51 protein-coding genes and 2 pseudogenes (1 of these 53 cut by a window edge) are annotated in these 57211 nt (G+C 71.7%); 28 read left to right on the top strand and 25 right to left on the bottom strand.

Annotated elements, in window-relative coordinates; translation table 11 throughout:
- From ACZ6TI_RS46225 to ACZ6TI_RS46215, 3 genes are all read right to left on the bottom strand, one after another.
- A protein-coding gene (locus ACZ6TI_RS46225) for a carboxylesterase/lipase family protein (protein ID WP_465351674.1) crosses the window boundary here: on the bottom strand, positions 1-903 show its 5' portion. Its footprint begins 582 nt before the window's first position; the window shows 903 of its 1485 coding nt (coding positions 1-903); the start codon lies at positions 901-903; the stop codon falls past the left edge of the window.
- 69 nt (positions 904-972) lie between these two features.
- Positions 973-1602, bottom strand: a complete 630-nt coding sequence (locus ACZ6TI_RS46220; protein WP_465351673.1) for a response regulator — start codon at positions 1600-1602, stop codon at positions 973-975.
- Positions 1599-2663, bottom strand: coding sequence for a sensor histidine kinase (locus ACZ6TI_RS46215; RefSeq protein WP_465351672.1), 1065 nt, complete (start codon positions 2661-2663; stop codon positions 1599-1601). Before ACZ6TI_RS46215 ends, ACZ6TI_RS46220 begins: the two co-directional genes overlap by 4 nt.
- Before the next feature lie 114 nt (positions 2664-2777).
- Between ACZ6TI_RS46215 and ACZ6TI_RS46210 the strand changes: the two genes are divergently transcribed.
- Positions 2778-3101: an STAS domain-containing protein gene (locus ACZ6TI_RS46210; RefSeq protein WP_465351671.1), complete on the top strand. Its 324-nt coding sequence runs from the start codon at positions 2778-2780 to the stop codon at positions 3099-3101.
- A 41-nt stretch (positions 3102-3142) separates the two neighbouring features.
- On the opposite strand, the gene ACZ6TI_RS46205 is transcribed toward ACZ6TI_RS46210, so the two are convergent.
- A complete protein-coding gene (locus ACZ6TI_RS46205) occupies positions 3143-4087 on the bottom strand; it encodes a sulfite exporter TauE/SafE family protein (RefSeq protein WP_465351670.1) in 945 nt (314 codons plus the stop codon).
- 160 nt (positions 4088-4247) lie between these two features.
- On the opposite strand from ACZ6TI_RS46205, the pseudogene ACZ6TI_RS46200 reads away from it, so the two are divergent.
- The 3 genes and pseudogenes from ACZ6TI_RS46200 to ACZ6TI_RS46190 all read left to right on the top strand — a co-directional run.
- Positions 4248-5468: pseudogene (locus ACZ6TI_RS46200) on the top strand (glycosyltransferase family 4 protein); the annotation flags it as partial.
- 24 nt (positions 5469-5492) lie between these two features.
- Positions 5493-5843 (top strand): annotated as a pseudogene (locus ACZ6TI_RS46195) (glycosyltransferase family 2 protein); the annotation flags it as partial.
- 156 nt (positions 5844-5999) lie between these two features.
- Complete coding sequence (locus ACZ6TI_RS46190; protein WP_465351718.1) at positions 6000-6992, top strand: hypothetical protein; 993 nt, start codon at positions 6000-6002, stop codon at positions 6990-6992.
- Here the strand turns inward: ACZ6TI_RS46190 and ACZ6TI_RS46185 are convergent.
- Both ACZ6TI_RS46185 and ACZ6TI_RS46180 read right to left on the bottom strand, forming a co-directional pair.
- Positions 6949-8070 carry a glycosyltransferase gene (locus tag ACZ6TI_RS46185; protein WP_465351669.1) on the bottom strand — a complete coding sequence of 374 codons (1122 nt, stop codon included), beginning with the start codon at positions 8068-8070 and terminating at the stop codon, positions 6949-6951. The two genes, ACZ6TI_RS46190 and ACZ6TI_RS46185, sit on opposite strands and share 44 nt — an antisense overlap.
- Entirely contained in the window at positions 8060-9046 is a 987-nt protein-coding gene (locus tag ACZ6TI_RS46180; RefSeq protein ID WP_465351668.1) for a glycosyltransferase family 2 protein, read from the bottom strand. The genes ACZ6TI_RS46185 and ACZ6TI_RS46180 overlap by 11 nt, the downstream gene beginning before the upstream one ends.
- 175 nt (positions 9047-9221) lie before the next feature.
- Between ACZ6TI_RS46180 and ACZ6TI_RS46175 the strand changes: the two genes are divergently transcribed.
- Positions 9222-10382 (top strand): LCP family protein, encoded by a 1161-nt coding sequence (locus ACZ6TI_RS46175; protein WP_465351667.1) that lies wholly within the window; start codon positions 9222-9224, stop codon positions 10380-10382.
- Between the two features lie 12 nt (positions 10383-10394).
- On the top strand, positions 10395-13376 hold the full coding sequence (locus ACZ6TI_RS46170; RefSeq protein WP_465351666.1) for an alpha-mannosidase: 2982 nt from the start codon (positions 10395-10397) through the stop codon (positions 13374-13376).
- Here the strand turns inward: ACZ6TI_RS46170 and ACZ6TI_RS46165 are convergent.
- The gene (locus tag ACZ6TI_RS46165) at positions 13329-14402 is read right to left on the bottom strand and encodes a LacI family DNA-binding transcriptional regulator (protein WP_465351665.1); all 1074 of its coding nucleotides are present in this window, start codon (positions 14400-14402) and stop codon (positions 13329-13331) included. The two genes, ACZ6TI_RS46170 and ACZ6TI_RS46165, sit on opposite strands and share 48 nt — an antisense overlap.
- Before the next feature lie 138 nt (positions 14403-14540).
- Between ACZ6TI_RS46165 and ACZ6TI_RS46160 the strand changes: the two genes are divergently transcribed.
- The 7 genes from ACZ6TI_RS46160 (at position 14541) to ACZ6TI_RS46130 (ending at position 24293) form a co-directional block, all read left to right on the top strand.
- Positions 14541-16724: an alpha-galactosidase gene (locus ACZ6TI_RS46160; protein WP_465351664.1), complete on the top strand. Its 2184-nt coding sequence runs from the start codon at positions 14541-14543 to the stop codon at positions 16722-16724.
- Positions 16725-16796: 72 nt separating this feature from the next.
- Positions 16797-17726: a carbohydrate ABC transporter permease gene (locus ACZ6TI_RS46155; protein WP_465351663.1), complete on the top strand. Its 930-nt coding sequence runs from the start codon at positions 16797-16799 to the stop codon at positions 17724-17726.
- Positions 17727-17735: 9 nt separating this feature from the next.
- Positions 17736-18689 (top strand): carbohydrate ABC transporter permease, encoded by a 954-nt coding sequence (locus ACZ6TI_RS46150; protein ID WP_465351662.1) that lies wholly within the window; start codon positions 17736-17738, stop codon positions 18687-18689.
- A 10-nt stretch (positions 18690-18699) separates the two neighbouring features.
- The gene (locus ACZ6TI_RS46145; protein WP_465351661.1) at positions 18700-20073 is read left to right on the top strand and encodes an ABC transporter substrate-binding protein; all 1374 of its coding nucleotides are present in this window, start codon (positions 18700-18702) and stop codon (positions 20071-20073) included.
- A gap of 179 nt (positions 20074-20252) precedes the next feature.
- Positions 20253-21485, top strand: coding sequence for a threonine--tRNA ligase (thrS, locus tag ACZ6TI_RS46140; protein ID WP_465351660.1), 1233 nt, complete (start codon positions 20253-20255; stop codon positions 21483-21485).
- Between the two features lie 33 nt (positions 21486-21518).
- A complete protein-coding gene (locus ACZ6TI_RS46135) occupies positions 21519-23174 on the top strand; it encodes an alkaline phosphatase family protein (protein WP_465351659.1) in 1656 nt (551 codons plus the stop codon).
- An 84-nt stretch (positions 23175-23258) separates the two neighbouring features.
- Positions 23259-24293: a hypothetical protein gene (locus ACZ6TI_RS46130; protein WP_465351658.1), complete on the top strand. Its 1035-nt coding sequence runs from the start codon at positions 23259-23261 to the stop codon at positions 24291-24293.
- Positions 24294-24342: 49 nt separating this feature from the next.
- Here ACZ6TI_RS46130 and ACZ6TI_RS46125 read toward each other — a convergent pair whose 3' ends face one another.
- Positions 24343-25176 (bottom strand): helix-turn-helix domain-containing protein, encoded by an 834-nt coding sequence (locus ACZ6TI_RS46125; RefSeq protein WP_465351717.1) that lies wholly within the window; start codon positions 25174-25176, stop codon positions 24343-24345.
- Between the two features lie 225 nt (positions 25177-25401).
- Between ACZ6TI_RS46125 and ACZ6TI_RS46120 the strand changes: the two genes are divergently transcribed.
- On the top strand, positions 25402-26340 hold the full coding sequence (locus ACZ6TI_RS46120) for a hypothetical protein (protein ID WP_465351657.1): 939 nt from the start codon (positions 25402-25404) through the stop codon (positions 26338-26340).
- Here ACZ6TI_RS46120 and ACZ6TI_RS46115 read toward each other — a convergent pair.
- Positions 26337-27311, bottom strand: a complete 975-nt coding sequence (locus ACZ6TI_RS46115; protein WP_465351656.1) for a trypsin-like peptidase domain-containing protein — start codon at positions 27309-27311, stop codon at positions 26337-26339. The genes ACZ6TI_RS46120 and ACZ6TI_RS46115 overlap by 4 nt on opposite strands.
- 48 nt (positions 27312-27359) lie before the next feature.
- Between ACZ6TI_RS46115 and ACZ6TI_RS46110 the strand changes: the two genes are divergently transcribed.
- The 5 genes from ACZ6TI_RS46110 to ACZ6TI_RS46090 are packed head-to-tail and all read left to right on the top strand — an operon-like array spanning position 27360 to position 33729.
- A complete protein-coding gene (locus ACZ6TI_RS46110; RefSeq protein WP_465351655.1) occupies positions 27360-28373 on the top strand; it encodes an effector-associated domain EAD1-containing protein in 1014 nt (337 codons plus the stop codon).
- Position 28374: 1 nt separating this feature from the next.
- Entirely contained in the window at positions 28375-29328 is a 954-nt protein-coding gene (locus ACZ6TI_RS46105; RefSeq protein WP_465351654.1) for an AAA family ATPase, read from the top strand.
- Complete coding sequence (locus ACZ6TI_RS46100; RefSeq protein WP_465351653.1) at positions 29325-30206, top strand: hypothetical protein; 882 nt, start codon at positions 29325-29327, stop codon at positions 30204-30206. Before ACZ6TI_RS46105 ends, ACZ6TI_RS46100 begins: the two co-directional genes overlap by 4 nt.
- A 23-nt stretch (positions 30207-30229) precedes the next feature.
- Positions 30230-30523: a hypothetical protein gene (locus ACZ6TI_RS46095; protein WP_465351652.1), complete on the top strand. Its 294-nt coding sequence runs from the start codon at positions 30230-30232 to the stop codon at positions 30521-30523.
- A complete protein-coding gene (locus ACZ6TI_RS46090; RefSeq protein WP_465351651.1) occupies positions 30520-33729 on the top strand; it encodes an FtsK/SpoIIIE domain-containing protein in 3210 nt (1069 codons plus the stop codon). The genes ACZ6TI_RS46095 and ACZ6TI_RS46090 overlap by 4 nt, the downstream gene beginning before the upstream one ends.
- Here ACZ6TI_RS46090 and ACZ6TI_RS46085 read toward each other — a convergent pair.
- Positions 33708-34208, bottom strand: a complete 501-nt coding sequence (locus ACZ6TI_RS46085) for a DUF402 domain-containing protein (RefSeq protein WP_465351716.1) — start codon at positions 34206-34208, stop codon at positions 33708-33710. The genes ACZ6TI_RS46090 and ACZ6TI_RS46085 overlap by 22 nt on opposite strands.
- Before the next feature lie 68 nt (positions 34209-34276).
- On the opposite strand from ACZ6TI_RS46085, the gene ACZ6TI_RS46080 reads away from it, so the two are divergent.
- Positions 34277-34651 (top strand): DUF427 domain-containing protein, encoded by a 375-nt coding sequence (locus ACZ6TI_RS46080; RefSeq protein WP_465351650.1) that lies wholly within the window; start codon positions 34277-34279, stop codon positions 34649-34651.
- Between the two features lie 51 nt (positions 34652-34702).
- Here ACZ6TI_RS46080 and ACZ6TI_RS46075 read toward each other — a convergent pair whose 3' ends face one another.
- The 7 genes from ACZ6TI_RS46075 to ACZ6TI_RS46045 form a co-directional block, all read right to left on the bottom strand.
- On the bottom strand, positions 34703-36763 hold the full coding sequence (locus tag ACZ6TI_RS46075) for a PQQ-dependent sugar dehydrogenase (protein WP_465351649.1): 2061 nt from the start codon (positions 36761-36763) through the stop codon (positions 34703-34705).
- Positions 36764-36765: 2 nt separating this feature from the next.
- Positions 36766-37683, bottom strand: a complete 918-nt coding sequence (locus ACZ6TI_RS46070; protein ID WP_465351648.1) for a LamG-like jellyroll fold domain-containing protein — start codon at positions 37681-37683, stop codon at positions 36766-36768.
- Between the two features lie 12 nt (positions 37684-37695).
- Entirely contained in the window at positions 37696-38451 is a 756-nt protein-coding gene (locus ACZ6TI_RS46065) for an ABC transporter ATP-binding protein (protein WP_465351647.1), read from the bottom strand.
- Positions 38444-39175: an ABC transporter ATP-binding protein gene (locus tag ACZ6TI_RS46060; protein WP_465351646.1), complete on the bottom strand. Its 732-nt coding sequence runs from the start codon at positions 39173-39175 to the stop codon at positions 38444-38446. Before ACZ6TI_RS46060 ends, ACZ6TI_RS46065 begins: the two co-directional genes overlap by 8 nt.
- A gap of 134 nt (positions 39176-39309) precedes the next feature.
- Complete coding sequence (locus ACZ6TI_RS46055) at positions 39310-40416, bottom strand: branched-chain amino acid ABC transporter permease (RefSeq protein ID WP_465351645.1); 1107 nt, start codon at positions 40414-40416, stop codon at positions 39310-39312.
- Complete coding sequence (locus ACZ6TI_RS46050) at positions 40400-41284, bottom strand: branched-chain amino acid ABC transporter permease (protein WP_465351644.1); 885 nt, start codon at positions 41282-41284, stop codon at positions 40400-40402. The genes ACZ6TI_RS46055 and ACZ6TI_RS46050 overlap by 17 nt, the downstream gene beginning before the upstream one ends.
- 3 nt (positions 41285-41287) lie before the next feature.
- Positions 41288-42514, bottom strand: a complete 1227-nt coding sequence (locus tag ACZ6TI_RS46045; protein ID WP_465351643.1) for an amino acid ABC transporter substrate-binding protein — start codon at positions 42512-42514, stop codon at positions 41288-41290.
- Between the two features lie 117 nt (positions 42515-42631).
- On the opposite strand from ACZ6TI_RS46045, the gene ACZ6TI_RS46040 reads away from it, so the two are divergent.
- The 4 genes from ACZ6TI_RS46040 to ACZ6TI_RS46025 all read left to right on the top strand — a co-directional run bounded on the left by ACZ6TI_RS46040 (position 42632) and on the right by ACZ6TI_RS46025 (position 46033).
- The gene (locus ACZ6TI_RS46040) at positions 42632-43660 is read left to right on the top strand and encodes a LacI family DNA-binding transcriptional regulator (RefSeq protein WP_465351642.1); all 1029 of its coding nucleotides are present in this window, start codon (positions 42632-42634) and stop codon (positions 43658-43660) included.
- A 119-nt stretch (positions 43661-43779) separates the two neighbouring features.
- A complete protein-coding gene (locus ACZ6TI_RS46035) occupies positions 43780-44298 on the top strand; it encodes a SigE family RNA polymerase sigma factor (RefSeq protein WP_465351641.1) in 519 nt (172 codons plus the stop codon).
- Positions 44295-44972, top strand: coding sequence for a hypothetical protein (locus ACZ6TI_RS46030; RefSeq protein WP_465351640.1), 678 nt, complete (start codon positions 44295-44297; stop codon positions 44970-44972). The genes ACZ6TI_RS46035 and ACZ6TI_RS46030 overlap by 4 nt, the downstream gene beginning before the upstream one ends.
- A complete protein-coding gene (locus ACZ6TI_RS46025; RefSeq protein ID WP_465351639.1) occupies positions 44969-46033 on the top strand; it encodes an amidoligase family protein in 1065 nt (354 codons plus the stop codon). Before ACZ6TI_RS46030 ends, ACZ6TI_RS46025 begins: the two co-directional genes overlap by 4 nt.
- A gap of 62 nt (positions 46034-46095) precedes the next feature.
- Here the strand turns inward: ACZ6TI_RS46025 and ACZ6TI_RS46020 are convergent, their stop codons facing one another.
- From ACZ6TI_RS46020 to ACZ6TI_RS46000, 5 genes are all read right to left on the bottom strand, one after another.
- Positions 46096-47094, bottom strand: coding sequence for a CU044_5270 family protein (locus ACZ6TI_RS46020; RefSeq protein WP_465351638.1), 999 nt, complete (start codon positions 47092-47094; stop codon positions 46096-46098).
- A gap of 1 nt (position 47095) precedes the next feature.
- On the bottom strand, positions 47096-47719 hold the full coding sequence (locus tag ACZ6TI_RS46015) for an RNA polymerase sigma factor (RefSeq protein ID WP_465351637.1): 624 nt from the start codon (positions 47717-47719) through the stop codon (positions 47096-47098).
- A 439-nt stretch (positions 47720-48158) separates the two neighbouring features.
- A complete protein-coding gene (locus ACZ6TI_RS46010; protein WP_465351636.1) occupies positions 48159-48962 on the bottom strand; it encodes a sugar phosphate isomerase/epimerase family protein in 804 nt (267 codons plus the stop codon).
- Positions 48959-50110 (bottom strand): dihydrodipicolinate synthase family protein, encoded by a 1152-nt coding sequence (locus ACZ6TI_RS46005; protein ID WP_465351635.1) that lies wholly within the window; start codon positions 50108-50110, stop codon positions 48959-48961. The genes ACZ6TI_RS46010 and ACZ6TI_RS46005 overlap by 4 nt, the downstream gene beginning before the upstream one ends.
- Complete coding sequence (locus ACZ6TI_RS46000) at positions 50107-51210, bottom strand: Gfo/Idh/MocA family protein (RefSeq protein WP_465351715.1); 1104 nt, start codon at positions 51208-51210, stop codon at positions 50107-50109. The genes ACZ6TI_RS46005 and ACZ6TI_RS46000 overlap by 4 nt, the downstream gene beginning before the upstream one ends.
- A 122-nt stretch (positions 51211-51332) precedes the next feature.
- Between ACZ6TI_RS46000 and ACZ6TI_RS45995 the strand changes: the two genes are divergently transcribed.
- Positions 51333-52352, top strand: a complete 1020-nt coding sequence (locus ACZ6TI_RS45995) for a LacI family DNA-binding transcriptional regulator (RefSeq protein ID WP_465351634.1) — start codon at positions 51333-51335, stop codon at positions 52350-52352.
- On the opposite strand, the gene ACZ6TI_RS45990 is transcribed toward ACZ6TI_RS45995, so the two are convergent.
- A complete protein-coding gene (locus ACZ6TI_RS45990; RefSeq protein WP_465351633.1) occupies positions 52349-53152 on the bottom strand; it encodes a hypothetical protein in 804 nt (267 codons plus the stop codon). The genes ACZ6TI_RS45995 and ACZ6TI_RS45990 overlap by 4 nt on opposite strands.
- Positions 53153-53154: 2 nt before the next feature.
- The gene (locus ACZ6TI_RS45985; protein WP_465351632.1) at positions 53155-53586 is read right to left on the bottom strand and encodes an S-adenosylmethionine decarboxylase; all 432 of its coding nucleotides are present in this window, start codon (positions 53584-53586) and stop codon (positions 53155-53157) included.
- A 127-nt stretch (positions 53587-53713) separates the two neighbouring features.
- Between ACZ6TI_RS45985 and ACZ6TI_RS45980 the strand changes: the two genes are divergently transcribed.
- Entirely contained in the window at positions 53714-54487 is a 774-nt protein-coding gene (locus ACZ6TI_RS45980; RefSeq protein ID WP_465351631.1) for a PGAP1-like alpha/beta domain-containing protein, read from the top strand.
- A gap of 8 nt (positions 54488-54495) precedes the next feature.
- Here the strand turns inward: ACZ6TI_RS45980 and ACZ6TI_RS45975 are convergent, their stop codons facing one another.
- Positions 54496-55260: an LLM class flavin-dependent oxidoreductase gene (locus tag ACZ6TI_RS45975; protein WP_465351630.1), complete on the bottom strand. Its 765-nt coding sequence runs from the start codon at positions 55258-55260 to the stop codon at positions 54496-54498.
- Between the two features lie 200 nt (positions 55261-55460).
- Here ACZ6TI_RS45975 and ACZ6TI_RS45970 point away from each other — a divergent pair, with 200 nt between their 5' ends.
- Together ACZ6TI_RS45970 and ACZ6TI_RS45965 are read left to right on the top strand one after the other, a co-directional pair.
- The gene (locus ACZ6TI_RS45970; RefSeq protein ID WP_465351629.1) at positions 55461-55910 is read left to right on the top strand and encodes a VOC family protein; all 450 of its coding nucleotides are present in this window, start codon (positions 55461-55463) and stop codon (positions 55908-55910) included.
- On the top strand, positions 55907-57046 hold the full coding sequence (locus ACZ6TI_RS45965; protein ID WP_465351628.1) for a hypothetical protein: 1140 nt from the start codon (positions 55907-55909) through the stop codon (positions 57044-57046). Before ACZ6TI_RS45970 ends, ACZ6TI_RS45965 begins: the two co-directional genes overlap by 4 nt.
- Positions 57047-57211: the final 165 nt, after the last annotated feature.

The raw sequence follows: 57211 nt of genomic DNA, 5'->3' as shown, positions 1-57211 counted from the left end.
CCCGGCCCGCAACGCCCGCGCGGGATCGGCCGGCAGCACCGGAGTGCCGAAGGCCGCCGCACCGAAGTCCAGGTGGCTCTTCGCCAGCGCACCGGCCGGCAGCGCCCGCAGGCAGGCCACGTCGGCGCAGCCCAGCCCCCGCGCGGTCCGGGACCCGGCCGCCTCGGTCTCGGCCAGTGGCCGCCACAGGCGGTAGGGCGCGGACTCCGGCGGCACGTTGTTCTTCAGGAAGTCCAGGCCGCAGCTGCCGCTCTGCATGATGGCCCGGTCGAACAGGCCGGCCGCGGCGGGCGAGGTGAGCTGGCCGCAGGTGCCGAAGCCGCCGCCGGACTCGCCGAAGAGCGTGACGTTGCGCGGATCTCCGCCGAAGCCCGCGATGTTCGCCCGCACCCAGCGCAGCGCGGCCTGCTGGTCCTGCAGGCCGAAGGTGCCGCTGCCGGGCAGCCCGGCGTGGCCGAAGAAGCCGAAGACGCCGAGCCGGAACTCGACAGTGACCACCACGACGTCGCCGCGCGCGGCGAGCCGGGCCGGGTCGTAGTCGAGGCCCGCGCCTTCGACGAACCCGCCGCCGTGCAGCCACACCAGCACCGGCTTGCGGCCGCTGCCGACCGGGGCGGTGACGTCGAGGTAGAGGCAGTCCTCGGAGCCGGTGGTGCCCTGCGCGCAGCGCGGGCCGGACGTCGTCGCCGCCCGGGTGCCCGGCCAGGCCGCGGCCGGCCGCGGCGGCTGCCAGCGGTGTTCGCCGGTCGGCGGCGCGGCATAGGGCAGGCCGCGCCAGCGGACCAGTTCGCCGTCGCGGGCGCCCCGCACGACGCCGGACGCGGTCGTGGCCGTCAGCGGATCGGGGCTGCCGGCAGCGCATCCGGCGATCAGGACGATCAATGCCATGAGGATCTGCTTCATGTCCGCCACGCTCGTCGCGAGCGCGCGCGCCCGGCAGCATGCTTCGGCGACCGGGATATAGCCGATCGGTTATTGCAACAACCCGCGGCGATAGCCCTCGGAGACCGCGGACGCCCGGTCGCGGGCGCCAAGCCGGCGGTAGATGCGCAGTAGGTAGGACTTGACCGTGGCCTCGCTGACGAACAGCGCGTCGGCCGCCTCCCGATTGGTGGCGCCGCCCGCGACCAGGCGCAACAGCTCGATCTCGCGCGGCTGCAGCACCTCCTCGGGCGGCTGCCCGCCGGCGCGCAGGCTGCCGATCACCCGGTCGGCGGCGGCCCGGGACAGCACCGGCTCGCCGCGGGCGGCGGCGCGCACGCCGGCCAGCAGGTCGGTGCGGGAGGCGTCCTTGAGCAGATATCCGGCGGCGCCCGCGGCCATCGCCGGCAGCACGTCGTCATCCGAGTCGTAGGTGCTCAGCACCAGCACGCGCGTGTCCGGGGCGACCACGCGCAGGGCTCCGATCGCGGTGATCCCGTCCATCCGGGGCAGGTGCAGGTCCAGCACGACGAGGTCGACCGGGTTGGCCCGCACAAAGGCCACCGCCTCCTGCCCGTCGCCCGCCTCCCCGGCCACCTCGATGCCGTCCGCGGCGTCCAGCAGCTGGCGCAGCCCGTCCCGGAACATCGGATGGTCGTCCACCACCAGCACCCGGATCATCGGACGGGAACCGCCGCCCGGATCGCGGTCCCGGCGCCGGGCGCGGTCTCCACGTCAAGCGTCCCGCCCAGCTCGCCGACCCGGCGGCGCATCCCGTCGAGCCCGAAACAGTCCGCCCGCGAAGAAGGACCGGCGAAGCCGACGCCGTCGTCCCGCACGTCCAGCACCACCGCTTCGTCCAGATAGGACAGCGTGACCCGGACGCGCGAGGCATCGGCGTGCTGGGCGACGTTCGCCAGAGCGGACTGGCCGATCCGCAGGAACGCGGTCTCCACCGCGCCGTCCAGCGCACGCGGCGGGTCGGCGGCGAAGGTCCCGTCGATGCCGGTGCGGGCCGCCCACGACCGGACCAGCTCGTCCAGCGCCGCGGGCAGGGTCGCGCCGGTCAGCGGGTGCGGGCTCAGCGCCAGCACCGACCGGCGTGCCTCGATCAGTCCGGCCCGGGTCAGGTCGCGGGCCTGGGCGACCCGTCGCTCGGTCACCCCGTCGGCGACCGCGCCCTCGAGCAGCGCCACCGACGCGCTCAGGTCCTGGGCGAGGGTGTCGTGGATGTCGCGGGCCAGGCGGGCTCGCTCGTCCCGGACGGCCGTGCTGCGGGCCTGCTCGACCAGCCGCTCCTGCAGGGCGGTCAGTTCGTCGCCGAGCCGCTTGCGGGCCTCGCTCTCGCGGCTCAGCCACACCCCGGCCACGATCAATGGGGTGAGCAGGCTGATCAGCAGCGGCAGCGGCGGCACGGCGTGGGCCTGCGCGGTGGTCAGGAGCAGCGCGCCGGCCACCGCCCAGGCGAACGCCCAGCGCGCGGTGAACAGCGTGAACGCCCGCACGGCCACGATGAAGCAGCCGAACATCGCCCACGGGTTCACCCAGATCAGGGCGGTGACCAGGGCGAGCAGGACGGCGTGGTGCACCGCGGTTACCCGTGGGGTGGTGGGCTGCGGAAGGAGCAGCCAGCTGGCGGCCAGGACGCTCAGCAAGACCACCGGCGGCGTCGGGCGCAGCGCCGCCGTGCCGAGGAGGACGACGGCCGCGATGAGTGTGGCGGGCTGACGCAGCGTCCGCATCCGGTGACCATGCCCGCACGCACGGCGCGCAAAACGGTGCGCGGCACTTTAAGGGTCGCCTATCGGGTGAATCTTCGCTCGATCCTCGTCCGTCGCTGCTGGTACAAACGATTGGTGCGGGAGCGCCATTACGACGTCGAGATCCTGGAGCCGAGGAACGGGCTCGGGGCTCTGCGGCTGCGCGGCGCGCTGGACATCGGCGCCCGCGAGGACGTCCGCGAGTCGATCACCGAGGCGGCCACCGCGGACGGTGTCACCTCGGTGCTGGTGGATCTCAGCGGGGTGACCTTCCTCGACTCGGAGGCCCTGGCGGGGCTGATCGAGGGCTTTCTCAAGGCGCGCGAGATCGGGGTCGAGATCCGGGCGATCAACGCCGTCGGCGTCGTGCGGCGGGTGCTCGAGGTGACCGGCACGATGGAGTTGTTCAGCGCAGAGTGATGCCGCAGTGCCTGAGGCGCCCGCGGCATCACTCGTGCGGATCAGGCCGGCTGACGCTCCGGCTCCGCCTCCTCGGCGGCCCGGCGGGCCTCCGCCTCGGCGATGGTGGCCTTGTCCTCGGCCTCGTTCTTGCGGTACTGCCCGATCGAGTAGACCAGCGCGGCCGCCCAGACCAGGTAGATGATCGCGTAGCACGTGTAGCGCGCGGCGTCCGGCGCGTCGATCCAGTCACTGCGCAGCAGCGTGCGGGTGTTGGTCAGGATGATCACACCGCCGACCGCGGCGCCGAGCACTCGCGGCGGGATGTGCCGCACCAGCCAGGCCGCGATCGGCGCGGCCACCACGCCGCCGATCAGCAGCGCCGCGACCCAGGCGAAGTTGATGTTCTCCGAGCCGAGCCCGATGAAGAAGCCGATGCTGGCCGCGATGGCCACCAGGAACTCGCTGGTGTCGATCGAGCCGATCGTCTTGCGCGGCTCGAGCCGGCCGCTGGCCAGGATCGCCGGGGTGCCGACCGGGCCCCAGCCACCGCCGCCGGTGGAGTCGACGAAGCCGGCGACCACGCCGAGCGGGGCGAGGAACCGCTTGCGCAACGGCTTGCCCAGGTTGCCCTTGGGCAGTCCCTGGGTGGTGAACCGGATGAGCACGTAGAGGCCCAGCACCAGCAGGATGATCGACATCAGCGGCGCGGCGGTCTCGGTGGAGAGGTTGGAAAGGAAGGTGGCGCCGGAGAAGGCGCCGACCGCGCCCGGCACGCCGATCTTCAGGACGACCTTCCAGTCGACGTTGCCGAAGCGCCAGTGCGAGACGCCGGACACCAGCGTGGTGCCGATCTCGGCGAGGTGGACGGTGGCCGAGGCCGCTGCGGGACTCGTGCCGATCGCGAGGAGGAGGGTGGTCGACGTGACGCCGTACGCCATGCCGAGGCTGCCGTCGACGAGCTGTGCGCCCAGGCCCACGAGGGCCAGCAGGATCAGCTTTCTCATTTATCGGTCCTATCAAGCCCGTAGGGATTACTATTTCCTACCTTGCTCGTCGGCTTTGTGCAATAGCGCGTCCCGGCTGCTGGACAGGCGGTGAAGAGTCGTTGACATCCGCGTAACGACCTCCGCTGATGCCGCGATCCACCCCTAGGCTCCCGGCATCATGCGAAACGGTCGTGTCGTGATGCTGGTCGACAACGGCGTGCGGGGCGACTCCCGGGTGCAGAAGGCGGCCCGGTCCGCCGCTGCCGCCGGGTGGGACGTGACGCTGCTGGGCTGCTCCTCCACCGGTTCCGAGGAGCGCTGGCGGCTCGGCGCGGCGCGGGTGCGGCTGCTGCCGCTGGGCAATGGCGCTCCGGGCGGGGTGCGCGGCCGGCTGCTCGCCCGCGGCGGGCTGCCACTGCGGCTGGCCCGCCTCGCGCGGCGGCCGGTCGAGCACGCGCAGGTGCGCTGGTGGGCCACCCGGGAGGGGGACCGCGCCTGGCGGCGGCTCGAGCCCGGCCTGTGGGCCTACGAGAAGGCGTTCGCCGCCGCGATCGACGAGCTCGGACCCGACGTCATCCACGCGCACGACACCCGGATGCTCGGGGTCGGCGCCCGTGCCAAGGAGCGCTCCGGCGGCCGGATCCGGCTGATCTGGGACGCGCACGAGTTTCTGCCCGGCGCCCGGCCCCGCCGCGACAACGCCCGCTGGCTGCCGGCCCACCGCGCCTACGAGCGGGAGTACGCGCCGGCCGCCGACGCCGTGGTCACCGTGTCCGAGACCCTGGCCGGGCTGCTGCAGGAGGAACACCACCTGACCACCCGGCCCACGGTGGTGCTCAACGCCCCGGAGACCGGCGACCCGGGCGACGTGCCCGACCTGCGGGCGCTGTGCGGCGTCGGCCCGGACACGCCGCTGCTGGTCTACAGCGGCTCGGCGGCGCCGCAGCGCGGGCTGGCCACCATCGCCGAGGCGCTGCCGCTGCTGCCCGGCGTGCACGTGGCGCTGGTCATCGAGGACCCGGCCAAGGCGCCGGCCCACGAGCGCATCCACGTCGTGCCGTACGTGCCCTTCGACCAGGTGAGCCGCTTCCTGTCCGCGGCCGACGCCGGGCTGATCCCGATCCACCACTGGCCCAACCACGAGATCGCCCTGATCACCAAGTTCTTCGAGTACGCGCACGCCCGCCTGCCGATCGTGGTCAGCGACGTGCGCACGATGGCGGACACCGTGCGGTCCACCGGCATCGGCGAGGTGTTCCCGGCCCGCGACGCGGAAGGCTTGGCCGCCGCGGTCCGCAAGGTGCTCGACGACCCGGAGCGCTATCGGGCGCCCTTCGAAGGCCTGCTGCCGGACTGGACCTGGGAGGCGCAGGCGGCCAAGCTCGACGCCCTCTACCAGGAGCCGGCAGCGCCGGATGTCACGGTCATCCTGGCCGTGCACGACACGATGCCCTATCTGACCGAGTGCCTCGACTCTCTGGCCGCGCAGACCATCGGCGCCGACCGGCTCGAGATCATCGCCGTCGACGACGGGTCGGCCGACGGCAGCGGCGCCGAGCTGGACCGGTTCGCGGCCCGCCGGCCCGGGCGCGTCACGGTCATCCACCAGGCCAACTCGGGCGGTCCGGCACGCCCGTTCAACCGCGGCCTGGACGCCGCCACCGGCCGCTACGTGTTCTTCGCCGGCGCCGACGACCGGCTCGGCCCGGAAGCGCTCGAACGCCTGGTCAAGGCCGCCGACGAGCTCGGCTCGGACGTGGTGCTCGGCCGGGTCGCCGGGGTCAACAGCCGGCACATCTTCCAGGACGTGTTCGCCCGCGACGAGCCCGATCTGGACCTGTTCGACTCACCGTTGCCGCGGTCGCTGGCCAACACCAAGCTGTTCCGTCGCGAGCTGCTGGAACGGCACGCGATCCGCTACCGCGAGGACATGCCGATCGGCAGCGACCTGCCGTTCACCCTGGCCGCGTGCTTCCACGCCGGGCGCGTCTCGGTGCTCACCGGCTACGACTTCTACTTCGCGGTGCGGCGGTTCGGCGCCGGGAACATCACCTATCGCAGCCGGCCGGCGCTGCGGGTGGAGACCGCGGCGAAGATCGTGGCGTACGTGGCCGAGCTGGTCGAAGCGGGCAAGCGCCGGGACGCCCTGCTGGTGCACCGCTTCGACCACGAGCTCGCCCGGCTGCTCGACGACGACCTGCTCGCCCTGGACCGGCCGGATCAGCAGCGGGTGCACGACGTGCTCGGCCGGATCGCCGCCGAGCACCTGAACGACGACATCGCCGCGCGGCTCGGCCCGGAGACCCGGATCCGGCTGGCGGTGGCCCGCGACGGTGACCTGGACGACCTGCTCGCGGTGATCCGGCAGGACGCCCGGCACGGTGTGCCCCGGACGGTCGAGCGCGGCGGGCGGCGCTACGCGGCGTATCCGGGGTTCGGCCGGCTGCCGGACGAGGTGTTCGACGTGACCACCGCGCCGGACTGGGCGGCCAAGCTCGACGCCGTCGCGGTGCGCTGGATGCGGGGCCGGCTGGAGTTGACCGCGACGGGCGAGGGCGCGGCGAGCGTCAGTGCCGAGGAGATCCCGGCGCTCGTCACGGTGGGCGGTGGGCGTACCCGGATCGTCTTCGACCTGGGTGAGATCGTCGCGCGCAGCGCGGCCACCGGGCAGCGCCGGATCGTCTCGGCCCAGCCGGGACCGTTCGATCCGGGCCGGGCGCTGGGCGCGATGAACGCGACCGGCGCGGCGGGATCGGTGGCGGTGCGCGGGCCCGGCCTGGTCACCGGCCGGCCGCGGCTGATCCGGCGGGGTCGCCGGTTGGTCGTGGTCGCGGTGGGCGTGGAGCCCTCCGGCCGGCTGCTGATCTCGACGGTGCCGCTCAGCGCGCGACGTGTCGCAGCACGGGTCCGGCGGGCGCGCTGACCAGCCCGTCGTAGAGATCCTCGAGCCGTGCGGACTGGCGGTTCAGGTCGAACTCGGCGGCGACCAGCTCACGGCCGCGGGAGCCCAGCCGCGCCCGCAGGCCGTCGTTGCGCAGCAGCTCGGCGATGTTCCCGGCGAGCGCCCTCGGGTCGGCCTCGGGCGAGAGCAGGCCGGTCTCGCCGTCGCGCACCGCCTCGGGGATGCCGCTGTGCCGGGTCGCCACCACCGGCAGGCCCAGCGCGGCCGCCTCCAGGATCGTGGTCGGCAGCCCTTCGGAGTCGCCGTCGCGGGCCGTGCGGGACGGCGCGACCAGCATCTTCGACGCGGCCAGGTGGCGGGCCACCTCGGCCGGCGGCAGGCTGCCCAGGAAGGTCACGTCGAGCCGGCCGGCCAGGCGGCGCAGGTCGGCCTCCAGCGGCCCGGCCCCGATCACCACCGCCCGGGCGCGCACCCGGGTCAGCGCGGCGATCAGGTCGGCGACCCCCTTCTTCTCGACCAGGCGGCCGACGAACGCGACGTCCCAGCGCTTGGGGCCGCCCGGGAAGGTGGCCGGGATCGGAATGCCGGTGTAGTGCACCCGGACCCGGTCCGGATCGGCGCCGAGCTCGATCGCGCGGTCCCGGATCTGCCCGGAGACCGCCAGCAGCACGGCCGCCCGGGCGAACACGGCCCGCAGGTTGCGGCGGTAGCGGACGCCGAGCAGGCCGGGCGCCCGCGGCTGCCGGGTCACGTCGTGGCCGTGCAGGGTGACCACGAGCGGCGCCTCGGCCGCGGCGGCGGCCCGGCCGATCAGCCAGCCGTCGCCGCCGAAGTGCGCGTGCACCAGGTCCGGCGCGAGCCGGCGCAGGGCGGCGGTGAGCACCGGCGACGAGCCGGTCAGGCGCAGCCGCAGGAAGTCGCGGCCACGGTCCGGGAAGACGATGGTGTCGCCGGGCCGGGACAGCGCGGACGGGATCGCGATGGCGCCCAGATAGGACGGACGCCAGCGCGTCAGCGCGACGCCGTGATTGCGGACGAAGGTCTCCGAGGCGGGCAGCAGCGCGCTCCGCCAGATGACGACCGAGCGCTCAGCCGACATCGACCCGCTCGCGGGCCGGCTCGGACGCCCCGGTTGCGGCGGCGTCGCGCCGGCCCAGCACCCGGTCGCGCAGCCGGCGGCGCAGGCTCGGCGGGATCGCCCAGATCTGCAGATAGGTCACGTAGTCGATGGCGCCCGGGCGGCCGTAGCCCCGGGCCTCGGCGAGGACCTCGCGGAACACGCGGGGGCTGCGGGTGGTCGCGGCCATCGAACTGAGCACGCTCATCGTGAAGGCAGCGTAGGCGCGCGGGGTGAACAGCTCGCGACTGACCCGCAGCCAGTCGAGTTGCTGCCGCCACGGCATCTCGTGGCTGATCCGCTCGCGGTCCTCGTCCTGGTGCCACCGCACCATCGGCTCGGGCACGAAGACGAGCTCGACGTCCGGCTCGCGGACCGCCCGCAGGGTCCAGTCCAGCTCCTGCTGGCGGCGCAGCCCGGCGCTGAACGGCACCCGCCGGAACAGCTCGGTCGGCGCCATGATGGTGGAGGTCTGAATGAACCCATCGCCGTAGAAGAGGCCGCGGCGCACGGTCAGGTATTCGCTGATCGGCTCGCCGTCGCCGGGCAGCCGGCGGGGCAGCACCGACTCGGCGCGCGGGGTGACGTTCACCAGCCGGGTGGCCACGATCGGGGTGGCCGCGGTGGTGCCGGCGGCCAGCTTCAGCTGCTCGGCGAGCTTGCCCGGCAGCCACTCGTCGTCGTCGTCCAGCAGCGCGGTCCACCGGCCGCGGGCGGCCAGCACGCCCTGGTTGCGGGCGTTCGACGCGCCACCCTTGGCGGGCAGCACGACGACCCGGATCCGCGGGTCGGCGAGCTCGGCCAGCGCGGCGCCGGTCGCGTCGTCCGGGCCGTCCACCACCACGACCACCTCGAGGTCGCGGACGGACTGCGCGAGCACGCTGCGCACCGCACGCAGCACGAGATCCGGCCGATTGCGGGTGGGAATGACGACGCTGACATCCGGTGTCGCAGACATGGGCGAAACGTAAGCGGGACGAACGGCGCGCAGGTGACGGCGAACCGGCTTCCGGGCGGTGTTTCGATGCGGGCATGTGAACTTCTCGGTAACTGGCAACGATCCACGCGGGTGAACACGTCTTGGTCAGTAGAGTCCAGCCGCCCAAGATCACCGTCTGCCGAGGAGAGATCCGTTGCCACGAGCGCGTGCACCCCGCTGGGCCAAGGCATTCGTGTGGGTCGGCGCCCTGCTCATGGTCGGTGGCGGCGGCTCGGTGGTGGCGATGAAGGTGGCGTTCACCTCCGCGACACGTACGGTCACCAAGCAGAACCTGATCGGCGCGGCCCGCAGCGCGCCCGAGCGGCAGCACGCGTCCGTCAAGGGCGCGAAGAACATCCTGCTGGTCGGGCTGGACACCCGGAAGAACCAGAGCGCGGACGCGCTGATCCGGTCCGACTCGATCATCATCCTGCACATCCCGGCCGGGCACGACCAGGGCTACATGGTCTCGCTGCCCCGGGACACCTACGTGCGGATCCCGGCCTACGACAACGGGAAGGTCCCCTACGGCGGCGGGCAGGCGAAGATCAACTCGGCGTTCGCGTTCGGCAGCCGCGGCCTCCAGGGTCCGACCGCCCTGTCCAAGGGGTTCGAGCTGCTGGCGCTGACCGTCAAGAAGCTCACCGGGATCACTCCGGACGCGGGCGCGATCATCGACTTCGAGGGCTTCAAGGACGTCGTCGAGGTGCTCGGCAAGGTCTGCATGTACGTCGACGAGACCACCATCTCGGTGCACCGCGGCAAGGACGACCAGACCGGCAAGCAGGCCACGCCGTATCAGCTGAACACCGACGGCACGGTCCGCCGCAAGATTCCGGGCGTCACCCCGAACACGTACAAGAAGGGCAACCGCTGTTTCACGCCGAGCGAGGGGCTCGACTTCGTGCGGCAGCGTGACCTGCTGGAGAACCGCGACTACGACTACGGCCGGCAGCGCCACCAGCAGCAGTTCCTCAAGGCCGTGCTGAAGCAGGCGGTGGACGACGGGCTCAGCTCGCCCGCCAAGCTGCCCGGCCTGCTCGCGGCGGTCGGCCGCACGATGACCGTGGACGACGGCGGCATCCCGCTGGAGGACTGGGTGTTCGCGATGCGCGGGCTCGACCCGGACGACCTGATCACGTTGCGCACCAACGACGGCACCTTCAACAGCGACGACGTCCCGGGCGTGGGCAGCGTGGAGATTCTCACCGAGACCAGCCTGGCGATGTTGCGAGCGGTGAAGAAGGACGAGGTCGCCGCCTTCGTCCAGGCTCATCCGGAGGTGCTCGCGGTGGCGCCGGAGGGCCGATCGTGACCATCATCGGTGATGCACTCCGAGGACATCACCCTGCAGCGGCTATCCCGCGCGCTCCGCGACCGCATCCGTCCCGCCGTCAACCCGCCTCTGGCCGAGCTGGAGATCGCGGCCTGGGACGTGGGCGGCGAACCGGTCCCGTTCAAGGTGGCCCGGGAGGCCGAGTTCCGGCCGTTCGCGGTCGGTGACGCCTGGGGCCGGGCATGGGACACCACCTGGTTCCGGCTGCGCGGCACGGTGCCGCCGAGCGCCCGCGCCGAGCGCGTCGAGCTGGTCCTGGACCTGGGCTGGCAGGATGACTCGCTGCCGGGTTTCCAGGCCGAGGGCATGGCGTACGCCGCGGACGGCACGGTCATCAAGAGCGTGCAGCCGCGCAACAACTGGGTGCCGGTCCCGTCCGGCGGCGACGTCGAGCTCTATCTGGAGGCGGCGGCGAACCCGCAGTTCTTCGGCCGCGACATCGACCGCTTCCTGCCCACCCCGCTGGGCGAGTGGGCCACGGCGGGCGAGCACCCGCAGTACACGCTGGCCGCGGCCGCGCTGACGATCCGCCGCACGGACGTCGCCGACCTCGTGCACGACCTGGAGATGGTGGCCGGGCTGCTGGACGAGCCCGGCGTGGACCTGACCGTCCGCGCGCTCGCCACCCGCGCGGTGGACCGGATGCTCGACCTGCTCGACGCGCACGGCATGGACGAAGTCGGCCGGCTGCGCGAGCCGCTCGCCCCGGTGCTCGCGGCCCCGGCGCACGCCAGCGCGCAGGTGGTCTCCGCGGCCGGGCACGCGCACATCGACTCGGCCTGGCTGTGGCCGCTGCGCGAGACCCGCCGCAAGGTGGCCCGCACGGTCGCGAACGTGCTGCAGCTGATGGACACCGACGACGAGCTGGTCTATGTGATGTCCGCCGCCCAGCACTGGGCGTGGCTCAAGGAGGACCACCCGGCGCTGTTCGAGCGGGCCGCGCAGCGGGTGGCCGAGGGCCGGTTCGTGCCGGTCGGCGGCATGTGGGTGGAGTCGGACACCGTCCTGCCCGGCGGCGAGGCGATGGTCCGGCAGTTCACCGAGGGTCAGCGGTTCTTCCGCGAGCACTTCGGCCGGGAGTCTCGGGTGGCGTGGCTGCCCGACTCGTTCGGCTACTCCGGCGCGCTGCCGCAGATCGTCCGGCAGGCCGGCATCGACTACTTCCTCACCCAGAAGATCTCCTGGAACCGGGTCAACCGCTTCCCGCACCACACGCTCGAGTGGGTCGGCATCGACGGGACCTCGGTGTTCACCCACTTCCCGCCGGCCGACACCTACAACGGCGAGATCACCGTGCGCGAGCTCAGCTACGGCGCGGCCAACTTCAAGGAGAAGGGCGCCGCGAGCAGGTCGCTGCTGCCCTTCGGGCACGGCGACGGCGGTGGTGGTCCGACCCGCGAGATGCTCGCCCGGGCCCGGCGGGCCCGGGACATGGAGGGCCTTCCGAGGGTACGGGTGGAAGCCCCCGAAGCGTTCTTCGACGCGGCCCGGGCCGAACTCCCCCAGCCACCCCAGTGGTACGGCGAGCTGTACCTGGAACTGCACCGCGGCACGCTCACCTCGCAGGCGGCGATGAAGCGCGGCAACCGGCGCGGCGAGCACCTGCTGCGCGAGCTGGAGCTGTGGGGCGCCACCGCGGCCGTGGCCGGCGCAGCCAACTACCCGTACGAGCAGCTGCGCGAGGCGTGGCGGACCGTGCTGCTGCACCAGTTCCACGACATCCTGCCCGGCTCGTCGATCGGCTGGGTGCACCGCGAGGCCCGCGCGACCTACGCGAAGCTGGAGGCCGAGTTGAGGCCGCTGATCAGCGGCCTGCAGGACGCGCTGGCCGGCCCGGGCGCCAACCGGGTGGTGTTCAACGCCGGGCCGATCGCGGTGGACGGGGTCCCGGCCGGTGGCGCCGCTCCCCTGGCCGCGGCGTCCCCGGCCCATGCGACCGCCGAACCGCTGCGGATCGCCTCGGACCGCATCACGGTGTCGTTCCACGAGGACGGCACCGTTTCCTCCATCGTGGACACCGGCACCGGCGCCGAGGCGGTCGCGCCCGGCGGGCGGGCCGCGGTGCTGCAGCTGCACCCGGACTACCCGGCGCACTGGGACGCGTGGGACGTGGACCGGCACTACCGGGCCAGCGTCGAGGACGTGCTGGACGTGCGGTCGTTCCGCACCGGGGTGGCCGACGACGGCTCGGCCTTCGCCGTCGTCGAGCGGAGCTTCGGGCAGTCGACCGCGCGGCAGACGTTCACCGTCCGGCCCGGGCAGCCGGGGCTGGACCTGCTGGTCGAGGTCGACTGGCACGAGCGGCAGCGGCTGCTCAAGCTCGGCTTCGACGCCGACGTGCACGCCGACCGGGCCCGGTTCGAGACCCAGTTCGGGCACGTCACCCGCTCGACGCACGAGAACACGTCGTGGGACGCGGCCCGCTTCGAGGTGGCCGCGCATCGCTGGGTGCACGTCGGCGAGCCGGTCGGGGTGGCCCTGGCCAACGACGCCACCTACGGCCACGAGGTGCGCCGGGTCGCTCGCGAGGGCGGCGGGATGGCCACCCAGCTCCGGGCGACGCTGGTGCGCGGGCCGCAGTTCCCCGACCCGGAGACCGACCAGGGCCGGCACGAGTTCCGGTTCCGGCTGGTGCCGGCGGCGACCCCGGCGGACGCGGTGGCGGCGGGCTACGCGCTGAACCTGCCGCCGGTGACCCGGCCGGGCGGCCGGGGCGTGCCGCCGCTGATCTCGCTGGAGGGCGACCCGGGCGTGCTGATCGAGGCGGTCAAGCTGGCCGACGACGGCGCCGGCGACGTGGTGGTCCGCCTGTACGAGGCGCTCGGCGTGCCCGGCGCCACCACCGTGCGGACGTCCTTCGAAACGTCCCGGATCGAGCGCACCGACCTGCTCGAACGGCCGATCGAGACGCTGTCCGGCCGGTCGCTACGACTGCGCCCGTTCGAGATCGTGACGCTGCGGCTCGGGCAGTAGAGCGGGCGGGCCCACCGAGTCCCGGGCGCGCAGGCGCATGGCCAGCTTGTGCACCTTCGGCGCGCGGTCGTCGCCGAGCAGCAGCTCGACCGCGCGCCGCCCGATGTCGAAATAGGGCAGGTCCAAGCTGGACAGTCCGGGGTGGAGCCAGCGGGCGAGGTCGGAGTTGTCGAAGGACACCACCGACACGTCCGCCGGCACCCGCAGCCCGGCCGCGGTGAGCGCCTGATAGACGCCCATCGCGGCGCGGTCGTTCATGGTGATCACCGCGGTCGGACGCTCCCGCTCCCACCAGCCGGCGGCGAGTTCCGCGCCGATCGCCGCCCGGGTCTCGTCCGGCCACCAGCCGCACTTCACGTGCCCGGCCAGCCGCAACCCGTGCGCCCGCAGGCCGGCCTTGATGCCGGCCTGCCGTTTGCCGGCGGCGAAGGCGTCCACGGTGACCCGGCCGACCAGCCAGATGCCGCCACCGTGCCCGGCGGCCACCAGGGTCTCGGCGGCGGTCCGGCCGGCCCGATGGTCGTCCGGGATGACCGACGACACGTCCGCCGCCGGGTCCACGTTGTTCATCAGGATCAGCCGCTGCCCGCGCAGCGCCTCGGGCACCCGATAGACGATCGTGCCGAGCGTGGCCAGCACGAACCGGTCGACGCCGCGGGCCAGCAGCGCCTTGACCGCGGAGTCCTCCAGCTCGTCGACGCCCTCGCTGTCCGCCATCAGCACCACGTGCCCGCGCTCGGTGGCGGCCGAGATGCAGCCGCGGATCATCTCGCCGCCGAACGACTCGGTGGCGATCACGTCCGAGACCAGGCCGATGGCCGGGGCGCCGCTGGGCGGCGTGGAGGCGGGCGCGAGCCGGCGGCGGTAGTCGAGCATCCGGGCGGCCTGCAGCACGCGCTCCTCGGTGGCGGCGGAGATGCGCATCTCGTGGCGCCCGGACAACACGAACGACGCGGTGGTCACGGACACCCCGGCGTGGGCAGCGACATCACGCAGCGTGACTCGATGTCCCCTGTCCCGGGCCACACACACCTCTCAAATCCGCAGGTAGCCGCGCAGATATCGGCGATGTTACCGCCTTGACACCGCCATGTGACCAGGGACACACTCGTGCTAAATGTTTAGCCCGATCAACGCGTCTCGATCGATCGTGGAGGTTGCTCGATGCCGGACACCGACCAGACCCTCGTCGCGCTGACCGCCGACGGCGTGACCGCGCTGATCGACGTGAGTCACGGACGGCTGCCGGCGATCGTGCACTGGGGTCCGGCCCTGGCCGGACTGGACGCCGAGGTCGCCGGGGCTCTGGTCGCGGGCATGCACATGGTCGCCGGGTCGAACAACATCGAGCCGGTGCCGCGGATGCCGGTGCTGCCGGAGCACCACACCGGGTTCACCGGGCGACCGGGCCTGTCCGGGTCGTTCGACGGCATGGGCTGGTCGCCGCGGTTCCGGACGACCGAGGTGACGCTGGACGGACAGCCGGTCAGCGGCTTCGTCGCCGCCGGTCCCGGCCTGGTCGCGGTGACCGCCGCGGACGGCGACCTGCTCGGCCTGACCGTCGAGCTGGAGCTGCTGCCCACCGGTCTGCTGCGGGCCCGGGCCGCGGTCACCAACACCACCCCGGACGGCTACCGGGTGGACGACCTGGTGCTGGCCTTCCCGATCCCGGCCGAGGCGAACGAACTGCTCGACTTCGGCGGGCGGCACAACCTCGAGCGGGTCCCGCTGCGCGGCCGGCTCACCACCGGCACCCACCTGCGCGAGAACCGCAAGGGCCGGACCGGCGCGGACAGCGCCTATGTGCTGCACGCCGGCACGCCCGGGTTCGGCTTCGCGAGCGGCGACGTGTGGGCGGTGCACACCGCCTGGAGCGGCAACCACACGCACTACGCGGAGCGGGTGTTCACCGGCGAGCAGGTGCTCGGCGGCGGCGAGCTGCTGCTGCCCGGCGAGGTCGTGCTCGGCGCCGGCGAGACCTACCGCAGCCCGTGGCTCTACGGCTCGTACGGCGCCGGGCTGGACGAGGTGGCCCGCCGCTTCCACCGGCACCTGCGCGCCCGGGACCGGCAGGTCTCCAGCACCCGGCCGGTCACCCTGAACGTCTGGGAGGCGGTCTATTTCGAGCACGACGTGGAGCGGCTGATCGACCTGGCCGAGCGGGCCGCCGCGGCCGGCGTGGAGCGTTACGTGCTGGACGACGGCTGGTTCGGCGGGCGCCGCGACGAGCACGCCGGGCTGGGCGACTGGACGGTCTCCCCCGACGTCTGGCCGAACGGCCTGCACCCGCTGATCGACCGGGTCCGCAAGCTCGGCATGCAGTTCGGGCTCTGGTTCGAGCCGGAGATGGTCAACCCGGACTCCGACCTGGCCCGCGCGCACCCCGAGTGGATCATGGCGGCCCGCCCGGAGTGGCCGATCGAGTCCCGCAACCAGCAGGTGCTCAACCTCGGCATCCCGGAGGCCTTCGAGCACATCAGGACGGCCATCCTGGCGGTCCTCGACGAGTACGACATCGGCTACATCAAGTGGGACCACAACCGCGACCTGATCGAGGCCGGCGACCAGACCCGCGGCGGCCGGCCCGGCGTGCACGCGCAGACGCTGGCCTTCTATCGGCTCCTCGACGAGATCCGCGCCGCGCACCCGCGGCTGGAGATCGAGTCCTGCTCGTCCGGCGGCGCCCGGGTGGATCTGGGCGTGCTGGAGCGCACCGATCGGGTCTGGGTCTCGGACAACATCGATCCGCACGACCGGCAGTCGATGCTGCGCTGGACCACCCAGCTGATCCCGCCGGAGTTCATGGGCGCGCACATCGCCTCCGGCACCTCGCACACCACCGGACGCCGGCACACCCTCGGCTTCCGCGCGGCCACCGCCGTCTTCGGCCACCTGGGCATCGAGTGGGACCTGGCGAAGGCCACCGACGCCGAGTTCGAGGAGCTCGGCGTCTGGCTCGCGTTCTTCAAGGAGCAGCGCGACCTGCTGCTGGCCGGCGAACTGGTCCGGATGGACACCGCCGAAGAGAACATTTTCGTCCACGGCATCCTGGCGCCGGACCGATCCCGCGCGCTGATCTCGCTGGTCGCCCTGGACAGTGTCGCCCCCGACCCACCGGGCCGGTTGCGACTGCGTGGCCTGGACCCCACCCGCCACTACCGGATCCGGCCCGCCGGGCCCATCCCCGATGGTCTGCGACCCCCGCCCTGGTGGGGCCCCGACAACAGGGGCGTCGTGATCAGCGGCGCCGCCTTGGAGCACGCGGGACTCGCGTTCCCTCGCATCCAGCCCGATCAAGCGGTGCTCTGCCGAATCGACGCGACGGAGGGAGCAGAGCGCCACGAATGACTGCCGCCGGGCGCCCCCACCCACCGGGGACGGCCGACGACTGCACTGCGCAGTTACCGGCGAAGGAGAGAGATGGCCACGACGACGACGCAGGCCCCGGCGAAAACCGGGCCTGCGACCCCCCATCGGAGCAAGAAACGCGACGACACCCGGTTGGCTCTGCTGTTCATCCTGCCCGCTCTGATCGGCTTCCTGGTCTTCATGGTCTGGCCGACGCTGCGGGGCATCTACCTGAGCTTCACGAAGTTCAACCTGCTGACGCCGCCCGAGTTCAACGGCCTCGACAACTACATCCGGATGGTCCAGGACCCGGTCTTCTGGAACTCGATGCGGGTCACCATCTACTACGTCTTCGTGAACATCGTCATCCAGACCCTGGTGGCCCTGGTCATCGCGGTGATGATGCAGCGGCTCACCAAGCGCACCTGGCTGCGCGGCATCGTGCTGACGCCCTACCTGGTGTCCAACGTGGTGGCCGCGATGGTCTTCCTCTGGATCCTGGACTACCAGCTCGGCATCGGTAACAACATCATCGCGGCGATCGGGCTGGACCGGATCGCGTTCCTCTCCTCGGACACCTGGGTGATCCCGACGATCGCCCTGATCAACGTGTGGCGGCACGTCGGCTACACCGCGCTGCTGATCTTCGCCGGCCTGCAGACCATCCCGGAGACCATGTACGAGGCCGGCCGGATGGACGGCGCCAGCGAGCCCCGGATGTTCCGCAGCATCACCGTGCCCCTGCTGCGCCCGGTGCTGGCCCTGGTCCTGATCATCACCGTGGTCGGGTCGTTCCAGGTCTTCGACACGGTCGCGATCGCCACCCGCGGCGGACCGGTCGACTCCTCCCGGGTGCTGCAGTACTACATCTACGACGTCGCGTTCGGCCGCTTCCAGTTCGGCTACGCGTCGGCCATGTCGGTGGCGTTGCTGCTGGTGCTGGTCGTCATCACGTTCATCCAGTACCGGGTCACCCGGGCCGACACCAGCGATCTGAACTGAGGAGGGGACATGGCCACCACCACCACACCGCCGGTCGCCACGATCGGCGCGCCGGCACCGGAGCGCGTCGTCGAACCCCCGGAACCGAAGAAGTTCAGCATCGGCCGGGCCTTCGCCTGGGCCTTCATGATCCTGGTCATCCTGATCAGCGTCTTCCCCTTCTACTGGATGCTGCGCACCGCGCTGTCCAGCAACAACGCGCTCTACGCGGGCAGCGACAGCCTGCTGCCGGTGGACGCCTCCTCGGGCGGCTTCGCCCGGGTGTTCGGGCAGCAGACCGGCCAGGAGGCGATCGACGCCGGCGGCGCCGGGCAGCCGATCAACTTCTGGCGCTACCTCTTCAACTCGATCGTCGTGGCCACTCTGGTGACCGCCGGGCAGGTCTTCTTCTCGGCGATGGCGGCCTACGCGTTCGCCCGGCTCAAGTGGCGGCACCGGGAGCGGTGGTTCGCGTTCTTCCTGGGCGGGCTGATGATCCCGGCGATCTTCACGCTGCTGCCCAACTTCGTGCTGATCAAGCAGCTCGGGCTGGTCGACTCGCTGCTCGGCATCGCGCTGCCGACGATGCTGATGACACCGTTCGCGGTGTTCTTCCTCCGGCAGTTCTTCCTCGGCATCTCCGGCGAGGTGGAGGAGGCGGCGCTGATCGACGGCGCGTCCAAGGTGCGGGTGTTCTTCCGGCTGATCCTGCCGATGTCGGTCGCCCCGATCACCACGCTGGCGATCCTGACCTACATCACCGCCTGGAACGAGTACTTCTGGGCGCTGATGGTCAGCTACACCGACAGGTCGCGGGTGCTCACCGTGGCGCTCGGCGTGTTCAAGTCGCAGACCCCGCAGCAGGGGCCGGACTGGGCCGGCCTGATGGCGGCGACGCTGGTCGCGGCGCTGCCGATGCTGATCCTGTTCATGGTCTTCGCCAAACGCATCGTCAACTCCATCGGCTTCAGCGGGATCAAGTGAGGAGGCCCTGATGTTCCGCAACCTCAAGATCGGCGCGGTCGTGCTCGCGGCCGCCCTCGCGGTGACCGGCTGCGGCAGTGGCGGCACCGGCGGCAGGAACGGCGTCATCGAGTACTGGCTGTGGGACTCCGCCCAGCAGCCCGGCTACCAGAAGTGCGCGGACGCGTTCGCCGCGCAGAACCCCGGCCTGAGCGTGCACATCTCTCAGTACGGCTGGGACGACTACTGGTCGAAGATCACCGCCGGGTTCATCGCCGACACCGCGCCCGACGTCTTCACCGACCACCTCAACAAGTACGCGCAGTTCGTCGACCTCAAGGTGCTGCGGCCGCTGGACGACTACGCGGCCACCGCCGACATCCAGGACGCCGACTACCAGGAGGGTCTGGCCGCGCTCTGGAAGGGCCAGGACGGCAAGCGCTACGGCGCCCCGAAGGACTGGGACACCATCGCGACGTTCTTCAGCCGCAAAGCGCTGCAGGACGCCGGCATCAACGAGGCCGACCTGCAGACCCTGGCCTGGAACCCGACCGACGGCGGCACCTTCGAGAAGATGATCGCCCACCTGACCGTCGACGCGAACGGCAAGCGCGGCGACGAGCCGGGCTTCGACAAGGGCAACGTGAAGACCTACGGGCTGGGCTCCTCCGGCTCCGGGGGCAACGGCTGGGGGCAGACCCAGTGGTCGGCGTTCACCGGCAGCGCGGGCTGGCAGCCGCTGGACAAGAACCCGTGGGGCACCAAGTTCAACCTCGACGACCCCGCCCTCCAGGACACCCTGAAGTGGTACTTCGGCCTGGTGCAGAAGGGCTACATGCCGAGCTACGCGGAGATCGGGGGCGCCAACCCGATCAGTCCGGACAAGCAGATCCAGTCCGGCATCGCGGCGACCGCGCTGGGCGGCTCGTGGACGATCGGCACCTTCACCAACCTGACCGACGAGGCCGGCAACAAGCTGGACATCGGCATCGCGCCGACCCCGATCGGCCCGACCGGCAAGCGCGCGTCGATGTTCAACGGCCTGGCCGACTCCATCACCACGCTGTCGAAGCAGCCGGACAACGCGGCCAAGTGGGTCAAGTTCATGTCCGGCGCGGAGTGCCAGAACATCATCGGCGAGTCCGGGGTGGTCTTCCCGGCGCGGCCGGAGGGCACCGAGAAGGCGATCGCCTACAACAAGGCCGAGCGCAACCTCGACGTCACGCCGTTCACCGATCAGGTGAAGGAGAAGACGACGTTCCTGTTCCCGGTGACCACCAACGCGGCGGACATCACCGCGCTGATGCAGCCGCAGTTCGACAGCCTCTACATCGGCACCGCCGACCCGTCCTCGCTGAGCAAGTTCAACACCCAGCTCGACAAGCTCTTCGAGGTCGCTCAATAGGAGGAAAAACCGTTCGACGGTACGGCCGAGGGGGCCGTACCGTCGGCGGCATGCATCGCATGGTCAGCACGACGACGCCGGATCACCCCGGCGGCTGACGCGTTCACGTTTCACCCAGGCCCGGGGCGGTTGCCCCGGGCCTGTTCGTGTCTCCGGGGGCCGCCTGCGGGCGTACCCGAATGAAGGAGACCGTGATGATCGACCACCGCAAGCTCGGCCGCGAGCTCGAGCTCTTCTCGTCCGATCCGCTGGCCGGCGCCGGGCTGCCGATCTGGCTGCCGCACGGCGCGGCCGCCCGGCACGTCGTGGAGCAGCACATCCGCGAGGTCGAGCGGCGCCACGGCTACCAGCACGTGGTGTCGCCCCCGCTGGGCCGGCGCGAGCTGTTCCGCATCTCGCGGCATCTCGAGCACTTCGCCGACGACATGTTCCCCGCCATGGAACTGTCCGCCGACGACGAACTGATGCTGCGGCCCAGCCTGTGCCCGCACCACGCGCTCGTCTACCGAGCCCGCGGGCGTTCCTATCGTGAGCTGCCGCTGCGCATCGCCGAGCAGGGGCCGATGTTCCGGGCCGAGCGGTCCGGGGTGCTCGGCGGGCTGAGCCGGGTCCGGGTGATCTCGCTCAACGACGGCCACACCTTCTGCTCCGCCGATCAGGTGGTGGACGAGGTCGGCCGCGAGTTGCGCCTGATCGCGGCGGCGCACGCCGATCTCGGCGTGCGGGCGTCGAGCTTCCGGCTGTCCCTGCCCGACGAGTCGGGCAAGTTCATCGACGACCCCGGGATGTGGGCGCGGGCCGAGGCGGTGCTGCGGGCCGCACTCTCGCAGGCGGGCATCGACTATGCCGACGCGCCCGGCGAGGCCGCGTTCTACGGACCCAAGATCGACATCCAGGTACGCGACGACGCCGGCCGCGAGCAGACCCTCTCCACCGTGCAGATCGACTACGACAAACCGGCCCGCTTCGACCTGGAGTACGCGGCCTCGGACGGCTCCCGGCAGGTGCCCGTGATGATCCACCGCAGCCTGGTGGGCAGCATGGAACGCCTGTTCGCGCACCTGATCGAGGTGCACGCCGGCGCCTTCCCGGCCTGGTACGCCCCGGTCCAGCTCTCGATCGTCCCGATCTCCGGTGACCAGCTCGACGCGGCCTGGGAACTGCACCGGGCGGCCCTCGACGCGGGGCTGCGGCCCGAGGTCTCCGACGGCGCATCGCTGGGCGCCCGGATCCGGCAGAGCGCGGTCCGCAAGGTGCCCTATCTGGCGGTCATCGGCGAGCGCGAGGCGGCCGCCGGCGAGGTGTCGCTGCGGCTGCGCGACGGGCGTGAACTGCCACCCCGGCCGGTCGGCGCGGCCCTCGATCTGATCGGCAAGGTGGTGAGATCTCGATCTTCCGAGCTCCTCGAGTGAACCGTTGCGCCCCGATCGTCCGTAACAGGGGGCGTGACCAACCGCCTACGCCTGATCGCCGCCGGCACCCTGACCGTGGCCGCGGCCCTGCTCGTGTTCGTCGCGCTCGTCGTGCCGGACCAGCTCGGCCGCCTCAAGCCCGGCTACTGGGTGCCGGGGGCTTTCCTGCGGCTGCCGATCGAGGCCATCGTCGGCGCCGCCGTCCTGCTGATCGTGCCCGCCCGGCTGCGCAAGCCGGCCGCGCTGACCATCGGGGCCGGCATCGGATTCCTCACGCTGCTCAAGCTGATCAACATCGGCTTCCTCAGCGTGCTGGCCCGGCGGTTCGACCCGGTGCTGGACTGGCCGCTCTTCCGGGACGGCTACAACTACCTCACCGAGACATCCGGCACGCCGGTCGCGGTGGCGGCCGCGATCGGCGCGCCGGTGGCCGCGCTCGCCCTGATCGCGGTGATGGCTCTCGCGGTGCTGCGGCTCTCCTCGATCGCCGCCCGGCACCGCCGGGTCACCACCCGCGCGGTGCCCGCGGTGATCGCGGCCTGGGTGGCGCTGGCGCTGGTCGGCGTCACGCTGTTCCCGTTCAACCCGGTCGCCTCGGACACCACCGTGCGGCTGGCCGTGACCACCGTGCGCAACGTGCCGAAGGCGCTGCAGGACCAGCGGGCGTTCGCGGCCATGGCGGAGAACGACAAGTTCCGCGACCTGCCCGCCGAACAGCTGCTGCGCGGCCTGCTCGGCAAGGACGTGGTGATCGGCGTGGTGGAGAGCTACGGCCGGTCGGCGCTGGAGAACCCGAAGATGGCCGCCGTGGTCGAGCCGGCGCTGCAGACGATGGACTCCCAGCTGGCCGCCAAGGGCTTCGCCGCGCGCAGCGGCTGGCTGACCTCGTCCACCTACGGCGGCGGCAGCTGGCTGGCGCACTCCACCTTCCAGACCGGGCTGTGGATCGACAACCAGCAGCGCTACCGGCAGGCCACGGCGAGCAGCCGGACCAGCCTGACGAAGTCCTTCCAGCGCGCCGACTGGCACACCGTGGCGTTCGAGCCGGGCAACAAGCACACCTGGCCGGAGGCGGATTTCTACGGATACGACGAGGTGTGGGACTCCCGCAACCTCGGCTACCAGGGCCCGCAGTTCGGCTGGTCGTCGATGCCGGACCAGTACACGCTGTCGATGTTCCAGAAGTACGTCTACGGCAAGAAGGACCGCGAGCCGGTGATGGCCGAGGTCAGCCTGACCTCCAGCCACACCCCGTTCGCGCCGCTGCCGGAGATGGTGCCGTGGGACCAGGTCGGCGACGGCTCGATCTTCGGCCCGATGGCCGAGAACGGCACCAAGAAGTCCGAGATCTGGAAGTCGACCGGCAAGGTGCGCAGCGCGTACGCGCAGTCGGTGGCCTATTCGATGGACAGCTTGATGTCCTGGGCCACCACCTACGGCGACGACGACCTGGTCATGATCGTCTTCGGCGACCACCAGGCGGCGCCGACGGTGAGCGGCCAGGACGCCAGCCACGACGTGCCGATCTCGGTCATCGCCAAGGACCCGGCGGTGCTCGACCGGATCGCCGGCTGGAACTGGACCGAGGGCCTGCGCCCGGACGACGAAGCGCCGGTCTGGAAGATGGACTCCTTCCGCGACAAGTTCCTCACCACCTTCGCCGCGCCGAACGGCAACCGCACGCACTGACATTTGTTCAACCGCGCGACACCCGCATCGCATAGATTCGCATCGGTCAATCCGACCGGAACCCTTACCGATGCGGGAGTACGCATGCGAGGTCGCAGCAGGATCGCCCTGGGCGCCGCAGCCGTGTTGTGTGGCGTCGGCCTGGCCGCGCCGGCCCGGGCGGCGGTCAGCCCGGCACAACTGGCCCTGCGCTGGGCGCCGATCCATTACCAGGACGTGGACGCCACCGGCGGGCACGCGCTCGGCGGGAAGTCCGACTACATCGCCGGCATCGACTTCGACGGCGACCTGAACGCGCGCAACAACTGGGACCGCACCGGCGAGTCCGGGGTGTCGCTGGCGGCCAAGGTCTACTACTCGGTGGTCGAGACGAGCAGCCACTGGTATCTGACCTACTTCTTCTTCCACCCGCGGGACTGGGTGGATCACCCGTTCTTCGAGACCGAGCACGAGAACGACGGCGAGGGCGCGCTGTTCACCGTGGAGAAGGACGGGTCGGACTACGGGGTGCTGCGCTCGGCGGTGACCGTGGCACACAGCGACTTCTTCTCGTACGCGCCGGGCGGCAGCAGCTGGACCAACGGTCGCGAGACGATCGACGGGACGCTGCAGTTCCAGTCGTCGCCGCACGACTCCTTCCAGCACCCGGTGACCGCGCAGGAGGTGCAGGGACACGGGCTCAAGGCCTGGCCGCAGTACACCATCAACGGCGACGGCATCGTCTACTACCCGGCCACCACCGCCGAGACGCCGTCCGACGGCAACGACCGTGACGTGCGCTACCAGCTGGTGGACATCTTCGCGACCGGTGGGCTGTGGGCGCAGCGGGACAACCCGGGTCTGTTCGCCAACCTGGGCACCTTCGCCGGGGACACCTCGGGCGGCTGCGGTCAGGGCACCTTCTCCTGCGGCACCAACTCGGCGAACGCGCCGTGGGGCTGGGACGACGGCAACGACCTGCCGGCCCGGGGCGAGCTGGCCAGTGACCCGGCCAAGCTGGTCACCGAGTACTTCACCATCCCGGGCGGGGTCGCCCGCACGTACTCCTACAACCCCTACCGCAGCGAGGCCGCCGAGCTCGCCCGGCTGGACGAGGTCGCGCCGCGCAAGCGGGACTGACCTCGGCGTCGCCGCCGTGCGGGGCCCACCGGCTCCGCACGGCCGGCAGTCACTCGTCGCCGAGCTCGCCCAGGATGGTCCGCAGGATCTCCGGCGTCCGGTTGGGCGGCTCGGCCTCGATGAACAGCCGGCCCATGGCCGCCGCATATTGGTCCACGTCCTCGCGCTTGTCCAGATAGAGACCGCTGGTGAGGTGCTCGATGTAGACCACGTCGGGCACGTCGGAGTGCGCGAAACGCAGGATGCTGAAGGCCCCGCCGGCCGCCGCGTGGCCGCCGGACTTGAACGGCATCACCTGCAACCGCACGTTGCGCAGGCTGGTCATCGTGATCAGATGCTCGATCTGCTCGCGGAGGATCTCGATACCGCCGATCGGCCGGCGCAGCACCGCCTCGTCCAGCACGGCCCACAGCCGGGGCGGATTCTCCCTGGTCAGCAACTGCTGACGGGCCATCCGCAGCCCGGCCCGGCGGGCGATCTCCTCCTTCGCGGCGCGCCCGTGGCCGAGCATGATGACCGCGCGGGCATAGGCGTCGGTCTGCAGCAGCCCCGGCACGAACTGGATCTCGTAGGTCCTGATCAGCTCGGCGGCCGACTCGAGGTCGAGGTAGTTCTGGAACCAGGTGGTGAGCACGTCGCCATAGGCGTGCCACCAGCCCGGCGTGTTCGCCTCACGGGCCATCCCGAGCACCCGGGCGTGCTCGGCCTCGTCCTCGACGCCGTAGAGCCGCAGCAGGTCGGTGACGTCGCGCTCCTTGAACGCGACCCGGCCCAGCTCCATCCGGCTGATCTTCGACTCGGAGCCGCGGATCGCGTACCCCGCCGCGTCGCGGGTGATGCCCTTGGCCAGCCGCAGACTGCGCAGGCGCGCGCCGACCTGCATCCGCCGGACGGTGGGCCCGCCGTTCTCCTGTGCCGCGGCCACGTCAGCGCTGACGTCCGGCGGCGCCGTGCCGGTCGCTCGCATCACCGACGGCCCGGTCCAGGGTGGACTCGGACGGTGTCTCGGCTGCCACTGAAAGCTGTCCCTCGATCGGGTGAAGGATCTAGATCGGCGCAAGCATAAACCGACTCAGTAGGGTTTCCGCATCGGGCGGAAGGGAGATCCATGGCCGACCTGCGGCACGCCGTCGAGCGCGTTCCGGTCTCCGCTGGTCAACTGGCCGGGTGGCGGGGCATCAACACCGGCTCCGAGCTGCGGCTGTCGGGTTTCTGCCCGGCGTGCCGGCACCCGACCGACGCGCACGTCTCTTTGAGCCAGACCGGCCTGGAGGGCTTCGACGACGCGCCGGAGGCGACCCTGACCGTCTCGCTGGCGTGCGACTGCCACCGCCGGCACCCGGATCGGCCGCCCGGCCCGCCGGAGGGCTGCGGCCGCTCCTGGACGGCGGTCGCCGCGTCCGCGCCGGACGGCACCGTGCTGCTGCGGCCGTCCGACGATCCGCACCGGGCCGCCGCTGCCGACGCCTTGCGCCAGGCCCGCACCGGGCAGCTGGACCGCTTGCGGACCGCGGCGGAGAAGTGGATCGGCGGGATCTCTGCCCTGCTGGGGTTGCTCACGGTGGCCGGGCTCGGCCTGGGCGCCGAGCAGATCCGCAAGCTGGGCACGCCCGGGCGGATCGCGATCGCGGTCGCCGTGGCGGCGGCGGTGGCCCTGGCCGCGCTGGCCATCGTGCGGGCCTACCGCGCGGCGTACGGCTGGCCGGAGGAGCGCCCGGTCTCCGACGACGCCGAGCTCCTCTGCTGGTACGCCGCCCAGCAGGAGCTGCCCCGCCGCACCGCCGAACGGCTCCGCGGCGCGGCCCGGGCGGCCGGCGCGGCGCTGGCGGCGCTGATCGTGGCCGCCGGTCTGACCTGGTTCCTGCCGGTCGCCAAGCCGCCCGCTCCCCTGGTCAAGGTCACCGGCACGGACGACGCGGTGGTGTGCGGCACCCTGCTCGCGTCCACCGCGGACGGTCGGGTGCGGGTGCGCCGGGCCGACGACGGCGCGGTCGCCACGCTGCCGGCCGGCCAGGTGCGCCGGGCCGGGCCGGTCGACCGCTGCTAGCCGGGGATCCGCGCGGCGATCGGTCCGATCGGCACCGCCCGGTTGACCCGCGGGCGTTGCCACGACTCGTCGGTCACGTCGCCGGCCTGGTGCACGCCGATCAGCTCCCACGCCAGCGTGAAGCACGGCGAGCCGGACGAGCCCGCCTCGGTGTCGGCGGTGTGCTCGAACCGGTCGCCGGCCGGCCCGGCGACCTTGCCGAAGCGCATCTGCACCGGCCCGCCGCGCGGATGTTGCAGCACCACGATGTCCTCGCCGGCGCGGACCTCGGCGGCCGCCGGGAGGCCGATCCAGCCACGGGTGGCGGCGCCCGGCTCGCCGGCGCCGCCGAGCGGCTCCGCGCCGGGTTCGCCGTCCAGCCGCAGGAGGGCGAAGTCCAGGTCGTCCACCGGGGCGGACGCCACGTGCCAGTCGGGCGCGAGCTTCACCTCCGTGCCCGGGAAGATCTCCTCGCCGCCCGCGTCCTTCTTGTAGTCCAGGCGCAACCGCAGCGCGTCCGCCGCCGGCCCGCCACCGAACAGCCGGGCGACCACGTGCCGGCTGGTCAGGCACAGATCCGGGCCGACCAGGAAGCCGGTGCCCAGGGGGCGGCCGGCCGCCTCGATCCGGCCGACCTGTCCCTCCAGGACGCCGAGCCGGGCGCGCCACTGTGCCGGGTGGATCTCCGTGGGGTGGGCGCTGAGGATGCTCTCCAGCGCGGGGGCGCTCGCGGACAGTCCGCGGTCCTCGGCGACGGCGCGCAGGCCGGGATGGTCGGGGCGGGACTGCCGGGCCGCGACGACGAGGCGGTCCAGCCACCCCTCCGCGTGGGCGGCGCGGATCAGGTCGTACACGATGGTCTCGTAGTTGCCGGCCATCGTGATGCGCTCGCGGCGCTTCGAGAGGCGGTAGAAGAGCATCTCGTCGAGCCGCTGCGGCAGGAAGGCATCCATCAGGGCCTCGCTGAGCCGGCCGGCCAGGCGTCCGTCCACAGGGTCATCCTCGCATCGCCACGCACTGTCCTATAGTCGGGACCTCGGGTGGAGGAGGCGACCATCAGCGACCGTGCGGCAGCTCGCGCGCTCACCGGCGTTCAGCTGCGTGAGCTGCACGAGTCCGTGCTCGACGCCTTTCCCGACCGGCACGATCTCGAGCGCCTGTTCTTCTTCTCGCTCGACCGCCGGCTGGGCGACTATGTGGGCGACGACGGCATGCGCGTCGTGGTGCTGCGGATCCTCGAGGTGGCCAAGGCGGAGGCCTGGCTAGGGCTCCTCATCGACGCGGTGCTGGCCGACCGCCCGGCGAGCGCGCGGCTCGGGCGGTGGGCGCGGGCGTGCGGCTGGCAGCCGGCGGACACCGAGCCGCTGCCCGCACCGGACCAGCAGCTGCTCGACAGCACCTTCTTCGACCTGCGGCAGCTGCGCCGGCGCATCCGGGCCGCGCGCGACGCGGCCGACGGCAGCCGGGTGCTGGGCCTCGGCCTGCACGACACCGACCACCTGGTGATCCGCAAGGTGTGCACGTGGCTGCCGCACTGCCTGGGCGAGTCCGAGCTCAAGGACCCGCTGTCGCTGCGCCCCGATCTCGGCTCGGTCGACGCCCGGATCAAGCAGATCCTGGCCTATCTGCCCGACCTCGACTCGGTCAACGTGGTGTGCCCGATCCACGCCGACGGGGTGCGCGCCGCCGAGATCGCCCGGTTCTGGCAGGGCATGCGCCGGCACATCGGCGGGCAGCACGAGTTCTGGTTCGTCGCGGTCTTCAGCGGCTCGGTCGACGGCGGCACGGCGAGCCAGCACTACCCGGCGGAGATCGCGCCGCTCGACGCGCCGGTGATCGAGCGGCACGACCTGGACGACTGGGCCGAGGAGGTGGTGTCCCGGCTGCGCTGGCCGCCGCCGCTGGCCGGCGCGTGGACCCGGCTGATCATGCGGCAATGCTGGGACGGCACCCGCATCGACGTGCGCACGATGTTCGAGGTGATGGACCGGTCGATCCGCGACGTGCGGCATCGGCAGCCGGCGTTCCGGCGGCAACTCGAGGAGCTGATCTAGCGTGCAGACCCGCCATCGCGTCGACACCTCCACCTGGTTCGACCACACCGCCGAGCAGCCGGCCACCCGGTCGGTGGAGGACGTGAGCGGCGAGCAGATCGCCGCCTCCCACCCGCGCCTGCGCACCGTCGAGCGCGAGCCCTACCGGGTGGGCGCGGGGCTCGCGTCCGCGGTCAACCTGGCGATCAGCCTGGGCCGCCCGCTGCTGCTGCAGGGCGATCCGGGCGTCGGCAAGACCCGGCTGGCGCACGCGGTGGCCTTCGCGCTCGGCCTGCCGCTGGAGCAGGCCACGATCAAGTCCACCAGCCGGGGTCGCGATCTGCTCTACACCTATGACGCGGTCCGCCGCCTGCACGACGTGCAACTGCGCGGCCGGTGGCGCGGCGGCGACGTGCAGCGTTACATCCGGCTCGGGCCGCTCGGCCGGGTCATCGCGCGGGCCGCGCACGGCCGCCGGTCGGTGCTGCTGATCGACGAGATCGACAAGGCCGACCTGGACTTCCCCAACGACCTGCTGCACGAGCTCGACGCGCTGGAGTTCGAGATCGAGGAGGAGCCCGGCCGGCGTTACCGGGTGCCGCCCGGCAGCCCCGAGCTGCGGCCGATCATCGTGGTCACGAACAACGAGGAGAAGGCCCTGCCCGGCGCCTTCCTGCGACGCTGCATCTTCCACTACGTCGAGTTCCCGGCCACCCACGAGGACCTGGACGCGATCCTCGCCATGCACGGCGTCAGCCGCCCCGACCTGCGGGCCTCGGTGATCGAGGTGATCCAGCGGCTGCGCGAGATCGACTTCGCCAAGCGGCCCGGGCTCAGCGAGCTGCTCGACTGGGCGGGCTTCCTGCAGGCGATCGACACCCCGGCCGACGAGGTCAAGTCCCTGCCCTACAAGGAGGCCTTGCTCAAGCAGCGATCCGACCAGACGAGGGCGCTGGACCGCCTGGCCCGGCCATGACCAGCCCTCCCCCTGCCAGTCCGGCGTTCATCCACGACCTGGTGGTGCGTTTGCGGCGGCGCGGGCTGCCGATCGGCGTCGACGACTACGCCACCCTCCGCTCGGCGCTGAGCGCGGGCTTCGGCGTCGCCTCCACCGAAGACCTGAGAGACCTGTGCGTGGCCCTCTGGGCCACTTCGCGGGCCGAGCGCGAGACGATCACCGCGGCCTTCGCGAGCGGCAACACCCCTTCCTGGTACGCCGGGCCGACGCGCGAGCCTTCCGCCGGGACGCTCCCATTGCCGCACGACCCGCCCGCTCCCGACCCGGCCACCCCGCCCGCCACCACGCCGGCCTCGGCGGCGCCGCCACCCGGGGAAGCGGTGCGCCCGCTGCCGCCACCGGCCATCCACCGCTACCCCGGCGTGTCGATGCAGCCGCCCGGCACCGGCGAGTTCGACCCCTCGCTCGCCATCGCGCCACAGCACCCGCTGACCACCCGGGAGATCGCCCAGACCTGGCGCCGGTTGCGCCGCCCGGTGCGCACCGGCCCACCGTCCGAGCTCGACCTGGACGCCACCGTGGACGCCTACGCGCGCACCGGCCTGGCCCGCGGCCCGGTGCTGGTGCCGCCGCGGCGCAACACCGCGCGGCTGTTGCTGCTGGTCGACCGGCAGGGCTCGATGACACCGCACCACGGGTTCACCGACCACCTGTTGCGCGAGATCCGCAACGCCGGGCGGCTGGACGCGATCCGGGTGGCCTATTTCCGCAACCTGCCCGGCCGGACCGAGGACCAGGCCCTGCTGGAGGACCTGCCGGACCCGTTCACCCCGGAGATCGACCCGGTGCTGACCCGGGTCCGCCCGCGGGCCGCGTCTATGCCGACCCCGACCTGACCGAGCCGGCGCCGCTGCCCGCGGTGCTCTCGGACACCGCGCCGGGCACCGCGGCGGCGATCGTCAGCGACGCCGGCGCGGCCCGCGGCACGTTCCACACCGGCCGCCTGCTCAGCACGGTCGCCCTGGTCAAGGCCCTGCACGCGGTCGGCTGCACGGTGGCCTGGCTCAACCCGGCCGCACCGGCCCGCTGGCCTGGGAGCACGGCGGCGCAGATCGCCCGGCACGTGCCGATGTTCCCGCTCACCGCCGACGGCATGTACCGGGCGGTGGACGTGCTGCGCGGCCGCCCCCGCCCGACGGAACGCCCGGTATGAGCAACTGGACCGCCATGTCCCGGCAGACCTGGCTGCTCTACCAGGCCCGCGCCGAACTGACCCGCGGCGCGCTGGAGCTGGCCTGCCACGCCGCGGTCCCGGTGGCGCTGGACAGCGGCTTCCTGCACCTGCTGCGGATCAACTTCTTCCTGGACCCGCCGGACGCGCTGCCCTATGAGGTCGAGGCGGAGCTGCTCAACTCGTCGCTCTTCCACGAACTGGGCGACGGCCTCTACGAGGTGGAGAGTGAACTGCGCGACTGGCTGCTCTCCGGCCTGACGGCGGCCTATGGCCCGGACCGCCTGACGAAGATCGCGGTCCTCCTGGAGCAATACACGAACAGGGCGGAACCCTGGCCGCTGCGCGAACTGGACTACGCCCAGCGCCTGACCGCCCTGAGCATCGTCCGCCCCCGCGAGGCGGCCGAGTGGCTCGAAAGCGCGGCATCGGCGACGGACACGGCCGCGGACCCCCTGGCCAAGGAGTGGTTCATCACCATGCGGACCCACCTGGACAACCGCCCCGCCGACCTCGCTGATCAGGTCCGGTCGCTGCTGGCCGGCGGTGACGCGGCCGCGCTCGGGCAGATGGCGTTGCTGCCCGGTGCGGACGTCTACGCCATCGCCCGGCGTCTGCAGGATCTCGCGGCCGGGGGTGACGAGACCGCTGCCCAGGTGCTGAGCGCAGTGCGGGCCTCGGTGCCGGCGCCGACCCGCCCGGTGGATTCCCGGCGCCGGGCCACGGACGTGGTCGCCCTGTTGCCGTTGCTCGGCGTCGGTGGACTGACCCGCAGAGACCTGTCCTGGCTGCGCCGCCGCACACCGTCGAGCCGGCTCCGCGTGCCGATCGGCGTCGCCGTGCCGGGCGGGGAAACCGTCCACCTCGACCTGAAACCGGCCCCGGAGGGCGGTTCCGGGCCGCACGGGATGGTCATCGGCGCCACCGGCTCCGGCAAGTCGGAGCTGCTGCGCACCCTGGTCCTGGCGTTGGCGATCACCCACACGCCGGCCGAGGTGACCTTCGCCTTCATCGACTTCATGGGCGGATCCACCTTCGCCGGGCTGAGCCGGCTGCCGCACACGGTCGCCTCGATGACCGATGCGCCGGACCGGCAGGCCGGCGCCGACGACATGCTGAGCGCGATCAGCGACGAGCTGGTGCGCCGGCAGGATTTCCTGCGATCCCGGGGCAGCTTCGCCGACCTGCAGAGCTACGACCACGCCCGCACGCACCGGCCCGACCTCACCGCGCTGCCGGCTCTGCTGCTGGTCGTCGACGACGTCAACGAACTGCTCACCGCCCGGCCGGAGGCGTTCGACACCCTGCTGACGATCGGGCGGATCGGACACTCGCTCGGGGTCCACCTGCTGCTGGCCGGCCAGCGGTTGGAGACGGGCCGCTTGCGGCGGCTGCTGCCGCAGATCCATTACCGGATCGGCTTGCGGAACGACGCGATGGAGTCACAGGCTCTGGTCGGCGTGCCGGGCGCGGAGGATCTGCCCCGCGTGCCGGGCTTCGCCCTGCTCCAAAATGCGGAGGAGCCCTCCCGCATGTTGCGCGCCGCCTACGTCTCCGCCGTGCACCGCCGGGCCGGCCCGTCCTGGGACGATTTGCTGGACAGCTTCCCGCACCCGTCCGACGAGCGGGTCCTCGACTGGGCCGTCAACCGCCTCGTCGAGGCCGACCCGCCGGTCGAGAGGCTCTTCCCCTCATCCGCGCCGAAGCTCGGCGACCTGCTCGGGCCGGTCGCGACGATCGCCGGGCGCGGCCTCCAGGCGATCAACCCCTCGATGGCGGTGCCCGTCGCGGTGGGGGGTTCCACGGCGGCAACGGGCATCACGGTGTGGTCGGAGCACAACCTCCTCGTCACCGTTGCCGATTCCGCCGAGGCGTCGATCGTGTTGCAGACGTTCGTGACCGGTCTGGCGCTGACCCGGACGCCGACCGAGAACCGGATCTACTGCCTCGACCTCGTCGGCGGCGCGTTGCGCGAGGTCCGCGGCTTTCCGCAGGTCGGCGCGGTCGGAAGCCGAGAGGACGTGGCGATGATCTACCGCATCGTCGGACACGTCCGGGCCATCGTGCAGAGCCGGGCCTGGGACCACGCCCCCGGGCAGCAGGGGAACGTCGTGCTGGTGATCGACGGCTGGTCGTGGCTCCGCGCACACTTTCCCGACCTTCACCTCATCATCGCCGACCTGATCCGGCGCAGTTCCACTCTCGGTGTCCGCATCGCCATCGCCGACCCCGATCCGCCGCGCGACCTGACCGGCTTCTTCGGCACGATCGTCGGCTTCTCCTCCACGGTCCGGCGGCCCGACCGGATCATCCGGCCCGAGCTCAGCGCCCTGGACCTGCCGGAGATCGTCCGGCAGTCGGCCGCGGCCTGGGATCTGCCGCCGGTGCCGCCGCCGGTGGCGCCCGCCATGCCGCTGCCCTACGAAAGGCTCGTCACGGAGTCCAGCACGTCGCTGCGCCTGCGGATCGGTGTCGACCTGCTCGCCCTCAACCTGGACAGCGTCGACATCGACTTCACCAAGAACCCCCATCTGCTGGTGACCGGGGACCGGGGCTGCGGCAAGACCGCCGTGCTGCGGTCCCTGGCGACGACGATCGCTCAGAGGTTCACCTCGGAGGCGGTCCGGAGCATCATCATCGGGCCACACGGCGACCTGCTCGACCTGGTTCGGGTGCCGGTCTCCGTGCTGATCATCGGGGCCGGTCGCGAACAGATGCGCGGCGGCGGCATGCAGCGGAACGCGGCCGAGCAGATCAGCCGGCTGGCGCGGATCCTGACCGATCGGCTCCCGGGTCCGGGCGTCACCACCACGGAGCGGCTGAGCCGGACATGGTGGCAGGGTCCCGAGGTGTTCGTGCTGGTGGACGACTACGACAAGCTCGCCGGCAGCGACTCCCCGCTGGCGCCGCTCCTCGAGCTCCTGCCGCAGGCCTACGACATCGGCCTGCATCTGATCGTGGCGTGCAAGGGCGGGAGCAATCCGCGCTCCGACCCGTTCCTCGCCCGCATGCAGGACCTCCACGCAACGCGTCTGGTGATGTCCGCACCGCCGGAGGCCGGCGACAGCGGCGATGTGCCTTGGCGCAGCCGGCTGCCGGCCGGCCTGGGCCGGCTGATCGATCAGGACGAAGGCGTCCGGATGATCCAGGTCGGCTATCTGCCGGGCTACGACTCGCTGCGCGCGTAGCCGGCCAGCCACCGCCGGCCGACCTCGTTGAACGGTTCCTCCTTCGCTGCCACCGCGGTTATCAGGCGGTCGGCGGAGGCTCGGGCGCCCGCGATGATCTCCGGCGGGTAGCCGTAGCGGATCTGGTGTTCCTCGAACTCGTCCTCGTCGTCCAGCAGCACCCGGCCGTCCGACCGGACCCGCAGCACATCAAGATCCAGATCCACCGCCGTCACCACGTCGCCGGTGATGAGCGGCTGGTCGGTGATGTCGACATACAGGTCCAGGGTTGACGGGCCGTCGGCGTTGAAGGCGGCCACATACCAGCCATCAGACGGGATCAACTGGACGAAATCGTGCGTCTGCAGGACCGGCTCCTCGTCGCCGCGCTGCAGCCAGATGCCCTGGCGGGCGCCGAACCACGTGCCGAAACCATCTTCGCCGAGGCGCTCCATCCGATAGGTCCAGTGCTTCTTGCCACCCCACTTGGTGAATCGCATCTCCGCCACCAGGGAAGATTACGTGGCCGTGGCGACTTGGCATTCGATGGAGACTCGTAGGAGGAGAAATGGCCGACCGACCGGTTCTGAAGCCCAGCCCGGAGCACCCGATCACCGTCACCCCGAACGGCTCGCGCATCGTCGTCACGGTGGCCGGCAAGGTCGTCGCGGAGACCCGCCGGGCGCTGACCCTGCGGGAGGCGACCTACCCGCCGGTGCAGTACATCCCGATCGAGGACGTGGACCGCAGCCTGCTGGAACGCACCGAGACGCACACCTACTGCCCGTTCAAGGGCGAGGCGAGCTACTACTCGATCCCGCTGGGCGGTGCACGCTCGACCGACGCGATCTGGGTCTACGAGCAGCCGCACGACGCGGTCGCCGAGATCAAGGATCACGTCGCCTTCTACCCCGACCGGGTGGACGCGATCGACGTCGAATAGACGTGCGACGAGGGGGCGCCCGGAGGACGCCCCCTCGTCAAAAGGGGAAAGCTATGCGGCGGGCGTGCCCACGACCTTGACGTCGCGGGCCCGGCCGATGTTGTCGAACGAGCCGAAACCGACCCGGCCGGCACCGAAGGTGGTGTCCCGGGCGGTCATCAGCGGGTCCTTGTTCCCGTCCACGTAGACCGCGATCTCACCGGTGGCCGCGAGGTGCTTGACCTTGACGTCGTGCCACTTGGCGTCGACGATCGCCGGGTTCGCGCCGCGGGAGCGGCCGTTCCACTGGAACTCGATGCGCTCACGGTCGGCGTTGTTGACCTTGAAGATGCCGTTGTGCGGATAGATGGTGTTGTCGGTCGACAGGTGCGCGTAATAGAACTGCGTGTCCGACTGCCAGCCGAAGACGATGATCACGTCCCGGTTGGTGATCTCCACCGGGGTGTCGAGGCGCACGTTCGCGCTGATCTCCACCGATGACATCACCGGGCCGGCGGTGAGGATCGCGTACTCGAAGGGGCGCCGCGGGCCGGGCCGCTGGGCGCCGGCCTCGGCCAGGATGATCTGGTCGCCGGTGAACTTCCACTTCGACGGGGTCACCGGGCGCCAGTTGGTGGGTCGCATGGTGTCGGCCACGCGGGTGGTGCCGGGCGAGCCGGCCGCGAAGTTCCTGGTCCCGGTCACCTTCCAGATCTTGCCATTGGCCTTCGCCAGGATGTAGAGCTCGCCCTGGGCGTCGGTGCCGAACCGCAGGTCGACCCGGGCCGCGGGACCGACCGAGCCGGGCGCGGAGAGGTCCTGCATGCGGACCGCGGTGCCGGCCTCGTTGAAGAGGTGCAGCCGGTGCAGGGTGGCGGGCTCGGCGCCGCGCTTCATCTCGGACACCTCGGTGTAGAAGACCCAGCCGTTCACCAGGTCGCCGAAGATGTACTTGCCGCGCAGCTGCGGGATGTCCCGGCCGCGATAGACGAAGCCGCCGGCCACCGCCACGCCGACGTCGGAGGTGCAGTTCCAGTCGGCCGCCGGGTTGTGGTCGTACTCGGCCACCGGGTACGTGTAACCGGCGTCGTCGGCCGGCAGCGGGAAGAGCCGGTCGCAGGGCGTCGCCGGGGTCTTGTCGAAGACGTACCGGCCCTCGCGCTCGCTCCAGCCCATGTTGTCGCCGGCCCGGACCTCGTAGATCGCCTCGTTCGAGTGCTCGCCGATGTGGCCCAGATAGAGCCGCCCGGTGGCCCGGTCCCAGCTGAACCGGTGCGGGTCGCGGAACCCGTACGCGAAGATCTCGCCCAGCTTGCCGGCCTGCCCGACGAACGGGTTGTCCACCGGGATGCCGTACTTGCCGTTCGGGCTGTTGGTGCCGCGCGGGTCGATCCGGAGCAGCTTGCCGTGCGGCATCGCCAGGTTCTGCGGATCAGTGTTGTTCACGCCGAGGCCGCCGTCGCCGACCGCCAGATAGAGATTGCCGTAGTCCCGGTCACCACGTTTCGCGGTCGGGTTGAAGTTGATCTCCTGGATGCCGTGGATGCGGCCGCCGAAGCCGATCCGCAGCACCTCGCGGCGGGTGCCGCTGAAGGTGTCCGCGGCCGGATCGGTCGCGGTCCACTCGTTGATGATGCCGTGGAACTGGGTGTTCGGCTGCGCGTAGTCCGGCACCGCGGTGGTCTGCGAGGCCTGCTCGGTGTGGATGGTGTAGAACCGGCCGGTGCGCTTGAACTCCGGGTCGAACGTGACGTACCCGAAGCCCTGACCCAGGCCCATGCCGGAGAAGAACTGCGGCGCGAAGGTGGCCGCCACGTCGAGATAGACGTGCGGCACGCCGTTCTCCACCAGGTAGAGCTTGCCGTTCAGGTCGGGAACCGCCCGGCGCCCCGAGTCGTCGGGCAGTTCCATGATCGTGTTGATCCGGGCGATCCGGTCGAGCCGCGGATCGGTCGGTGTCGGGTTGCCGAAGGTCTGCGGGAACTGCGCGTACTCGGAGAGCACGAGGCCGAGCTTGGAGGTCTCCGGTTCGGTGGGCACCGGGTCGTACACGGCGCCGTCCGCCGCATATGCGGGCACGCCGACCAATGTGGACAGAAGTATGGCACCGGCGAAGAGAGCGAATCTACGCATGATTACCCCCGGGTCATGAAGCGGTACTGGTTCGCGACCTCACGCGAGGACAGCGAGCGGTCGAGGAACATGAGCGCGTCCATCCGGCAGTCACACGGATTGCGGTCCGCCGAGCCCTGCCAGGGGAAGCTGCCGCCGATCTTGATGCCACGCGGATCGGTGGCCGTGGTGACGTGTTCGCCCGGGCCGCTGACCAGCCACGGGTCGTCGTTGCGGGTGTAGAAGCCGTCGACCGGCCGGCCGTTCACATAGAGCGCCATAGTGCCGGCGCCGAAGTCGAACGTGGCGGTCAGGTGCACCCACTCGTCCTTGGGCAGCAGCGTGCGCCAGTCCTCGTTCGCCGCGAAGGTCTGCGAGTTGCCGCCGTCGAGCCGCCGGCCGAGCGCGACCAGGCGCAGCGTGCCGTTGACGTCGATCAGCTCGAGCAGCGCGCGCACCGCGTGGCCGTCGGAGTCGCCGGTGAGCACGCCGGCCAGCCCGATCGCGTTGAAGCCGGCCGCCGGGCCGTCCATCGACCGCTTGAACCAGCCCATCGTGGTCGCGCCCGCGGTGGCGTTGTACGCCCGCAGCGTGCGCACCCCGCTGGCCGACCAGATGCCGGCCTTCCAGTCGTCGGTGCCACCCGGCACGCCGGGACTGATCTGCCCGGTCTGCAGCACCCGCCGGCCACCCGGGTAGGCGCGGTCCGCGACGCGTTGCGCCGCACCGCCGTTGATCAGCTCGATCTCCGTGCCGGACCGGCCCTGATCGGCCTCGAGCGCCGGGTCGCCGGGCATCGGGTGGTCGAAGTCGTAGAACGCGATGAGATCACCGCGCAGCGACGGATGCACGTCATGCGGGCCGGTGTCGCCCGCGCTGACCGGTGTCGCCACGAGGACCGCTGCGGTGGTGGCCGCGAGTATCCATCGGGCTCGCTTCATGGAAAACACCTCTCAGGTGTCAGTGGCGGAGGGAGCGGCGGGACGACCGCCGAGGTAGAGCTCTCCGAGCTGAGGGTCGGCGAGGAGTTGGGCGGCCGGCCCGGAGATGTGCACGCGCCCGAGGTCGAGCACGCACCCGATGTCGGCGGTCTCCAGCGCGCGCCGGGCGTTCTGCTCCACGAGCAGCACCGCCGTGCCGGCGTCGCGCATCCGCACGACCTGGTCGAAGACCGTGCTGGTGGCCTTCGGGTCCAGTCCCATGGAGGGCTCGTCGAGGAGCACCACCTTGGGGTCGACCATCAGCGACCGCGCGAACTCGACCTGTTTCTGCTGGCCGCCGGAGAGCAGGCCGGCCAGCGCGCCCCAGCGGTCGGCGACCACCGGGAAGACCTCCTTGACGAACGCCACCCGCTCGGCGATCTTCGCCTTGTCCTTGATCGTGTACGCGCCGAGGCGCACGTTCTCCTCGACGGTCATCTCGCGGAAGACGCTGTGCCCCTGGAGCACCAGGGCGACGCCCTCGGCGAGCATGTGCTGCGGGCCCAGGCCGGTGACGTCGCGGCCGCCCACCAGGATCTTGCCGGACCGCGGCTTGAGCAGCCCGCTGGCCACCTTGAGCACGGTGGACTTGCCGGCGCCGTTCGGACCGACCAGGCAGACGATCGATCCGGCCGGCACGCTGACGCTGAAGCCGCGGAGCACGGGAGCGGCCCGGCCGTAACCGGCTTGCACGTCCTCGAGGGTGAAGAGGTCAGCCGCCTTAGACACCAAGATAAGCCCCCAGCACGCGCTCGTCGGTGCGGATCATCGAGGGCGGCCCCTCGGCGATCGGGCGGCCGCGGTCGAACACCACGATGTGGTCGCTGATGCTCATCACCAGGTCCATGTTGTGCTCGACGATGACGAAGGTGCGTCCCTCGGCGTTCAGATCGCGGACCAGGGCGCCGATCCGGTCGAGCAGCGCCGGGTTCACGCCGCCGGCCGGCTCGTCCAGCAGGATGGTGTCCGGCTCGGCCATCAGCACGCCGGCCAGTTCGAGCAGCTTCTGCTGGCCCCAGGACATGTTGCGGGCCTCCACCTCGGACAGATGCTCGATGCCGAGCCGGGTGAGCCAGCCGCGAGCACGGTCCACCTCGGCGCGGTGCCGCGCGCCCCGCAGCGCCTTCGGAAAACCTCCTGGGCGTACGGCGGCCAGCACGTTGTCGAGCGCCGACATCCGCGGGAAGACGCGGCACAGCTGGAAGGTGCGGCCGATCCCGGCGCGGGCGATGGCGTGCGGCGCCTTGCCGGTGATCTCCTGCCCGCGATAGCTGGTCACCCCGCTGTCCGGCCGGATCAGCCCGGTGACGCAGTTGAAGTAGGTCGTCTTGCCGGAGCCGTTCGGGCCGATCAGCGCATTGACCTGCCCGTGCCGGAAGGTCACCGTGGCCCCGTCGAGAGCCGTCACCCCGCCGAACGCCTTCCGCAACTCCCGAGTCTCCAGACTCCGCACCGCCGAACCCTGCGCGGCCGGCCTCCCGGTCGCAGAACCCGGCGTCGCAGAACCCGGCGTCGCGGAACCCGGCGTCGCGGGACCCGGGGTCGCGGAACCCGGGGTCGCGGGGCCCGGGGTCTTCGGGCTGTCGGTCATCGCCGCTCCCCTGCCGCCTCTAGGCGTTGCTCGGCCAGTTGCTCGGCGGTGAACTCGCGGATCGACGTCTCGTCGCTCGGCCGGAACCGCCGCCACAAGGCGCCCGCCGCGGGCAGCACGCCGTCCGGCATGAACATCACGACCAGCCCCAGCAGCAGCCCGGTGGCGACCAGGTGCAGCTGGGTGTCACCGAATTCGATCTTGAAATATTCCAGCGCCACGCCCACCACGACCGCGCCGACCACCGGCCCGAACAGGTTGCGCACCCCGCCGAGCAGCGCCATCAGCACCATGTAGGACCCGGTCAGGATGGAGAACTGGAACACCGGGTCGAGGTCGCCGAACCACAGCGCATAGAGCCCGCCGCAGAGGGCGGTGAAGACCGCCGAGACCACGAAGACGATCAACTTGTACGCGAAGGTCGGCGTGCCCAGAACCTCCGCCTTGTCCTCGTCCTCCCGGATCGCCTTGAGGCCCAGCCCGAAGCGGGACCGGTCGATCAGCCACCAGGCGAGCAGCGCCAGCGCCAGCAGCCCGGAGTAGAGGAACCAGAAGACGCGATGGTGCTCGGGCCGGGACAGGTCGGGGAACGGCCGCGGGATGACCAGGCCCCGCGATCCGCCGGTGAACGAGGCCCAGCTCTGGAACACCAGGAGCAGGATCAGCACGAGCGCGATGGACACGATCACGAAGGACGCGCCGCGTACCCGGAGGGCGGCCATGCCGATCGGCACCGCGACCGCCCCGACCAGCGCGGCCGCGACGAAGAGCGCGAGAAAGCTCTCCAGTCCGGCCTTGGTGACCAGCAGGCCGGTGGCGTAGCCGCCGAGGCCGGCCAGCGCGCCGTGGCCGAGCGAGATGTAGCCGGTGAAGCCGCCGACGAAGTTCCAGCTCGTCGCCAGGACCGCGTAGTTGAGCACGACGATGCCGGCGCTCAGGATGTAGGGGTTCGGCGCCAGCGACGGGAAGGTGAGCAGCGCGGCCGCGAGCACGACGACGCCGCCCAGCCCGGCGATCCGGGAAGCGCTGAGCCGTCCGGCGCCGGGTGATCGGGAAACGCCGGGTGATTCGGAAACGCCGGGCGTTCTAGAAGCGCTGGGCAAGGCGGCCTCCGAAGAATCCCTGCGGCCGGAAGGCCAGCGTGGCGAAGAGCGCCAGGTAGAAGATGGTCTGCGCCCAGGTGGTGCCCATCGGGATCTGCAGCAGACTCTGGGCCAGGCCGAGGATCACCGCGGCCGCCGCGGCGCCGGGCACACTGCCCAGGCCGCCGACCACGATGATCGCCATCAGCGGCCCGATCCAGTGCCAGTGCAGCGACGGATAGATGGTGGTGTCCAGCGCCAGCGCGGTGCCGCCGACCGCCGCGGTGGCCAGGCCGAGGCCGAAGCCGTAGCCGGCCACCTTCTCGGTGTCGATGCCGACCAGCCGGGCCGCGTCCTGGTGCTGGATGGTGGCCCGCAGGGCCCAGCCGAACTGGGTGCGCTTCATCAGCAGATAGAGCGCGGCCAGGGCGACCACGGCCAGGCCGAACGCGATCAGCTTGACCACCGCGATCCGGGCGCCGAAGAGACCGAAGCTGGCGGTGCCGTAACCCAGCTGGATGCGCCGCTGGGTGCCGCTGAACAGGTAGCCCAGCACACCCTCGATGAGCACCGCGATGGCGAAGGTCAGCAGCACCGACATCATGGTCAGCGTCACCGGCCGCAGCCGGGCGAGCAGCCCGCGCTGCAGCAGCACCCCGGCGCCGAAGAACAGCGGCACCGTCACGATCATCGACAGCAGCGGGTCCACGCCCAGCCGGGTGTGCGACCACCAGGCCAGGTAGGCGGCCAGGATGAGGAACGCCGAGTGGGCGATCATCACCACCCGCATGATGCCGAAGTAGAGGGTCAGGCCCGCCGCCAGGAGGGCGTAGAGCCCACCCAGCAGCAGACCGAGCACGAGGCTCTGGAACAGCAACGCACCGTTCATCGGTTACCAGGCCGGCTTCGGATAGATGAACTCCGCTTCCTTGGTGTCCGCCGGCAGCACGATCTTGATCTGCCCGCCGACCCACTGCTGGATCATGTGGGCGCCCAGCGGCTTGCCGGTCGCGTCCCAGCTGAGCGGGCCGACCACCGTCTCGATCTTGTTGCCGCGGACGTAGTCGATCAGCTTCTGCTGGCAGCCGCCCTGCTCGGCGCATCCGGCCGCCTTCACCGCAGCCTCCACCACCTGCCCGGTGGTGTACGCGTTGGCCTGGTCCTCCCCCGGCGCCGCCCCGAACTGCGCGGTGTACTTCTCGACGAACTCCTTGTTGCTCGGGTAGGGCGCATCCGCCGTGTAACCGGTCGGCGAGAGCACGCCCTCGGTCTTGTCGCCGATCGCCTTGGCGAACTCCGGCTCCGTTGGCGCGGTGGAGAACGCGGCCAGCTTGGGCTGATATTTCAGCTGCTGCAGGGCCACGATCAGGTTGACGCCGTCCTGGTATTGCGAGCCGCCGATCAGGACGTCCGCCTTGGACGCCGCGATCTTCGCCGCGATGCTGCTGAAGTCGGTGGTGTTCGGCGGGTAGACCTCGTCCACCACGATGCTCAGCCCACCGGCCTTCAGCTTGTCCCGCAGCCCATAGGCGGTGCCCTGGGCGAACGGGTCGTCCATCGAGGCCACCGCGACCGTCTTGGGCCGCTGGTCGGCGGGCATCGCCAGGATGTGCTCGGCCAGGTAGTTGTAGTGATCGTTGGCGACCGCCGGAGCCGCGTAGAACAGGTTCTTGAAGCCCTGCTCGAAGACCTGCTTGGCGGCGCCGGCCGGCTCGACGAACAACATGTCGTACTCCTCCGCCACGCGGGCGGCGGGCACCACCAGGCGGGTGGAGAACGGGCCGACGACCAGGTCGACCTGGTCCTTGCCGATCAGTTGCTCATAGTCGGCAACCACCCGGTCGGCGTTGGACTGGTCGTCCAGGATCTTGAGCTCGACCTGGCGGCCGAGCAGCCCGCCCTTGTCGTTCACGATCTTCGCCCAGGCCTGGTATCCCTGCTGGACACCCTTGCCGGGTTCGGAGAAATCACCGGTCAGCGGCAGCGAGATGCCGACCACGATCGGGTCGGAGGTCGTCTCGCCGCCACCCTCGTCGTTGCCGGAACACGCGCCGAGCAGAATTATCGCGGTCGCGCCGAGGACGAGTGCTCCTCGTGAGCGCTGGAAAAGGTTCGGCATCCTCGGACACCCTTCTGCACCGAGTACGAAAGCGCTTACGAAAGCGCTTACGTACCCTATGCTGTGCCCTGCATCACTGGCAATAGCCGGTAGCCGATGTTTCCGGGGAGTAAAACGATGCCCAAGCCCGGCCCCAGGTTGCGGCTCGTCGACGTCGCCGAGCGTGCCGGCGTCTCACTGGCCACCGCGTCCCGCGCGCTGGCCGGGCGGGACGGCGTGAGCGAGGAGGTGGCGGACCGGGTCCGTCAGGTGTCCCGCGAGCTCGGCTATGTCGCCAACCCGTTCGCCCGCACCCTGGCCGGCGGCGCCAGCTCCACCGTGGGCCTGGTGGTGCATCAGGTGGACGACCCGTACTTCTCCGAGATCGCGGGCGGCGTGATCCAGCTCGCCGACGAGCAGAGCCTGCTGGTGCAGATCTGCCACTCCGGCCGCGACCCCGAGCACGAGCTGCGCCAGATCCGGCACCTCATCGCCCAGCGGGTGGGCATCATCATCGTGGCCGGATCCGGATACAGCGACCAGCAGGTGGAGGCCGAAGCCAAGGCGGAGCTGGGCGAGTTCCAGCGGTCCGGCGGCCGGGTCACCGTGATCGGCCGGCACTCGCTGGGCGTGGACGCGGTGCTGCCCGACAACGAGGCCGGCGGCCAGGCGCTCGGCGAGCACCTGCTGGGCCTCGGGCACCGGCGCATCGCGGTGGTGGCCGGCACCGGCGCGCTGACCACCGTCACCGACCGGCTGGCCGGGGTGGCGGCCGCGCTGCGCGGGCACGGGATGTCGCTGGACGACCTGCCGGTGGTGCACACCGACTTCATCCGGGCCGGCGGCCGGGCGGCGGCCGAGCGCATCCTGCGCGACCACCCGGAGACCACCGCGATCATCGCGCTCAACGACGCGATGGCGATGGGCGTGCTGTCCGTGCTGCGCGAGCAGCGGATCTCGGTGCCCGGCCGGATGTCCGTGGTCGGCTTCGACGACGTGTCGGTGGCCGCCGACCTGGCCCCGGCGCTGACCACGGTGCGGCTGCCGATGACCGACATGGGCCGGATGGCGCTCGAGCTGGCGCTCAAGCCGCGCGCGGCCCGGCCCCGGCGCCGGTCCACCGGCCACTACCTGGTCGTCCGTGACTCCACCGGCCGGCCTTCCTGACTCCGCTGACCTGCGGTTTTGACGCGACGCCCCGGCCGGGAGCCTCCGGCCGGGGCGTTCTTGTAAAAAAGTCCGGAGGACGAGTGCACAGCACGGGCCCGGGATGTGTCATAGGTGGCGTGACCTTCGAGCAGTTCGCGATGGCCCGTCTGCAAAGTCTGCTTCGGTACGCGATCGTCCTCACCGGCAATCGCGACCTGGCACAGGATGTCGTACAGGAGGTGCTGGCCCGAGCGCAGGTGAAGTGGCGAAAGATCGAGGAAGCCGACGCGCCGGAGGCGTACGTGCGCCGGATGGTGCTCAACGAGTACCTGTCGTGGCGGCGGAGCTGGTCGGCGCGCAACGTGCACGCTGTCGGTGAACGGCTGGTCGACCTCGACGACGCCCGGGGCGGGGTGCGTGACCACGCCCAGTCCGTCGTCGACGCCGACGAGCTGTGGAACCGGCTGGCCACCCTGGGCCGCAAGCAGCGGGCGGTGCTGGTGTTGCGCTACTACGAGCAGCTGGACGACGACCAGATCGCCGACCTGCTGCATTGTTCACCGGCGACGGTGCGCAGCAACGCCTCGAGGGCGTTGAAGACCCTCCGGCTCACGTCGGAGCGACCCGAGATGATGCACGCCGAGGAGAAGTCGTGAGTGAACGTGACCTGCTGCGCGAGGCATTCGCGCGGCATGAGCAAGAGACGCCGGATCCGGCCGAGGTCTACGCCCAGGTCCAGCACCTGGCCAAGGGCTACAAGCTGCGCCGGTGGGGTGCCCAGGCGGCGGGTGGGGCGGTGCTCGGCGCCGGCCTGATCGCCGGCGCCATCCAGATCCCGCAGATGCTGCCCGGACCCACGTCGAACGGCGTGGACTCGGTGATGCCGGGCGCCCCGGCGCCGTCGGCCAGCACTCCCGCGCTGCCGGACAAGAAGACGGCCGAGGAGCCGCCCGCCCTGACGCCGGCCGAGCAGGAGCTGCAGAAGCAGTGGGACGCGTACTTCGGTGCCGGTTACCACTACGACGACGCGGTCCGGCTGCAGAAGCTGTGGAAGTCGAAGGACGACATCGGCTTCGTGAAGGCCAAGGCCGGCAAGATGCTGCTGGACGGCAAGAAGCTGCCCTACAAGCCGCTGCCATATGAGGAGCCGGCCTACGAGGAGCCGGACCCGAAGGCGATGCAGCAGCTGGACGCGTACTTCGCGGCCGGTTACGACTGGAAGGACGCGGAGAAGCTGGCCGAGATCTGGAAGCTGGACGACCCGTCCGACGCCAAGATCCTGGGCGGCAAGAAGCTGCTGGCCGGTCAGAAACTGCCGTTCAAGCCGTGACCCCCACGCTGCACCGGCGCACCGGGTTCGAGGTCGAGCTGATGGCGCCCGCGGGCCTCAGCCGGCACGGACTCGCCCTGGACCTGGCCGCTCGCTGTGGCGGCACGGTCCGGTCGGTGTGGCATCAAGACAGCGAGCCGTCCCTGGTCCCGGGCCTGGGGCGGTTCCTGCATCTGACCCAGGGTTTCGAGGTGCGCCGGCCGGACGGCGCACTGCACTGCACCCTGGTCGACGACGTCACCCTCACCGACGGGCTGGATCCCCGGGTCCCGCCCCCACCGGGCTGGTTCCGGGTGCTGACCGACGACCGCCGCCTGCTGCGGCTGCTCGCCCGGCAGTGCGACCCGGCCGCCACCCTCCCCCACGTGCTCGACGACGCCGCCCGCCTGTGGGGGGTCGACGTGCGCCGGCACGGCCCGATCGTCGAGCTGATCGACGTCGTCGGCGCCACCATCGCGCTCGCCGCGCCGCAGGGCGGGGAGCGGGAGCGACCCTGCGAGATCGTCACGCCGCCACTGGCCGGCGATCATCGCGCCGCCCTCGAGGAACTGCTCGGCCCGGCCCGCGAACTGGGCTTCACCGTGCCGAACGAGGCGGCCGTGCACATGCACCTGGACGGCGGGCCGTTCCGGCAGCCACACGCGCTGGCGAACGTGGTCCGGCTCTTCGCGCACTGGCGCGAGCCGCTGCGCGCGGCGCTGCAGACCAACCCGGCCTGCCGCCGCCTCGCTCCGCTGCCCGAGCCGCTGGTCGACGTCACCGCGGGCACGCCGACGTTCGAGGAGCTGAGCGCCGCGGCCGAAGCGGGCGGGCTGACCAAGTTCTTCGACGTCAACCTGAGCCAGCTCTTCGCCGAGACGCCGATCCGGGACACCATCGAGATCCGCATCCTGCCGGGCGCGATCGCGACCGAGGACATCATGAACCGGGCCGCGCTGGTGGAGCTGCTGCTCGACCGCTGCCTGGAGCACGAGCCGATCCCGGCGCCGCCGTCCGATCCGGCCGACGCGGTGACCGCGCTGCTGCACGAGGCCGCCGGAACGCTGGCCCGCAGCAACTAGGGAGATTGAACCGGCGGCGGGCTTGTCCCCCAAGCCCGCCGCCATTGATCATCCGACCCTCGTCATCCGACCTGATCGACCACCGCGGTGCGCAGTAGCGCGCGGCTGAACGTCACCTGGCCGCGGTCGAGTACGACCTCGCCGAGGTTGCGGTGGCTCTCGCGGTCGAAGACGAGCACGACTCGGCCGAGCCGCGGGTCGTCCATGCCGACGCCGACTCCGTCCCGGCCCGCCGCGTCTTTGATGTGCGGATAGACCGTGACTCCCGGCAGCTTTGCGGCGGCCCGATACAACGCCGCTCGCTGAGCGCTGGGCATCTGCTCAGCGAGCGACCGGATCAGACTCCAGACCATCAGATCCTTCGTGACCTTCGGGCCCAGCAGGTCAGGGCTGGGGGACATCCGCGTCGCCGGGTCGGCGATCAGCACGTCGAGCAACGCCTGCGGGTTCGTTGGAAGTGCGGCCAGCACCGCGTACGGTGCGGATCCCAGGCCGTCTTCTGGTTCGTAGACCGGAATACTGTCATCCCTTTCGCACCGGTCGCGACCACTGTCGGGACCATAGGTCGCGATGCGGGGATTCGATCCCGCAGGCGGACTGGGCCTCACAACCGCGCCGGACGCCCTCGCCTGACAACCGGGCGACTCGTCCACGGACCGGAACCGGCCCGGCCGGCTGCCGTCCGCGGAGGTCCAGGACCAGATGTGGAAGTCGGGCCCGAGCTCCGTTGTTTTCTGGCGGATTTCCTGGAAGATGTACTGGTCCGCACGTGGGACCGGATCCGGATCGGCCTCCAGCGCGGCCGCGGCCTTCTCCAGCACCGCAGCTGCGGCCGGCTGTTGGCTGTCGGGCGGCCCGATCACGACCGCGCCGGTCACGCCGGCCGTGAGTGCCACGCCGCAGGCAAGGCCGACGACGACCACGCGTCGTCTCTGCCCCAGCCGGGGTGCGGATGCCGGCGACATGGCCGCGTCGAGTCGTGCCCGGCCATGGGCGCGTGCGTGCGCTGAAATCGGGGACACGTCGGATCGGACCTTGGTGAGTTCGGTGAGTTCGCTCATTTCACTTCTCCTCGATGCTCTCGCGAAGTTTCTGCCGGGCCCTGTTCAGGCGGGATCGCACGGTTCCGATCGGCACGTCAAGTGCCGCCGCGGCCTCCTCATATGTCAGGTCGCCGTACACGATGAGCAGCAAGACGTCGCGTTCGCGGGCGGTGAGCCGGGCCAGCGCGGCGCTGACCTTTCGCAGGGTGGCAGCCGCACTGACGGACGCCGTGACGGCATCAGCGTGGTTTTCGGTGACTTGCGGATCCACCCCGGTGCGGGCCCAGACGCGATACTGAGCCCGCTCTTTCCGGGCGTGCCGGCGCAGCAGGTTGGTAGCGATGCCGTACAGCCAAGGTTGCGCACGCTCGGCCGCCGGGTCGTAGCTCTGCCGCCGCCGGAACGCTACGAGGAAGGTCTCGGCGGTCAGGTCGTCCGCGACGGTCGTTCCGATCCGCCGGGCAAGGTACCGATGCATCTCGGCGGCGTGCCGGTCGTAGATCGCCCCGAACTGTTCGGGGTCGGCCTGCGACCGGGCGATCAGCGCCGCATCGGTCTCCCGGTCCGGCTCGGGCAGGGCCGGTCGCAGCTCGGCGTCCGCGTCGGCGCGGGGTGTTCCAGTGCGGGATATTCGGGACAGCACATCGATCCCTCCAACTCGGTTCTTCTGCCCTTCTCTTGCCACGCCGGCTTGTCGAGTTCGGTCATTCTCGCTCGTCAATTGATGGAGGCCGGCGTTGCTTCTGCCAAACGTGCACGGCAGGGCGCGGCACGGCCGGCGCTGCGGGAGTTCTGCGCGGAGTTGGGAAGGGTGCGCCGGTCGGCCGGTCTCGGGCGAGGTTTCCTGAGCGGGAGAGGCCAACCCAGCTCAGTCGCTCCAAGCTCCGCCAACGGGCGGAAATGACCGCCACGGCTCAGCACGATGGTCACCGGCAGCGCGAGCACGCCGATGATCGGGCCGGTCAGATGTGCACGCCCGGGCGGGCCGGCGGCGGGAACCACGGTCGAGGCGAGCCGGATCGCGCTCTGCGCCTGGAGCAGGTCTGTCGCGTAGTCGAAGTGCCGTGACCGTTACAGCCCAGCTAGAGGACGTGGTCGCGGACTCCGGCCATGGCGTCCGCCAGGATCTCGGCGCCGGGGCGGGCCCAGAGCTTCTCGTCGAACACCTCGACCTCGATCGGTCCGGTGAACCCGGTGGCGTCCACCGCCTCGCGGAACCGGCGCATCTCCACGCATCCGGTGCCGGGCAGGCCGCGGCCGAGCAGCACGCCGGCCGGCAGCGGGGTCACCCAGTCGGCCACCTGGAAGCAGGCGATGCGCTGCTCGCGGCCGGCCCGCTCGATCTGCGCCCAGACGGTGTCGTCCCACCACAGGTGATAGGTGTCCAGGGCCACGCCGACCACGTCCGCCGGGTGCGGTGCGCACAGGTCCAGCGCCTGGGCCAGCGTCGAGACCACGCAGCGGTCCGACGCGTACATCGGGTGGAGGGCCTCGATCGCGAGCCTGACCCCGGCGGCGCGGGCGTGCGGCACCAGCTCGCCGATCGCCTGGCCGACGTGCGCGCGAGCGCCGTCGATGTCCCGGCCGCCGGCCGGCAGCCCGCCGGAGACCAGCAGCAGCACCGGCGCACCGATGGTGGCCGCCTCGTCGATCGCCCGGCGGTTCTCGTCGAACCAGCCGTCCTCCTGGAAGAAGCCGCTGCGGCACAGCGACGTGACGGTCAGCCCGTGGTCGCGCATCAGGTCGCCGGACTTCGCCACCCCGAACGCCTGGATGTCCTCGCGCCAGAGCCCGACCTGGGTCACGCCGGCCGCGACGCAGCCCCCGGCCAGCTCCGGCAGCGGCCAGTATTTGGTGGTCGCCTGGTTGAGCGCGAAACGCCTCACTGGTCCACCCCCGCGGTCGCGAAGAACGCCCGGGCCCGGTGCGCGGCCAGGTCGGCGTCGGGCAGCAGCCCGGCGGCGTCGGCCAGCCGGATCAGCTCGGCCAGATGCGCGGGCGAGCGCCCGCTCTGCGCGCCGGCGACCATCGTGAAGTGGCTCTGCCGGCCGGTCAGCCAGGAGAGGAACACGATGCCGGTCTTGTAGAACCAGGTGGGCGCGCGGAACAGGTGGCGGGCGAAGGGCACGGTCGGATCGAAGATCTTCCGGTACGCGACCAGGTCGCCTTCGTCGAGCGCACGCAGAGCCGCGGCGGCGGGCGGGGCGATCGCGGCGAACACCCCCAGCAGCGCGTCGGAGTGGCCCTGCTCGTCGCCACGGATCAGCGCCGGGTAGTTGAAGTCGTCGCCGGTATACATCCGCACCCCGGCCGGGAGGCGGCGGCGCAGCTCGACCTCGAAGTCGAAGTCCAGCAGGGACAGCTTGATGCCGTCCACCTTGCCGGGATGCGCGGCGATCAGCTCGATCACGGTGTCGGCGGCGCGGGCGGGGTCGTCGGAACCCCAGTAGCCGGACAGCAGCGGGTCGAACGCCGGGCCGAGCCAGTGCAGGATCACCGGGGCGCCGGCGTCGTCGATCAGCCGGCCGTACACGTCGAGGTAGTCATCCGGGCCGTTCGCCGCGGCGGCGAGATGGCGGCTGCACATCAGCACCGGGTCGGCGCCGGCCTCGCGGACGTCGGCGAGCTGCTCGGCATAGGCCTTGCGGATGTCGTCGAGCGCGGCCGGTCCCGGCGGGAGCTGGTCGGTGGCGACCCCGGCCGCGATCGCGCCGCCGGCGGACCGGGCCTCGGCGGCCGAGCGGCGGATCAGCTCGCGGGCCGCCGGGTAGTCCAGGCCCATGCCGCGCTGGGCGGTGTCCATCGCCTCGGCCACGCCGAAGCCGTGCGCCCAGAGGTGGCGGCGGAAGGCGAGCGTCGCGTCCCAGTCGATCACCGCGGGGTGGCCCGGGACGTTCTCAGCTGTTGGATCCGCGACGACGTGCGCTGCCGCGTACCCCACTCGGGTTTGGAATTTCGGTCCTGGATCGGACCACTCGGCGCCCGCGCCGGACAGGGTGAACGGGCCGTCCGGGAGGCGGATCTCGGCGGTCACGCGCCCAGCTCCGGCACCTCGATGCGGCGGCCCTCGCGGGCCGACTGCAGGCCCAGCTCGGCGAGTTGCACGCCGCGCGCGCCGGCCCACAGATCCCAGGTGTACGGGGCGTCCTCCGCGACGTGCCGCAGGAACATCTCCCACTGCTCCTTGAACCCGTTGTCGAACTCCTCGTTGTCCGGCACCTGCTGCCACTGGTCGCGGAAGGACTCGGTGACCGGCAGATCGGGGTTCCACACCGGCTTGGGCGTGGTCGCGCGATGCTGCACGCGGCAGCCGCGCAGGCCCGCGACCGCGCTGCCCTCGGTGCCGTCCACCTGGAATTCGACCAGCTCGTCGCGGTGCACCCGGGTGGCCCAGGACGAGTTGATCTGCGCGACGACGCCGCCGTCCAGCTCGAAGATGCCGTAGGCCGCGTCGTCGGCGGTGGCCGCATATCCCTCGCCGTGCTCGTCCCAGCGCTCGGGGATGTGCGTGGTGACGTGTGCGGTGACCGCCCGCACCGGGGCGAAGATCTGCTCCAGCACGTAGTGCCAGTGCGGGAACATGTCGACCACGATGCCGCCGCCGTCCGCCGAGCGGTAGTTCCAGCTCGGGCGCTGCGCGGCCTGCCAGTCGCCCTCGAAGACCCAGTAGCCGAACTCGCCGCGGATCGACAGGATGCGGCCGAAGAAGCCGCCCTCGACCAGCCGGCGGAGCTTGCGCAGGCCGGGCAGGAACAGCTTGTCCTGCACCACGCCGTGCTTCACGCCGGCCGCGTCGGCGGCCCGGGCCAGCTCGATCGCGCCGCTCAGCGTGGTCGACGTCGGCTTCTCGGTGTAGATGTGCTTGCCCCGGCCGATGGCGAGCCCGATCGCCTTCTCCCGCTCGCTGGTGACCTGCGCGTCGAAATAGATCGACACGTCGTCGCGGGCCAGCGCCGCGCCGAGGTCGGTGGTGACGTCGGTCAGGCCGTGCCGGCCGGCGACGTCGCGGAGCTTCGCTTCGTTGCGGCCGACGAGCACCAGCTCGGGCCAGGCCACCGAGCCATCGCGCAGCGGCACGCCGCCCTGCTGGCGGATGGCCAGCAGGGACCGGACCAGATGCTGGCGGTAGCCCATCCGGCCGGTCACGCCGTTGACGACGATGCCGATCGGTCTCCGCACGGCGAACCTCCCGAGGTAAGCGCTTTCCTGGAGGCTACCGGCGCGCAGGCGGCTGCGGCAAGCGCTATCCTGCTCCGGTGGCGACTCTCGCGGACGTCGCGCGGCGGGCCGGCGTCTCGACCGCGACCGTGTCCCGCATCATCAACAACAGCCCCAAGCCGGTGGCCGAGGCGCTGCGCGAGCGTGTCCTGGCGGCGGTCGCCGAGCTCCAGTTCGTGCCCAATGCCAATGCTCAGCAGCTCGCCCGGGCCGACCGGACCGCGGTCGGCGTGATCGTGCACGACGTATCCGACCCCTATTTCGCGGAGATCACCCGCGGGCTGCAGCGGGTGGCCACCGAGCACGGCCGCCTGGTGATCATCTGCAACAGCTACCGCGATCCCGAGCGCGAGCTGGCCTATGTCGACCTGCTGCACGCCCACCAGACCGCGGCGATCGTGCTGGCCGGGTCGGGCTACCACGACGCGCCGATCACCGCGCGGCTGGACAAGAAGCTGCGGCTCTTCGAGGACACCGGCGGCCGGGTCGCGGTGATCGGGCGGCACGAGCACGCCGGCGACGCGATCGTGCCGGAGAACGAGCACGGCGGCTGGCTGGCCGGCGACGCGCTCTACCGGCTCGGGCACACCCAGCTCGCGGTGATCGCCGGGCCGAAACACCTCACCACGACCACCGACCGGCTGGCCGGGCTGCGGCGGGCGGCCCGCGATCACGGGCGGCGGCTGACCGCGCGGCACATCGAATACGCCGGCTTCGACCGCAACGGCGGATTCACGGCCGCGGCCGCGTTGCTGTCGCGAGACCCGGGCCTGACCGCGATCGCCGCCCTGAACGACTCGATGGCGGTGGGCGCGCTGGCGTTCTTCCGCGAGCGCGGCATCGACGTGCCCGGGCAGGTCAGCCTCATCGGCTTCGACGACATGCCGATCTCGGTGGACGTGACGCCGCCGCTGAGCACGGTGCGGTTGCCGCTGGAGGAGATCGGCGTGCGGGCGATGTCGCTGGCGCTGCGCTCCCCCGGCGGCGGCGAACCGCTGGTCGAGCACGCGTCCGCCTCGCTGGTCCTGCGCGGCAGCACGGCCGCACTTCCCGCCTAGACGAACACGATGTGTTCGTCCAGGCCGCGGCCGGTTGCGACGTCGGTCGACACGCGCGCGGCGAGTCGGCGGATCAGCAGGCGGCGCCAGCCGCCCCCGGGCAGCTCCCCGACGATCGGCCGGCGCTTGCGCAGAGCCTCGGCCTGGCGCGCGACGGCCGACGGGATCGCGTCGAACTCGATGTAGATCGCGCGGTTCTCGGCCGAGCCCAGATAGGCGAAGGGCTCCGATCCGGCCAGCGGCCGCACCGGCACGCCGAGCAGCCGGATGTTGCGCCAGGCGACCCGGTCCAGCATGGCGACCGCGTGCACGGCGCGGGCGCGCCTGCCCGCCACCACAAAGGTCCGGTGCAACAACGAGCTGACGGCCAGATTCCGGTACGCCGGCCGCACCGCGACCGTCGCGTAGTCCCACACCTTCCCGGACCGCATGCCGTGCGCGTCGACGATCTCGTCCAGGCTGTATCCGATGTGCTCCGGCGCGTCCTCGAGCGTCTTCACCCGCGGGCCGTCGTCCTCGATCACCCGGGCGGCGCCGGCCGGCACCCCGTGTCTGCGGTCGAGCACCACGAAGAACAGGCTCTGCCTCTCGTAGGGGCCGTATTCGGCCGCCATCACCGCGGCGTCGTTGGCGAAGGTGGCCTCGAAGACCTCCCGCTCGACCGCCCGGGCCACGTCGGCCAGGGGTTCGTCGGGACCGGTCACGAAGCAGGCGTAGCGGCCGGCGCCGGGATGCGCGGCGAGCGTGCCGGCGATGATCCGGCGGGCGGTCAGCTCGTCCAGGTCGTAGCGGGTCGGCACGTTCAGAACTCCTTGGCCACGATCGCGGTGGTGCGGAAGTAGTCCTCGGTGAAGGCCAGCACGGCGCTCGGGTCGAAGGCCTTGCAGGTGTAGATGTCGACGCTGAAGAACTCGACCGGGCGCTCCCACGAGTAGAAGTGCGCGCCGGACGTCTCCCAGTGGATCCAGCCGGCCAAGCCGTACATCTCGCTGACGTGCGTGACCGGGTCGATGATCGTGATCATCTCGGTCACCTCGGAGAGCCTCCGCAGGTAGTCCTTGATGTGCTCGTCGGTGATCACGAAGGTCGGGTAGCCCTCGACGACCATCCGCTGACGCAGGATGGTGGGCGCCAGGTCGCGGTAGCCGGTGGTCACAGCGGGTGATGCACGCTGATCGCGGAAGGTGGTGGCGGCGGCAGGCGTGGGGGTCGTCATGTCGTCGTCCTCGGTCATTTCGGGAATATCGGACTGTGTTTATGGTGCGGTCGACGATCACGCAGCGTCAACTCGTCCGGGTTGCCATTGGGGTGCGGCTTGGTTGCCGCCGCACCCCGGGTCCTGGCCGGGGCATCATGGGGGCATGTCCCCTCGCCGCCGGCTCCTGTTCCTCGGCGCCGGCGCGCTGGTCCTGGTGGTGCTGCTGGCGGTCGGCGTGACCGCCTTCCTCGGCCGCGCGACCGACAGCGGGGCCAGGCCCGATCAGGCGACTCCCGGTTCGGTCCTGCTGGTTCCCGGGTACGGCGGCAGCCAGGTCGCGCTGACCCGCCTGGCTCAGGTGCTGACCACCGAGGGCCGCACCGCCAAGGTGGTGACGCTCCCCGACGGCGGCACGGGCGACCTGCTCAAACAGTCCGACACCCTGGACGAGGCGGTGCGCGCCGAGATCGACGCGGGCGCGCCCTCGGTCGACGTGATCGGTTACTCCGCCGGCGGCGTGGTCACCCGCCTCTGGGTGGACCGCCACGACGGTGCGACGGTCGCCCGGCGCATCGTCACGCTGGGTTCCCCGCTGCACGGCGCCCAGATCGCCGGCGTCGGCGCGGCCCTGGCGCCCGGCCAGTGCCCACCGGCCTGCCGCCAGCTGGTCCCCGGCAACGACCTGCTGGACGACCTGGACGACGAGGGCCTGCCCGACAACCTCCCCTGGCTGAGCATCTGGACCCAGAACGACGAGACGGTCCAGCCCCCCGACTCCGCCCGCCTGGACGGCGCGATCAACCTGCCGCTGCAGAGCATCTGCCCGTCCGCCCAGGTCTCGCACAGCGCCCTGCCCACCGACCCGGCGGTCACCGCCCTGGTCCTGACCGCGCTGAGCACCGCCCCGCTGACCACCCCCACCACCTGCCCGGCCTGACCGCCGCTTCAGCGTGGGCCGGAGCTGATCGCCGCCTCGGCGGAGGGGACGTCGCCCGGCGGGATCCAGCGGCCCCACCAGGTGGCGCCCGCGGCGGCGAAGTCGTCGATCAGGTGCGGGTTGCCGCTCGCCTTGATGTCGAAGCCCGCCACGGTGCCGCGGACGGTGCGGACCAGGTCGGCTATGTCGTGGATGTCGTCGGGGTCCAGCGGGCGCTCGCGGTAGACGCAGGCGCCGTCCCATCGGGTGAGGCGGCGGCGGACGCCTTGGCGGCGCAGGTCGCCGCCGACCCAGATCGGGATCCGGGGTGTCTGCACCGGTGTCGCGGCCAGCCGCAGTGGTCCGGCTTCCGCGCCCGACCAAAGGGCGGTCAGGGTGTCCAGGCCCTGGTCCAGCGAGCGCGCCAGGGCCGCCGGTTCGGCCTCGATGCCGGCGGCGGCCAGGCCCGGGTCGGCGGTGTCACCCGCGCCGACGCCCAGGATCAGGCGGCCGCCGGACAGGTGGTCGACCGACGTCGCCTGGGCGGCCAGCTCCCAGATTCGGCGGCGGGGCAGCGGGGTGACCGTCGGGCCCAGGCGGATCCGGTCGGTCGCGGCGGCCATCGCGGACAGGCACACCCAGACGTCCCAGGTGGGCAGGCCGGTGCCCTGGTAGTCCACATAGTCCTCGAGGAACATCGCGTCCCAACCCGACTCCTCGGCTCGGGCGGCGAGGCGGGCCAGCGCCGCGGGCGTCCGCTCCCCGGCCGCACCCAGCGTGATGCTGAACCTCATCGCCTGGCCGTCCTCTGGAGCAGGTCGCCCGGCCCGTCCACGTCGAAGTACAGCGCGACGTCTCCCACCGTGATGCGCATCGGCCCATCGTCGCGACCGGACCCGCGCACGTCCATGCCCTCGCACCGCGCGTCTTCGCTGCTGCGGACATCGCCGCGTCGCTGCCTGCGGATCGGGCGGGAGACCGGCATGCTGAGGGCATGACTCTGGATTGGAAAGTCGTCGTCGACTGTGCGGACCCGCAGGCGCAGGCCGTCTTCTGGGCCGGGGCGCTCGGTTATCAGGTGGAGGACAACAGCGCGCTGATCGAGCGGCTGCTCGATGCGGGCGCGCTGCCGCGGGAAGCGGTCGTGGACGTGGCTGGGCGGGCCGCGTTCCGGACGCTGCAGGCCGTCCGGCATCCGGACGACCCGGTGCAGGAGGGCACCGGAACGGGCCTGGGACGGCGGATCCTGTTCCAGCAGGTGCCCGAGCCGAAGACCGGCAAGAACCGGGTGCACCTGGATCTGCACGCCGGACCGGACGACCGGGACGCGACCGTCGCCCGGCTGCGCGAGCTCGGCGCCACCGTGATCGCCGAGGTCAAGGAACCGGGATCCCACCACGTCGTGCTGGCCGACCCCGAGGGCAACGAGTTCTGCGTCCAGTGACCGATCCGCCCTATGCCCTGAAGTTCACGCTGACGCTGCCCACCGAAGACGCCGCCCGCGCTGTGGCCGACCTGCTCGCCGCGCGGGGGCACCGGCTGGTGGCGGTGCGCATCGTCGATCACTTCCGGTTCGACCGGCCCGAGTTCACCGGCTGGTGGAACGTGTTCAGCGTGTGCCTCGACCCGGGCCAGGGCGCGGAGGAGCTCCGGCGGACCGAGACCGAGGCGACCGACGAGATCGCCCGGGCACACGGCGGCGTCGCGGGCGGTCCGGGCGGTGGACACCCGGAGACGGTGCTCCGCGGGTTCACCCGCGTCGGCCTGGTGCACGAGCTCACCGAGCAGGAGGCCGCCGCCCGCCGAGCGACCCTCAGCAGATCCGCACCCGCGGATCGGCCACGCCCGCCACGGGCACCGGCTCTGTCCGGCCGCCCACCGGCCGACGAACGCGCCGAGATGCTCGCCATCGCCGAGCGCCTCGCCACCGACGCGGGGATCGGCAGTGTGATCGGCGCGGACGACTGGGCCGATCCCGGATTCATGCTGGATCTGCTGTTCGACGGGGCCATGCATCAGGGCACCTGCTATCCGCACACGGCCGCCGCGACCGCCGACTTCGTGGCGCTGGCCGGCGACGACCGGCTGGGCGATCGATATCGCTCCTGGGTGCTGCTGGACCTCTATCTCATCGCCACGGTCGGCCGGCGCGACCTGGCCGCCCTAGCCGACACCGACCACGCCCTGGGCCGGCCCGCGGTGGAAGCGCCCGAGGCGGTCGCCGCCCGCCACGCGGTCGCGAACGCCCTTCCAGCCCTGACGAGCCGCTGGAGCCGAGCCTCGGAGGCCGAGCGCTTCCTGCTGGCCGCCCTGACCGCCGCCTGCCCCGAAGCCGGCACCGGACTCCGGCCCGCGATCGCCCAACTGCGCCAGGCCTGCGCCGGCACCGACCGCGCGGCGACGTTGGCTCTGATGGAGGTCATGGCCGCCGACGACCGGACCGGAACCGCCGTCGTGCTGGCCGAGATCCGCTCGTGGCACCCGGACCTGGCCACCCACCGCGACAGCCCGCACGCCGCCACCGAGCACCACGCCCTCGGCATCCTCGAACTGCTGATCACCGAGGAGGCCGGCCGGTAAATACGGCAGCGGAGTCTGCCGCTGCTCGAACCGGCGATGATGAGGGTCTGTCTCTTGGATCAGCCAGGGCTGCGGCGCGGTCCAGAGTGTGGCTGGCAGCGGCCGCGGGGCACCCGAATACAACACCGGTATTCGGGCGCCCCGCGCCCGATGCCAGCCACACTC

The sequence above is a fragment of the Actinoplanes sp. NPDC051388 genome (assembly GCF_055586225.1).
The sequence above is the reverse complement of the archived record's forward strand: the minus strand, read 5'-3'. Positions and strand labels throughout refer to the sequence as shown.

Bases quoted from the DNA above. Each gene is read 5' to 3' on its own strand.
- ACZ6TI_RS46220 (WP_465351673.1), bottom strand. From the start codon at position 1,602: ATGATCCGGGTGCTGGTGGTGGACGACCATCCGATGTTCCGGGACGGG.
- ACZ6TI_RS46215 (WP_465351672.1), bottom strand. From the start codon at position 2,663: ATGCGGACGCTGCGTCAGCCCGCCACACTCATCGCGGCCGTCGTCCTC.
- ACZ6TI_RS46205 (WP_465351670.1), bottom strand. From the start codon at position 4,087: ATGAGAAAGCTGATCCTGCTGGCCCTCGTGGGCCTGGGCGCACAGCTC.
- ACZ6TI_RS46190 (WP_465351718.1), top strand. From the start codon at position 6,000: ATGCCGATCGGCAGCGACCTGCCGTTCACCCTGGCCGCGTGCTTCCAC.
- ACZ6TI_RS46185 (WP_465351669.1), bottom strand. From the start codon at position 8,070: ATGTCGGCTGAGCGCTCGGTCGTCATCTGGCGGAGCGCGCTGCTGCCC.
- ACZ6TI_RS46180 (WP_465351668.1), bottom strand. From the start codon at position 9,046: ATGTCTGCGACACCGGATGTCAGCGTCGTCATTCCCACCCGCAATCGG.
- ACZ6TI_RS46170 (WP_465351666.1), top strand. From the start codon at position 10,395: ATGCACTCCGAGGACATCACCCTGCAGCGGCTATCCCGCGCGCTCCGC.
- ACZ6TI_RS46160 (WP_465351664.1), top strand. From the start codon at position 14,541: ATGCCGGACACCGACCAGACCCTCGTCGCGCTGACCGCCGACGGCGTG.
- ACZ6TI_RS46155 (WP_465351663.1), top strand. From the start codon at position 16,797: ATGGCCACGACGACGACGCAGGCCCCGGCGAAAACCGGGCCTGCGACC.
- ACZ6TI_RS46150 (WP_465351662.1), top strand. From the start codon at position 17,736: ATGGCCACCACCACCACACCGCCGGTCGCCACGATCGGCGCGCCGGCA.
- ACZ6TI_RS46145 (WP_465351661.1), top strand. From the start codon at position 18,700: ATGTTCCGCAACCTCAAGATCGGCGCGGTCGTGCTCGCGGCCGCCCTC.
- thrS (WP_465351660.1), top strand. From the start codon at position 20,253: ATGAAGGAGACCGTGATGATCGACCACCGCAAGCTCGGCCGCGAGCTC.
- ACZ6TI_RS46130 (WP_465351658.1), top strand. From the start codon at position 23,259: ATGCGAGGTCGCAGCAGGATCGCCCTGGGCGCCGCAGCCGTGTTGTGT.
- ACZ6TI_RS46125 (WP_465351717.1), bottom strand. From the start codon at position 25,176: ATGCAGGTCGGCGCGCGCCTGCGCAGTCTGCGGCTGGCCAAGGGCATC.
- ACZ6TI_RS46120 (WP_465351657.1), top strand. From the start codon at position 25,402: ATGGCCGACCTGCGGCACGCCGTCGAGCGCGTTCCGGTCTCCGCTGGT.
- ACZ6TI_RS46100 (WP_465351653.1), top strand. From the start codon at position 29,325: ATGACCAGCCCTCCCCCTGCCAGTCCGGCGTTCATCCACGACCTGGTG.
- ACZ6TI_RS46090 (WP_465351651.1), top strand. From the start codon at position 30,520: ATGAGCAACTGGACCGCCATGTCCCGGCAGACCTGGCTGCTCTACCAG.
- ACZ6TI_RS46085 (WP_465351716.1), bottom strand. From the start codon at position 34,208: ATGCGATTCACCAAGTGGGGTGGCAAGAAGCACTGGACCTATCGGATG.
- ACZ6TI_RS46080 (WP_465351650.1), top strand. From the start codon at position 34,277: ATGGCCGACCGACCGGTTCTGAAGCCCAGCCCGGAGCACCCGATCACC.
- ACZ6TI_RS46075 (WP_465351649.1), bottom strand. From the start codon at position 36,763: ATGCGTAGATTCGCTCTCTTCGCCGGTGCCATACTTCTGTCCACATTG.
- ACZ6TI_RS46070 (WP_465351648.1), bottom strand. From the start codon at position 37,683: ATGAAGCGAGCCCGATGGATACTCGCGGCCACCACCGCAGCGGTCCTC.
- ACZ6TI_RS46050 (WP_465351644.1), bottom strand. From the start codon at position 41,284: ATGAACGGTGCGTTGCTGTTCCAGAGCCTCGTGCTCGGTCTGCTGCTG.
- ACZ6TI_RS46045 (WP_465351643.1), bottom strand. From the start codon at position 42,514: ATGCCGAACCTTTTCCAGCGCTCACGAGGAGCACTCGTCCTCGGCGCG.
- ACZ6TI_RS46040 (WP_465351642.1), top strand. From the start codon at position 42,632: ATGCCCAAGCCCGGCCCCAGGTTGCGGCTCGTCGACGTCGCCGAGCGT.
- ACZ6TI_RS46020 (WP_465351638.1), bottom strand. From the start codon at position 47,094: ATGAGCGAACTCACCGAACTCACCAAGGTCCGATCCGACGTGTCCCCG.
- ACZ6TI_RS46000 (WP_465351715.1), bottom strand. From the start codon at position 51,210: ATGGGCTACCGCCAGCATCTGGTCCGGTCCCTGCTGGCCATCCGCCAG.
- ACZ6TI_RS45985 (WP_465351632.1), bottom strand. From the start codon at position 53,586: ATGACCGAGGACGACGACATGACGACCCCCACGCCTGCCGCCGCCACC.
- ACZ6TI_RS45980 (WP_465351631.1), top strand. From the start codon at position 53,714: ATGTCCCCTCGCCGCCGGCTCCTGTTCCTCGGCGCCGGCGCGCTGGTC.
- ACZ6TI_RS45975 (WP_465351630.1), bottom strand. From the start codon at position 55,260: ATGAGGTTCAGCATCACGCTGGGTGCGGCCGGGGAGCGGACGCCCGCG.
- ACZ6TI_RS45970 (WP_465351629.1), top strand. From the start codon at position 55,461: ATGACTCTGGATTGGAAAGTCGTCGTCGACTGTGCGGACCCGCAGGCG.